46 protein-coding genes and 1 riboswitch (2 of these 47 only partly in view) are annotated in these 57,671 nt (G+C 67.2%); of the genes, 21 read left to right on the forward strand and 25 right to left on the reverse strand.

Annotation, left to right across the window (positions count from 1 at the left end; genetic code table 11):
• Positions 1 to 357, forward strand: partial view of a TonB-dependent receptor gene (locus tag ASF09_RS06005; protein WP_060525366.1) — the 3' portion only. The gene continues 1,842 nt to the left of window position 1, outside the view; 357 of the gene's 2,199 nt are visible here — the last part of the coding sequence; its start codon lies off the left edge, out of view; it ends in the stop codon at positions 355 to 357.
• A 176-nt stretch (positions 358 to 533) separates the two neighbouring features.
• Here the strand turns inward: ASF09_RS06005 and ASF09_RS06010 are convergent, their stop codons facing one another.
• Both ASF09_RS06010 and ASF09_RS06015 read right to left on the reverse strand, forming a co-directional pair.
• Positions 534 to 1,880 carry a sensor histidine kinase gene (locus ASF09_RS06010; protein ID WP_060525367.1) on the reverse strand — a complete coding sequence of 449 codons (1,347 nt, stop codon included), beginning with the start codon at positions 1,878 to 1,880 and terminating at the stop codon, positions 534 to 536.
• Complete coding sequence (locus tag ASF09_RS06015; RefSeq protein ID WP_060525368.1) at positions 1,877 to 2,551, reverse strand: response regulator; 675 nt, start codon at positions 2,549 to 2,551, stop codon at positions 1,877 to 1,879. The genes ASF09_RS06010 and ASF09_RS06015 overlap by 4 nt, the downstream gene beginning before the upstream one ends.
• A gap of 116 nt (positions 2,552 to 2,667) precedes the next feature.
• Between ASF09_RS06015 and ASF09_RS06020 the strand changes: the two genes are divergently transcribed.
• From ASF09_RS06020 to ASF09_RS06030, 3 genes are read left to right on the forward strand one after another with little or no spacing between them, the layout of a single operon-like run.
• Positions 2,668 to 3,930, forward strand: a complete 1,263-nt coding sequence (locus tag ASF09_RS06020; RefSeq protein WP_060525369.1) for an efflux RND transporter periplasmic adaptor subunit — start codon at positions 2,668 to 2,670, stop codon at positions 3,928 to 3,930.
• Positions 3,927 to 7,115 carry an efflux RND transporter permease subunit gene (locus ASF09_RS06025; RefSeq protein ID WP_060525370.1) on the forward strand — a complete coding sequence of 1,063 codons (3,189 nt, stop codon included), beginning with the start codon at positions 3,927 to 3,929 and terminating at the stop codon, positions 7,113 to 7,115. The genes ASF09_RS06020 and ASF09_RS06025 overlap by 4 nt, the downstream gene beginning before the upstream one ends.
• Positions 7,112 to 8,533: an efflux transporter outer membrane subunit gene (locus tag ASF09_RS06030; protein ID WP_060525371.1), complete on the forward strand. Its 1,422-nt coding sequence runs from the start codon at positions 7,112 to 7,114 to the stop codon at positions 8,531 to 8,533. The genes ASF09_RS06025 and ASF09_RS06030 overlap by 4 nt, the downstream gene beginning before the upstream one ends.
• Here ASF09_RS06030 and ASF09_RS06035 read toward each other — a convergent pair whose 3' ends face one another.
• The 5 genes from ASF09_RS06035 to ASF09_RS06055 all read right to left on the reverse strand — a co-directional run bounded on the left by ASF09_RS06035 (position 8,534) and on the right by ASF09_RS06055 (position 15,664).
• The gene (locus ASF09_RS06035) at positions 8,534 to 9,190 is read right to left on the reverse strand and encodes a hypothetical protein (RefSeq protein ID WP_060525372.1); all 657 of its coding nucleotides are present in this window, start codon (positions 9,188 to 9,190) and stop codon (positions 8,534 to 8,536) included. It abuts the gene before it with no gap.
• 231 nt (positions 9,191 to 9,421) lie between these two features.
• The gene (locus ASF09_RS06040; RefSeq protein ID WP_200912533.1) at positions 9,422 to 11,815 is read right to left on the reverse strand and encodes a TonB-dependent receptor; all 2,394 of its coding nucleotides are present in this window, start codon (positions 11,813 to 11,815) and stop codon (positions 9,422 to 9,424) included.
• 137 nt (positions 11,816 to 11,952) lie between these two features.
• Positions 11,953 to 13,443: a glycoside hydrolase family 30 protein gene (locus ASF09_RS06045; protein ID WP_060525373.1), complete on the reverse strand. Its 1,491-nt coding sequence runs from the start codon at positions 13,441 to 13,443 to the stop codon at positions 11,953 to 11,955.
• Positions 13,440 to 14,786, reverse strand: a complete 1,347-nt coding sequence (locus ASF09_RS06050; RefSeq protein ID WP_060525374.1) for a glycoside hydrolase family 27 protein — start codon at positions 14,784 to 14,786, stop codon at positions 13,440 to 13,442. The genes ASF09_RS06045 and ASF09_RS06050 overlap by 4 nt, the downstream gene beginning before the upstream one ends.
• Before the next feature lie 170 nt (positions 14,787 to 14,956).
• Positions 14,957 to 15,664, reverse strand: a complete 708-nt coding sequence (locus tag ASF09_RS06055; RefSeq protein WP_056050470.1) for a FadR/GntR family transcriptional regulator — start codon at positions 15,662 to 15,664, stop codon at positions 14,957 to 14,959.
• A gap of 203 nt (positions 15,665 to 15,867) precedes the next feature.
• On the opposite strand from ASF09_RS06055, the gene ASF09_RS06060 reads away from it, so the two are divergent.
• From ASF09_RS06060 to ASF09_RS06090, 7 genes are all read left to right on the forward strand, one after another.
• A complete protein-coding gene (locus ASF09_RS06060) occupies positions 15,868 to 18,711 on the forward strand; it encodes a TonB-dependent receptor (protein WP_060525375.1) in 2,844 nt (947 codons plus the stop codon).
• Positions 18,712 to 18,782: 71 nt separating this feature from the next.
• Positions 18,783 to 19,505, forward strand: a complete 723-nt coding sequence (locus ASF09_RS06065) for a DUF6445 family protein (protein WP_060525376.1) — start codon at positions 18,783 to 18,785, stop codon at positions 19,503 to 19,505.
• On the forward strand, positions 19,502 to 21,025 hold the full coding sequence (locus tag ASF09_RS06070) for a tryptophan halogenase family protein (protein ID WP_060525377.1): 1,524 nt from the start codon (positions 19,502 to 19,504) through the stop codon (positions 21,023 to 21,025). The genes ASF09_RS06065 and ASF09_RS06070 overlap by 4 nt, the downstream gene beginning before the upstream one ends.
• A gap of 84 nt (positions 21,026 to 21,109) precedes the next feature.
• Positions 21,110 to 24,310, forward strand: coding sequence for a glycoside hydrolase family 2 TIM barrel-domain containing protein (locus ASF09_RS06075; RefSeq protein WP_060525695.1), 3,201 nt, complete (start codon positions 21,110 to 21,112; stop codon positions 24,308 to 24,310).
• Positions 24,311 to 25,420 (forward strand): glycoside hydrolase family 43 protein, encoded by a 1,110-nt coding sequence (locus ASF09_RS06080; protein ID WP_200912534.1) that lies wholly within the window; start codon positions 24,311 to 24,313, stop codon positions 25,418 to 25,420.
• Complete coding sequence (locus tag ASF09_RS06085) at positions 25,417 to 26,763, forward strand: family 43 glycosylhydrolase (RefSeq protein WP_060525379.1); 1,347 nt, start codon at positions 25,417 to 25,419, stop codon at positions 26,761 to 26,763. Before ASF09_RS06080 ends, ASF09_RS06085 begins: the two co-directional genes overlap by 4 nt.
• Positions 26,760 to 27,797: a glycoside hydrolase family 43 protein gene (locus tag ASF09_RS06090; RefSeq protein WP_060525380.1), complete on the forward strand. Its 1,038-nt coding sequence runs from the start codon at positions 26,760 to 26,762 to the stop codon at positions 27,795 to 27,797. Before ASF09_RS06085 ends, ASF09_RS06090 begins: the two co-directional genes overlap by 4 nt.
• A 70-nt stretch (positions 27,798 to 27,867) precedes the next feature.
• On the opposite strand, the gene ASF09_RS06095 is transcribed toward ASF09_RS06090, so the two are convergent.
• Positions 27,868 to 28,593: a CbtA family protein gene (locus tag ASF09_RS06095; protein WP_060525381.1), complete on the reverse strand. Its 726-nt coding sequence runs from the start codon at positions 28,591 to 28,593 to the stop codon at positions 27,868 to 27,870.
• 16 nt (positions 28,594 to 28,609) lie between these two features.
• On the reverse strand, positions 28,610 to 28,837 hold the full coding sequence (locus ASF09_RS06100) for a CbtB domain-containing protein (protein ID WP_056049342.1): 228 nt from the start codon (positions 28,835 to 28,837) through the stop codon (positions 28,610 to 28,612).
• Positions 28,838 to 29,027: 190 nt separating this feature from the next.
• On the opposite strand from ASF09_RS06100, the gene ASF09_RS06105 reads away from it, so the two are divergent.
• Positions 29,028 to 29,588: a histidine phosphatase family protein gene (locus ASF09_RS06105; protein WP_060525382.1), complete on the forward strand. Its 561-nt coding sequence runs from the start codon at positions 29,028 to 29,030 to the stop codon at positions 29,586 to 29,588.
• Here the strand turns inward: ASF09_RS06105 and cobF are convergent.
• Genes cobF through ASF09_RS06130 form a run of 5 tightly spaced genes read right to left on the reverse strand, consistent with a single transcriptional unit; the run spans position 29,577 to position 33,994 of the window.
• Positions 29,577 to 30,341 (reverse strand): precorrin-6A synthase (deacetylating), encoded by a 765-nt coding sequence (gene cobF, locus ASF09_RS06110; protein ID WP_060525383.1) that lies wholly within the window; start codon positions 30,339 to 30,341, stop codon positions 29,577 to 29,579. The two genes, ASF09_RS06105 and cobF, sit on opposite strands and share 12 nt — an antisense overlap.
• The gene (locus ASF09_RS06115) at positions 30,338 to 31,645 is read right to left on the reverse strand and encodes a cobyrinate a,c-diamide synthase (protein WP_060525384.1); all 1,308 of its coding nucleotides are present in this window, start codon (positions 31,643 to 31,645) and stop codon (positions 30,338 to 30,340) included. The genes cobF and ASF09_RS06115 overlap by 4 nt, the downstream gene beginning before the upstream one ends.
• Positions 31,642 to 32,427, reverse strand: a complete 786-nt coding sequence (gene cobM, locus ASF09_RS06120; RefSeq protein ID WP_060525385.1) for a precorrin-4 C(11)-methyltransferase — start codon at positions 32,425 to 32,427, stop codon at positions 31,642 to 31,644. Before cobM ends, ASF09_RS06115 begins: the two co-directional genes overlap by 4 nt.
• The gene (locus ASF09_RS06125) at positions 32,424 to 32,804 is read right to left on the reverse strand and encodes a cobalamin biosynthesis protein (RefSeq protein WP_082444111.1); all 381 of its coding nucleotides are present in this window, start codon (positions 32,802 to 32,804) and stop codon (positions 32,424 to 32,426) included. The genes cobM and ASF09_RS06125 overlap by 4 nt, the downstream gene beginning before the upstream one ends.
• On the reverse strand, positions 32,786 to 33,994 hold the full coding sequence (locus tag ASF09_RS06130; RefSeq protein ID WP_060525696.1) for a bifunctional cobalt-precorrin-7 (C(5))-methyltransferase/cobalt-precorrin-6B (C(15))-methyltransferase: 1,209 nt from the start codon (positions 33,992 to 33,994) through the stop codon (positions 32,786 to 32,788). Before ASF09_RS06130 ends, ASF09_RS06125 begins: the two co-directional genes overlap by 19 nt.
• Here ASF09_RS06130 and ASF09_RS06135 point away from each other — a divergent pair.
• The gene (locus ASF09_RS06135; protein WP_060525386.1) at positions 33,993 to 34,742 is read left to right on the forward strand and encodes a cobalt-precorrin-6A reductase; all 750 of its coding nucleotides are present in this window, start codon (positions 33,993 to 33,995) and stop codon (positions 34,740 to 34,742) included. The two genes, ASF09_RS06130 and ASF09_RS06135, sit on opposite strands and share 2 nt — an antisense overlap.
• Here ASF09_RS06135 and cobJ read toward each other — a convergent pair.
• The 7 genes from cobJ to ASF09_RS06170 form a co-directional block, all read right to left on the reverse strand.
• Complete coding sequence (gene cobJ, locus ASF09_RS06140) at positions 34,718 to 35,476, reverse strand: precorrin-3B C(17)-methyltransferase (RefSeq protein WP_060525387.1); 759 nt, start codon at positions 35,474 to 35,476, stop codon at positions 34,718 to 34,720. The genes ASF09_RS06135 and cobJ overlap by 25 nt on opposite strands.
• Positions 35,473 to 36,198: a precorrin-2 C(20)-methyltransferase gene (gene cobI / locus ASF09_RS06145; protein WP_060525388.1), complete on the reverse strand. Its 726-nt coding sequence runs from the start codon at positions 36,196 to 36,198 to the stop codon at positions 35,473 to 35,475. Before cobI ends, cobJ begins: the two co-directional genes overlap by 4 nt.
• Complete coding sequence (locus tag ASF09_RS06150; protein WP_060525389.1) at positions 36,195 to 36,824, reverse strand: precorrin-8X methylmutase; 630 nt, start codon at positions 36,822 to 36,824, stop codon at positions 36,195 to 36,197. The genes cobI and ASF09_RS06150 overlap by 4 nt, the downstream gene beginning before the upstream one ends.
• The gene (locus ASF09_RS06155) at positions 36,824 to 37,873 is read right to left on the reverse strand and encodes a cobalamin biosynthesis protein CobG (protein ID WP_060525698.1); all 1,050 of its coding nucleotides are present in this window, start codon (positions 37,871 to 37,873) and stop codon (positions 36,824 to 36,826) included. The genes ASF09_RS06150 and ASF09_RS06155 overlap by 1 nt, the downstream gene beginning before the upstream one ends.
• A gap of 32 nt (positions 37,874 to 37,905) precedes the next feature.
• Entirely contained in the window at positions 37,906 to 41,166 is a 3,261-nt protein-coding gene (gene cobN / locus ASF09_RS06160) for a cobaltochelatase subunit CobN (protein WP_060525390.1), read from the reverse strand.
• Positions 41,167 to 41,171: 5 nt separating this feature from the next.
• A complete protein-coding gene (cobW, locus tag ASF09_RS06165; protein WP_060525699.1) occupies positions 41,172 to 42,209 on the reverse strand; it encodes a cobalamin biosynthesis protein CobW in 1,038 nt (345 codons plus the stop codon).
• Positions 42,210 to 42,373: 164 nt separating this feature from the next.
• Positions 42,374 to 42,608, reverse strand: a riboswitch (cobalamin riboswitch).
• Between the two features lie 88 nt (positions 42,609 to 42,696).
• Complete coding sequence (locus tag ASF09_RS06170) at positions 42,697 to 44,532, reverse strand: diguanylate cyclase (protein ID WP_060525391.1); 1,836 nt, start codon at positions 44,530 to 44,532, stop codon at positions 42,697 to 42,699.
• 175 nt (positions 44,533 to 44,707) lie between these two features.
• Here ASF09_RS06170 and ASF09_RS06175 point away from each other — a divergent pair, with 175 nt between their 5' ends.
• Genes ASF09_RS06175 through ASF09_RS06190 form a run of 4 tightly spaced genes read left to right on the forward strand, consistent with a single transcriptional unit; the run spans position 44,708 to position 49,174 of the window.
• The gene (locus ASF09_RS06175; RefSeq protein ID WP_060525392.1) at positions 44,708 to 46,999 is read left to right on the forward strand and encodes a TonB-dependent siderophore receptor; all 2,292 of its coding nucleotides are present in this window, start codon (positions 44,708 to 44,710) and stop codon (positions 46,997 to 46,999) included.
• Positions 46,996 to 47,310, forward strand: coding sequence for a hypothetical protein (locus ASF09_RS06180; RefSeq protein WP_060525393.1), 315 nt, complete (start codon positions 46,996 to 46,998; stop codon positions 47,308 to 47,310). Before ASF09_RS06175 ends, ASF09_RS06180 begins: the two co-directional genes overlap by 4 nt.
• Positions 47,307 to 48,896, forward strand: coding sequence for a PepSY-associated TM helix domain-containing protein (locus tag ASF09_RS06185; protein ID WP_060525394.1), 1,590 nt, complete (start codon positions 47,307 to 47,309; stop codon positions 48,894 to 48,896). Before ASF09_RS06180 ends, ASF09_RS06185 begins: the two co-directional genes overlap by 4 nt.
• Complete coding sequence (locus tag ASF09_RS06190) at positions 48,893 to 49,174, forward strand: DUF3325 domain-containing protein (protein WP_060525395.1); 282 nt, start codon at positions 48,893 to 48,895, stop codon at positions 49,172 to 49,174. Before ASF09_RS06185 ends, ASF09_RS06190 begins: the two co-directional genes overlap by 4 nt.
• A 4-nt stretch (positions 49,175 to 49,178) precedes the next feature.
• Here the strand turns inward: ASF09_RS06190 and ASF09_RS06195 are convergent, their stop codons facing one another.
• Positions 49,179 to 49,745, reverse strand: a complete 567-nt coding sequence (locus tag ASF09_RS06195; RefSeq protein WP_060525396.1) for a cytochrome b — start codon at positions 49,743 to 49,745, stop codon at positions 49,179 to 49,181.
• Positions 49,746 to 49,847: 102 nt separating this feature from the next.
• Between ASF09_RS06195 and ASF09_RS06200 the strand changes: the two genes are divergently transcribed.
• Positions 49,848 to 51,275 (forward strand): glycosyltransferase family 2 protein, encoded by a 1,428-nt coding sequence (locus ASF09_RS06200; protein WP_235529683.1) that lies wholly within the window; start codon positions 49,848 to 49,850, stop codon positions 51,273 to 51,275.
• Between the two features lie 112 nt (positions 51,276 to 51,387).
• Positions 51,388 to 52,449, forward strand: a complete 1,062-nt coding sequence (locus tag ASF09_RS06205; RefSeq protein ID WP_443024964.1) for an SMP-30/gluconolactonase/LRE family protein — start codon at positions 51,388 to 51,390, stop codon at positions 52,447 to 52,449.
• 3 nt (positions 52,450 to 52,452) lie between these two features.
• Here ASF09_RS06205 and ASF09_RS06210 read toward each other — a convergent pair whose 3' ends face one another.
• Together ASF09_RS06210 and ASF09_RS06215 are read right to left on the reverse strand one after the other, a co-directional pair.
• Positions 52,453 to 52,923: a cupin domain-containing protein gene (locus ASF09_RS06210; protein WP_156359239.1), complete on the reverse strand. Its 471-nt coding sequence runs from the start codon at positions 52,921 to 52,923 to the stop codon at positions 52,453 to 52,455.
• Complete coding sequence (locus tag ASF09_RS06215; protein WP_060525702.1) at positions 52,920 to 54,038, reverse strand: Gfo/Idh/MocA family protein; 1,119 nt, start codon at positions 54,036 to 54,038, stop codon at positions 52,920 to 52,922. The genes ASF09_RS06210 and ASF09_RS06215 overlap by 4 nt, the downstream gene beginning before the upstream one ends.
• 342 nt (positions 54,039 to 54,380) lie before the next feature.
• Between ASF09_RS06215 and ASF09_RS06220 the strand changes: the two genes are divergently transcribed.
• Positions 54,381 to 55,310, forward strand: a complete 930-nt coding sequence (locus tag ASF09_RS06220; RefSeq protein WP_060525398.1) for a crotonase/enoyl-CoA hydratase family protein — start codon at positions 54,381 to 54,383, stop codon at positions 55,308 to 55,310.
• 13 nt (positions 55,311 to 55,323) lie between these two features.
• On the opposite strand, the gene ASF09_RS06225 is transcribed toward ASF09_RS06220, so the two are convergent.
• Positions 55,324 to 57,297 (reverse strand): putative bifunctional diguanylate cyclase/phosphodiesterase, encoded by a 1,974-nt coding sequence (locus ASF09_RS06225; protein ID WP_056049291.1) that lies wholly within the window; start codon positions 57,295 to 57,297, stop codon positions 55,324 to 55,326.
• 195 nt (positions 57,298 to 57,492) lie between these two features.
• On the opposite strand from ASF09_RS06225, the gene ASF09_RS06230 reads away from it, so the two are divergent.
• Positions 57,493 to 57,671 carry the 5' end (the start) of a multidrug effflux MFS transporter gene (locus ASF09_RS06230; RefSeq protein ID WP_056050452.1) on the forward strand. The gene runs 1,018 nt beyond the window's last position, so only the first 179 of its 1,197 coding nucleotides appear in the window; it begins with the start codon at positions 57,493 to 57,495; the stop codon falls past the right edge of the window.

The raw sequence follows: 57,671 nt of genomic DNA on the forward strand, positions 1-57,671 counted from the left end.
TTCACCGACCATTCGCAGCGCTGGACCGGCTCGGCGGGTGGCAGCGTGTCGATCCAGGATGGCCTCGGCAAGCTCGTCCCGTCGGTGACGATGCTCTACGGCGACGGCCTGCGCGCGGACGACCCGGCCGGGATCGTGCCCAATGGCGGCAAGCTGCCGTCGTATTTCACGGCAGATTTCGGCATCACGCAGAACATCGACGGGCCGGGCGTGCTGAAGGGCGTCGCGATCAGCTTCAACGTCACCAACATCGCCGACAAGACCTATCTGCTGCGCGACGGATCGGGCGTCGGGGTCGGTGCCCCGCAATATGGCGCGCGACGTGGATTCTTCGGAGGCATTCGCAAGAGCTTCTGAGACCTGCGGCGACACGGTTCCATCGTGGACCGTGTCGCCGACCTAGCGCTCGACGACCGGGGTTCGACGAACCCCGGTCGTCGAGCGACCATCACCGCAACGAAACTATCGACGTCGCACGTCATGAACTGGCGACGGCGGCACGATCGACACCGGCCGCGTTGACCGCGTACCGGTCAGCCGTCGGCGTCTTTCGGCAAGCCTGGTCGATCGAAAATCATCGCGAAACTCAGCCCTTTGCCGCAGTGTCCGGGCGAGATTTCGAATACGCCGCGGTGCGCGCGTGCGACCCTATCGACGATCGAAAGGCCGATGCCGGAGCCTTCCGCGCGAGCGCCATCGGCGCGCCAAAACCGGTCCTTCAACCGCTCGAGATGCTCGGGCGGCACGCCGTCGCCGTCATCCGATACGTACAGACACCGATCCGGTCCGACGCACACTGTGATGGTCGTGCCAACCGGCGTGTGGCGCGCGGCGTTGTCGACGAGGTTCTCGAGCGCGAGCGTGACCGCGCCGGGATAGCCGAACATGCGGGTCGTACTCCCCGTCCAGCGATCGTCGAGCGCGATGCTGCGGCCGCCGGCGATGATCGCGGGGGCGCGGTCGGTAAGGACGGCGATGGCCAACGCGGCCAGATCGAGCGGTTCGCCGCTGTCCTCGATCGGCCGCTCGAGATCGGCCAGCGCGAGAAGCTGGCCGACGACCCGCGCAGCCCGATCGACCGAGCCGAGGATGCCGGCTCTGATCGTATCGTCGTCGATCGCATCGGCCCGCAGCCTGATGACCGCCAGCGGCGTGCGAAGCTCGTGCGCGACGTCCGCTGCGAACGCGGTCTGTGCCTTGAAGCCGTGTTCGAGGCGATCGAGCGCCTCGTTTGTCGCGGCGGCGAGCGGTTCGACTTCGGACGGCAGCGTCCCCCGCGGCAACCGCGTCCCCAAGGTTCGCGGACCGATCGCCGCGGCGGTGGCCGATACCGCTTCCATGCGTCGGGTCAGGCGTCGGGTCAGCAGTGCGCCGATCAACGGCACCAGCGCGGCGATCGGCAGCACCAGGAGCGCAAAGCGTTTGAGGAAGGCGCTGACGATATCGTCGGTAATGACCTCGGGCGCCGCGCCGTCCTGAGACGCGACGATCCAGCGACCCCCGGCGATCGGCACGCTGTACGCCTCGATCGCGCCGCGGCGGAAGAAATGCGCGCCGTGGTCGATCGGTACCGCCGCGATGATCCGCGGACGGGCGGGCCCCTTGGCCATGATGACCGTGCGATGGCGGTCGATGAGCGCGACCGCCATGCCGTCGGTCAAGGCATCGCTGCGCAGGGCGGTCGACGCGGGCAGCGCGCTCGCGACAGTCGCGGCCTGCTGGCGGAGCAGCCGCCGCTGGTAATGGTCGGCGGTGCTGTGGAGCAGCATCGCGACACCGAGCGACAGGGCGATCGTCGCCACCAGCGCGGTGACGACGTGGAGCGCGATGAACTGGCCCAGGAGCGAGCGGGGCAACGATCGAGGCAGGCGCAGGCTCATGGCTTGGCGACGATGATGTAGCCGACGCCGCGCACCGTCTCGATCAGCGTGCCGCTCGCGGCCTCGTCGAGCTTTTTCCGTAGCCGGTGGACGTAAACCTCGACCGCATTCGAGCCGAGGTCTCCGCCAAGCCCGAACAGATGATCCTCGGCGATCCGCTTGGGCACGACGTTGCCTGCGCGTCGCAGCAGCAGTTCGAGCAACTCGGTCTCGCGCACCGATAGCGCGATCGTTGCGCCTTCGACATGCGCGACACGGATTTCGAGATCGAACGTCAGCCGTCCGCACGTCAGCGACCGGCCCAGATACCCACCCTGGCGACGCAGCACTGCGAGCAGACGGGCGTGCAATTCGTCGACGTCGAACGGCTTGACCAGATAGTCGTCGGCGCCTTCGTTCAGACCGCGGATTCGTGCGTCGATCGTGCCGCGGGCGGTGAGGATCAACACCGGGCGGGTATCGCCCCGCGCGCGCATCCGGTGGAGGAGCGCCAGTCCATCCTCGTCCGGCAGGCCAAGATCGAGCAGGATCGCGGCATAGTCGGCTTGTTGCAGATAGGCGTCGGCTTCGTCGGCGCTGCGGGCCAGATCGACCGAAAGGCCGCGCGGAGCCAGCGCCGCGGTCAGGGCATCGGCGAGCGCGCGGTCGTCCTCGATCAGCAATATCCGCATCGATCTCCCCCTGTCCGGTGCCCATGTCGCGCCTGTTTCGGTGCAGTGCAGCATCCGTAAGCGCGCTGTAAGCCAGCGACGCTACCGGCTCCAGTCTAATCCCCAAGGGGCTGATTATGCACGCATCGACGACACCCGAAACGCTCCCCCCGACACGCTCGCTGTCCCGTTCCGCGCAGATGCGCTGGCTCGGTATCGCGGCCGGCTTGATCGTCGGGCTGGTGTTGATCGTCGTGCTGATCGGCAAGCTCACGCATCACGAGCCTGCGCCTGCGCCGGTGTCGCCTGCCGGTACGTTCCGACCGACCCGGGACCAAATGGCCGGGCTGACGACGATGCGCGTCGGCTATGGTGCGTCCGATGCGCGGACGTTGGCGAGCGGCGCGATCACCGTCGACGGCGACCGCAGCACGCCGGTGCTGATGCCCTATTCGGGGCAGGTGGTGCGCGTGCTCGCGGATGCGGGGCAGCGCGTGACGCAAGGCCAGCCGCTGCTCCTGGTGAAGACGAGCGATTTCGTCGATGCGCGCAGCGGGCTGTTCGCGGCGCGCGCCGCTGCACAGAACGCGCAGGCGCAACTTGCCACTGCGGAGCGTACTGCGGACCGCCAGCGGCAGATCTACGAGACGGCGGGCGGCGCGCTGAAGGATTATCAGCAGGCGAAGACCGATCTCGCCGCCGCGCAGGCGACCGCACGCACGGCCGCCGCGTCGCTCGGTGCCGCTCGCGACAAGCTGTCGATCCTCGGCAAGTCGCAGGGTGAGATCTCGCGGCTGGAGAATGTCGGCGAAGTCTCGGGCATCCACGACGTAACCACGCTGCACGCGCCGATCTCCGGTCTGATCGCGTCGCGCGACGTATCGGCGGGGCAGTATCTGTCGCAGGGCGGCGACAAGCCGGTGATGACGATCACCGATCCGTCGCGCGTCTGGCTGATCGCCCAGCTCGCCGAGGGCGATGCGAGCGCTGTGCATCTCGGCGACAGCGTTACGGTGACGACGCCCGCGCTGCCGGGGCGCAGCTTCCATGCGACGATCGACCTAGTCGGCGCCGCGCTCGATCCGCAGAGCCACCGCCTGCCGGTGCGTGCTACCATCGCCAACCCGGACGGGGCGCTGAAGCCGCAGATGTTCGCAAGCTTCTCGATCCAGCGCCCGCACAGCGGCGACGCGTTGCTGGTGCCTGCGGCGGCCGTGATCCACGAAGGCGACGATGCGCGCGTGTGGGTGGTCCGGCCGGACGGTTTGCTGGTCGCGCGGAAAGTGACCGCGGGCGAGGAGCAGGACGGCAAGGTGACGATCACCGCGGGGCTCAAGTCCGGTGAGCGGATCGTCACCGCGGGTGCGCTGTTCGTCAACGAAGCCGGTCTCGGCGAATGAACCGGATCGTCGAATTCGCGCTGCGTCAGCGGCTGCTGATCGTCGGCATCTTCGTCGCCATGCTGGTGGCGGGGGGCGTCGGCTTCTACAATCTCAACATCGAAGCGTATCCCGATCCGGTCCCGCCGATGGTCGAGATCATCACCCAGACCCAAGGCCTGTCGGCCGAGGAGATGGAGCGCAACGTCACCATCCCGATCGAGGTCGGCATGGCGGGCATCCCGCATCTGACCGCGATCCGCGCGATCTCGCTGTTCGGGCTGTCGGACATCAAGATCCAGTTCAGCTACGACCTGACCAACGATCAGGCCAAGCAACAGGTCATCAACCGCCTGTCGCAGCTGCCGCCGCTCCAGGGTGGCGCACAGCCGACATTGTCCCCGACCAGCCCGGTCGGCGAGATCTTCCGCTACAAGATCACCGCGCCGAAGGGGTATTCGGTGATGGACCTCAAGACGTTGCAGGACTGGGTGCTTCAGCGCCGGTTCAAGCGGATTCCGGGCGTAATCGACGTCACCGGCTGGGGCGGCAAGCTGCGCACCTACGACGTGGTGATCGACAATGATCGCCTCGCCGCGCACAACGTGACGGTGTCGCAGGTGCTGGCGGCGCTCGCCAAGAGCGACGGCAATGTCGGCGGCCAGACGATCAACTTCGGTGCGCAGGCGGCGATCGTCCGCGGCATCGGCCTGATCCAGTCGGTCGGCGGAATCGAGAACGTGCTCGTCGGCACCGGCGGCGGCCAGCCAGTGTTGCTCAAGGACGTGGCGCACGTCCGCATCGGCAACGCGCCACGGCTCGGCATCGCCGGCTACAACGACCAGGACGACATCGTCCAGGGCATCGTCCTGATGCAGCGTGGCGCGCAGTCGATGCCGACGATCCTCGCGGTACAGAAGGAAGTGTCCGACATCAACGCGTCGGGAATCCTGCCGCCAGGCGTGCATCTCGACCGGATCTACGATCGCTCCGACCTGATCCACCTGACGATCCACACCGTGCTGGAGAACATGGTGGTCGGCATCCTGCTGATCTTCGCACTCCAGTGGATATTCCTCGGCAATCTGCGCAGCGCGATCATCGTCTCGGCGACGATCCCGTTCGCGCTCGCCTTCGCGATCCTGATCCTCGTGTTGCAGGGGGAAAGCGCGAACCTGCTCTCGGTCGGCGCGCTCGATTTCGGGCTCGTGGTCGATGCCTGCGTGATCATGGTCGAGAACATCTTCCGCCACATGGTCGAGCGGTCCGCGCATGTCGAAAGCGGGAAGGGGCATTATACGCTCGCCAACCGCTTCTCGGCGGTGCTCGGCGCCAGCTCCGAGGTCAGCCGCGGGATCTTCTTCGCCGCCGCGATCATCATCGCGAGCTTCCTTCCGCTGTTCACGCTGACCGGCGTCGAGGGCCACATCTTCGGGCCGATGGCGAAGACCTATGCCTATGCGATCACCGGCGGCCTGATCGCGACCTTCACGGTCGCGCCGGTGCTGGCGACGATGCTGCTGCCCGACAAATTGTCGGAGGTCGAGACGTGGATCGTCGGCAAGCTGCGCCGCGTCTACGAACCGGCCGCGGCATTCGCGCTCGGCAACCGGGTCGTCGCGATCGGTGGCGCGCTGCTGCTGATGGCGGTCGCTCTGGTGGGCGTGCGCTCGCTCGGGATCGAGTTCCTGCCGCATCTCGAAGAGGGCAACATGTATATCCGCGCGACGCTGCCCGCGTCGGTCAGCCTCGAGGCGGGGCAGCCGGTGGTCAACGGCGTCCGCCGCATCCTGATGCAATATCCCGAGGTGCAGGCAGTCCTGTCCGCGCATGGCCGCCCCGACGACGGGACCGACTCCACCGGGTTCTTCAATGCCGAGTTCTTCGTGCCACTGAAGCCGTTCGACACATGGCCGAGCGGCGTAACCAAGGAAACGCTGACCGAGGAACTGTCGAAGCGGCTTAGCGCCAAATATCCGGGCGTCGACTTCTCGTTCTCGCAGATCATCGAGGATAACGTCGAGGAGGCGGCATCGGGCGTGAAGGGCGCGAACTCGATCAAGCTGTTCGGCCCCGACCTGACCACGCTCGAGAAATATGCCAACCAGATCAAGGCGCAGATGGGCAAGGTCCGCGGGATCGAGGACCTTGGCGTGTTCCAGTCGCTCGGCCAGCCGACGGTGCGGATCGACGTCGATCGTGCGCGTGCCTCGCGCTACGGGCTGACCCCCGACGACATCAACGCGACCGTCGCCGCGGCGATCGGCGGGCAGTCGAACGTCGATTTGTACGAGAAGGGCACCGATCGCCACTTCCCGATCGTCGTACGCCTGAAACCCGAACAGCGCGATACGATCGACGCGATCCGCCGGATCACGATCGGTGCGCCATCGCCCGATGGCGCGGGCACGATCCAGGTGCCGCTGTCGGAGGTCGCCGACGTCAAGCTGACGACGGGTGCCTCGTTCATCTACCGCGAGCATCAGGAGCGCTATATCCCGATCAAGTTCTCGGTCCGCGGTCGCGATCTCGGCGGGGCAGTCGACGAGGCGCATGCGCGGATCAGCCAGACCGTGCACCTGCCACCCGGCTATCACCTCGAATGGGCGGGCGAGCTCGACAACCTCAACAACGCGGTCGCGCGATTGGAAGTGGTGGTGCCGATCAGCCTGCTGGTGATCCTGCTGCTGCTCTATGCGAACTTCGGCTCGATCCGCGACAGCCTGCTGGCGTTCTCGGCGATCCCGATGGCGATGATCGGCGGCGTGCTCGCGCTTGCACTGACCGGGACCGCGTTCAGCATCTCGTCGGCGATCGGCTTCGTCGCGCTGTTCGGGATCGCCGTGATGGACGGCATCCTGGTGGTCACGACCTATAATCACGCCGTCGACGAAGGGTTCGCTCGTGAGAATGCGCTCGCGACCACGGTCCGCCACAGCCTGCGTCCGGTGGTGATGACGTGCTTGGTGGCGGCGATCGGCCTGCTCCCCGCCGCGCTGTCGAGCGGGATCGGCAGCCAGGTGCAGAAGCCGCTCGCGCTGGTCGTGGTCGGGGGGATGACGCTCGCGCCGATCCTGATCCTGCTGGTGCTGCCGGTGCTGATCGCGCGCTTTTCGAAACGCGTGCCGCCCGAGGATCGTGGCGCACACGGGCGCGACGTTGGGCACCATCCCAATACTGACGGCCATACGGAGGCCACGGCATGAAGCGCTTCGCTATTCTCCTGCTTGCGGGCGTCACCAGCGCCTGCACGATGGGCCCGCGCAATCTCGACGCGCATGCCAGCATGCCGCCGACCCTCGCCGCACAGACCTTCGCACCGTCCAGCGGCGCGGCGCAGGCTACTACGCTCGCGGCAGTGCCGGCTGAGTGGTGGCGAACCTTCGGCAGCGCGCAGCTCGACACGCTGGTGAGCGAGGCGCAGGCGCATGCGACCGATATCGCCGTGGCCGAAGCCACGCTCCGCCAGTACCGCGAGCAGGGTTCCGCCACGTCGGGCTCGGCGCTGCCACAGGCCGACGTGAACTATCAGGCGGAGCGCACGCGGATCTCGAACGCGCTGTCGCCCGCGGTCGCGGACCAGAACCAGCAGCTCTACACGCTGCATACCGCGCAGGTGACGGTGAGCTACGCGCCCGACCTGTTCGGCGGTACCCGCTCGAAGATCCGTTCCGCGCGCGCCGCGACCGAGACGCAGCGCCAGCGGCTCGCGGCGGCGAAGACGACGGTCATCGCCAATCTGGTTGAGGCGGTGATCCAGCGCGCCTCGCTCGCCGATCAGATCGCCGCGGCGCAGACCGGGATCGCGGTCAATCGCGACATCCTGCAGACGTTGGTCAGGCGCCAGCAACTCGGCGCCGTCGGTGCCGCCGACGTCTCGACGCAGCAGGCCGCACTGGCGACCGCGGAGGGTGCGCTGCCACCGCTGGTGCGCGCCGAAGCGCATCAGCGTGTGGTGATCGGCACGTTGATCGGACGCTCGGCGGGATCGGACTTGCCGCCGTTGCCGACGCTAGCTTCGTTGACCCTGCCGCGTGACCTGCCGATGGTCGTGCCCTCCGATCTCGTCGCGCGTCGGCCCGACGTGCTGGCGGCACGCGCGCAGCTCGAAGGGGCAGGGGCCGACGTCGGCACCGCGATCGCCGCGCGCCTGCCGGCGATCTCGCTCAGCGGATCGGCGGGCGGGACGTCGGAACGGTTCGGCGACATGTTCAAGAGTGGCAACCCGTTCTGGACTCTGATCGGCGGAATTACGCAGCCGATCTTTCATGCGGGCGCGCTTCGTCATCAACAGCGTGCTGCCGAAGCGGCGCTGGAGGGGGCGAAGGCGCAGTATCGGGCGGCGGTGCTCGATGCGTTCGGCGACGTGTCCGATGCGCTGACCGGGCTGCGGACCGATGCCGATGCGCTCGACTCCGCGACCCGCGCGACCGACGCGTCGGGTCGTGCGCTTGGCTTCGTTCGGCGTCAGCTCGCGCTCGGCGACGTCGGTACGCCCGCCTTGCTCAACGCGACCGCGACCGACGCGCAGGCGCGATCGCAAGCGGTCCAGGCACGTGCGGCGCGGCTCTCCGATACGGTGGCGTTGTTTCAGGCTGCCGGGGGCGGCGTAGTCGGCGGATGATCAGCCTCCCGGCTTTTCGATCCAGATCGTGGCGTGCGGCAGGTCGAGGACGATCCGCTTGCCGGCAAACGCATCCCAGCCGATCCAGCGCCCGCCTCGTTCATCGTCATGGACGGGAAGCGTCAGCGCGCCGTACGTCACGGTACGAACGACGCTCGCCGGTTGACGCGCCGCGTCCGCATGGAACGGGATCGGGCTATCACCCCATGCCGCGCTGTAGCCGTCGGTCGTGAGCGTCAGGCGGAGTGGAACGGAGCGGCTGCCCAGCGCCGCCATATCCGTCTTGCCGACTGTCGCGATCCGACCGCTTGCGAAATCGAGCCGCAGCATCTCGTGCGTCAGCACATCGCGGCCGACGTCCAGCATCGTGCCGTCCGGTGCGACCGCGCCGAACTTCGCCTGCGAGATCGGCCGATACGTCGAGCGCAGCTTGACGTCGATGGTCGGACGCAGCGGGAGCGCGTCGGTCGTCGCGGTCCGCGCGGCGTGATCGGGCATATGCGGTAGACGCTTGGCGAGCGGCTCGGCGATCGTTGTGGTCGCGGCATCGGGATCGAGGACGGCCTTCACGGCGATCGTCCGGACCATCGCGGCGACGTGAAGCCCCGATTGCGTGACCACGATCTGATCGGATTGCAGAGTATGCCAGACGGGCATGGACAACATCCTCGATACGGATGTCGCGACGAGGCGAGGTCTTTCGCCTTCCGAAGAGGATACGCCGCCGGTTGGATCCCGGTTTACCGAGGAGCCAGACGACGACGCGTCGCGACGATGCCCCCCGATGCCGCGATCGTCTTACAAGCGCCTTACGCGGCGCGCGGACGTCCTATCACTCTACCGTAAAAGCGGGCGGATCACGCGGCCGACACGTGATCCGCCGGGTTCTCAGAAGCCCTTCTTCAACGAGATGAACACCTGACGCGGGGTGCCGGCGAGCAGCGTCTGGTTGTCGCCGCTGGCGGTGAAACCGTTCGTGCCGACCGTCGAGATATACTTCTTGTCGGTCAGGTTGGTCACGCTGCCGAGGATCGACACGCCGTGCAGCGCACCCTCGCCCTCGAAGCGGTAGCCGATGCTCGCATCGACCAGCACGCGGCCCGGCACCGACTGATCGTTGAGATAGGTGAAGTAGCGCTTGCTCATGTAATCGGCGCCGACCCGACCGGTGAAGCCGGACTGTTCGACGACGATCTCGCCCTTGAGCATGTGCTCGGGGCTGTCGACCGCCATCTTGCCATCGGTCGCGACGAGGACCGCGCCGCTCGCCGACAGCACGTCGTCGGCGTATTTCGACTTGTTGTACGAGTAGCTGGCGAACAGCGAGACCGGCGTGAAGATGCGATAGTTGACCGCGACCTCGGCGCCATAGGTGTGGACGCTGCCGACGTTGTTCAGCGTCGCCGGATTGCCGATGATCCCGGCGCCGTTGGAGAAGCCGAGCAGGCGGTTCGAGAAGTCGATGTAATAACCGACCGCCGATGCCTGGAACGGGCCTTCGCGGAAACGAAGTCCGCCCTCGGCCGTCTTCGAACGCTCGGGCTTCAATTGGCCGCGGATCGCGTCGAACCCGGCCTGGGTTGTCGAGAACGGACCGGTCGTCGCGGACGAGACATAGGCGCGGACGTTCTCCTTATAGTCCGCGAACAGCTCGGCACCCGGCGTCAGCTTGAACAGGATCCCGGCCTGTGGCTGGAACCAGTCCTTCGCGCTGATCTTGCCGACCGCGAGCGGCGAGGCGGTTGCGGGCAGCATGATCGCGCGGTTGGTGACGTAGAACCCTTTCCAGCCGGCGTTGAGGACCAGGCGGTCGTCGGCAAGGCGGATGGTGTCGCCGACGTGATACTGGATCGTGTCGGTGGTGTATTTGCCGTCCCACTGCGTGGCATACGGATTGCTCTGGAACTGCAGCGTATCGCGGTTCGGCGTGGCGCTGTCAGTCATCCCGTAGAACCGGCGCGCCTGCGTGAAGGTGTTCGTCTCGTACCAGCCGCCCAGTTCGAGCGTATTGGCGCCGTGGACATAGGCGAGGTTGCTGAGCGCACCGCCGCGCTTCATCGCGTATTCGGTGGTGCGGAAGCCGAGCGGGCTGGCTGCGGTGATCGGCGTGCCGTCGGCGTTCGGCGCACCCGCGGGGGTCGGCGAATAGGGCGTGATCCAAGATCCCTGACCCTTGTTGTCGTGATAATAGCCGGTCGTGCTGAGCGTGAGTTCTGGCGTCAGATTGGCGTCGAACGTGACGCCGCCGAGATAATCGCGGCGCAGACCGCCGGCATCGTAATAGGCATCATCGACCGTACCGAAGCCGGCCGGGAAGGTCGTGCCGGCGCCGGCCCAGGGTTGCGTCTTTCCGGCCGCGACGGCCGCCTGGTTCTGTGCGACCTTGGCGATCTGCAGCGCCAACGGGTAGTTGTCGGCGATGTTGTCGTTGCGCAGCCCGCGCCGGCTGATGATGTCGAGGCTGAGATCCTGATAATCCTGCTCGCGGCGGTCCGAGAAGTTCAGGAACGCCGTCAGCGAGCCGAGGCTGCCCAGATCCTTGACGATCTTGCCGTTCGCCTGGTGCTGGCGCTGGACGCCGTCGCCCTTCCACTTGTCGGTCGAGAGAAAGCCGTAGCTCAGATAGCCCTTGAGTCCGCCGCCGAGATCGCCGCTGTCGATCCGGGCGAAGGCGCGGTAGGTGTTGTCCGACCCATAGGTGCCGCCGCCGGTGACGTTCATGACGTCGCGCGGCTTGTCGCTGAAGAACTCGATCGTGCCGCCGAGATTGCTGGTCGAGGCGGTGCCGAGCGCGCCGGCACCCTGTGCCACGTCGGTCCGCGCGACGTTCTCGGAGATGATCGCGCGGCTGATGTGCAGGCCGTTGACGTTGCCGTAGCTCATGTCGCCGAGCGGTACGCCGTCGAGCGTGAAGCCGAGCTGGTTCTGGTTGAAGCCACGCAGCGAGATGCGGACCGCCCATTCATAGGCGCCGAACGGATCGGCGGCCTGGAAATTGACGCCGGGAAGCTTTTCGATCGCCTTGAGCGGGCTCGAACCCGGCGTGAGGCGCGCGATGTCGGCGGCGTTGACGCTCTGGACCTGGCGGCTCTGGCCGAAGCCGAGCACGACGATGTCCCCGCCCGCGCCGTCCGTTTCAGCGGGTGCTGCCGTGGCAGGGGCGCTCGTCGCCAGCGTGGCGGGCGCGTCGGTTACGGTCTGTGCCGAGAGTGGTGCGGCGAACGCACATGCTGCGAGTACACAGGGCGCAGCGCCTGCGAGCAGGCCGGAAAGACGGTTCATGGTGGTTCCCCGAGCCGCTGTACTGCGACTTTGGGTTCGCCATTGCCGCGGGACGTTACGATGCCGCGACGCTTCGATGACGGTTGTGTGTCTGTCGAATTTTTCATGCGCCTGTGAGGGGCGCTTGGCGGTTGACCTTAGCGATCAACCGCGTCGAATAGGAAGGTCGTCACCGATCTCGGCGCCGCCTCTACCGTGCCGCCGCGGGACGCGCCGACACTGACGGCCTGATGGGTCGCATCCGTGACGACGACGTCGTGCAGCGACGCGTGCGGAAGCGCGACGGACAAACGTCGCATGATTGATGCGCCATTCACATGCACGAGCACGATCTTGCGCCCGTCTGGCGACACCGCGCCGACCGTATCCGCATCGTCGACCGGAACCAGACGATAGCCGGGCCGGATGTAGCGGCTGAACGAAGCCATCGCCCAGTATTTGGGCGAGATCCGGATCGGATGCGGCGCGGACGGTGCGGCCGCGAGGTCCATCTTGACGAGGCCCCAGTTCGACCCGGGCTTGCCGTCCTTCGCACTGAGATTTTCGACTGCCTGCCAGAACACCCAGGCCGCGGGCTCCAGTCGTTTGAGATCGCCGACGACATGCTCGGCAAAGGCTAGAGCCGAGGCCATGTCGGTGAAGGATTCGGGGTCCTTGTCGAGCGGAGTGTCGTCCTCGCTCATCCACAACCGGATACCCGACGCGCGGGCGATATCGCGCACCGCGGTCTGGTGGACGGTGCCGTAGCTGTGGACGTTGAGCTGGCCGATCCGGGAGCGGGTCGCGGCTGGATATCCGGCCCAATCGGTCACGAAGAGGTGCGAATTCGTCTCGTCCGGGGCGGCGATCCGGGTCTTCAGCCCTGCCGCCTTCAGCGCGTCGTCGGAGGCATCGATCATCGCCGCCTGGCGCGCAGGCGACCAATGCGCGCCCTCCTGCGTGTTCGCCGCGAACCAATAGTCGGTGTTGGGCTCGTTGACCGGCGACAGCGTGCGGAAGTGGATGTGATGGCGTCGCTCGAGCTCCCCGACGACGCGCGCGAGATACTGGGCGAACGGGCGCTCCTGTCCGGCGCGAAGATTGTCGTCGGTGCCTTTGACTTCGCCGGAGGTTTTACCGCTGACCGTCATGAACCAGGGGGGCGAGTTGGAGAACGCCTCGAAGGTCGGCGACGGCACGCGGCGGCGGATCGCGTCGAGCCACCAGCGCTGGTTGGCATCCGCGGACCAGTTCCACATCGCCGGATCGTCGGCTCGCCACCAGTCGGCCCCGACCGCGCCTGACGGTTGACGCCAGAATCCCGGCACCGCCGCGCCGGTGCGGAGATAGGGCATCGTTGTTGCGGCATTACCGCCGCCGATATTGTACCGTGCGATCGTCCAGCCGAGGCCGTCCTTGCCGTAGAACAGGTCGGCAAGCCGCTCGCGCGTTGCATCGGGATAGCCGCCGGTGACGTTGGCGAACCAGGCGAGCGCGGTGCCCCAGCCTTCGAACACGGTGCCGGGGCGATCGACCGCGGGCCGGATCGTCAGCGCGACGCTGGGCGCGGCGGACGGTGGGGACGATACGGTTTGGGCGGCTAGCGGCGTCGCGACCAGCGCGAGGCCTGCGATCAGGTGGCGGATCATGCCGCGGTCAATCGGTACAGCCCGGCACCGTGGGACGGCAGGCTCCGCGTGATGCGCGTTTTGGCGACGCCCGTATCGGTCCGGGTCCAGAGATCGCGGACCTTGGCGGGACCGGCGATCCCGAGCATCGTGAGATCGACCGAGACGTCGCGTGCTGTCTTGCCGGTATTGAACAGCGCGAGATACGTGCCCGCACCGGCGGTGGGACGCGCCGACCAGACGCGCGTGTCGTCCGCGACGAAATGCGGCTGGTTGTCGCGGCTTGCCTGATTGACCGCGAGCACTTCGGGATTGGTCAGCAACGCCAGCGTCGGCGCGTTGAGATGACGCAGGTCGCCGCCCATGATCAGCGGCGAGCGTGCGATCGACCACAGTGTCATCAGCGTACGCTGTTCGTCGGGCGTGAACTTGGTGTCGCGTTCGCCGAGCGACAGGCGACCGAGCGGTAGCATGTCGGCATCCGGCCAGCCGCCGATCCGCCGGTGTGCGTTCCAGTTCTCTAGCCGGGTGAACTGCGCTTCCAGCATCGGCCAGCTGTCCCAGAAATCGTCGGAAATCCGCCACATCTGCGCATGCCGGGCGACGTGATCGGCGCGCGGCACGGGCGTTTCACCGGGTGACAGGCTGAGTATGATCGGACGGCCGGTCTTGCGGATCGCGGCGGCGGCGGCCTCGATTTCGGGGGCGTGTGCATCATAGGGGCGGCTCATGTCGTCCATCTTGACGAAATCGACGCCCCAGGATGCGAACAGCGCGAACACGCTGTCGTAATAGGCCTGCGCGCCGGGTTTGGTCATGTCGACGCCGTACATGTCGGGGTTCCACGAGCAGGTGCTCGACGTATCGGCGATCGCGCGTGCGGTGGTCTTCGTGCCGAGTATGGGCAGATCGCGCTCGACCGCGAGCCGGGGGATACCGCGCATCAGGTGGACGCCGAACCGCAATCCCAGCGTGTGCACCGTGTCGGCAAGCTTGCGGAACCCCTTGCCGTCGGCACTCGACGGAAACCGGTTTGGGGCGGGGATCAGCCGGCCATAGGCGTCGAGGCTCGGTTTTGGGGCGGCGTTGTACGTGTAGCTCTTGGCCTCGGGCTCGTACCATTGGATGTCGACGGTGAAGATGTCGTAGCCGGACGGGAGCAACGTCCGCGCCATGATCCGCGCGGTCTCGATCGCCTGTGCCTCGGTGATCGTCGTCGCGAAGCTGTTCCAGCTGTTCCAGCCCATCGGCGGGGTCGGCGCGAGCGTCGGCCCTGCGGTCCTGGCGGCGAGGGGGGCTGGAGCAAGCGAAGCAAGGCCCAATCCAGCGCTGCCGGACAGCATCGTGCGGCGCGTAATCGTCATGCTCTCGTCTCCCGTTCGCAGGTCGCGCGCTGTTGGCTGCGATCCTTTTCGTGACTTGTCAGACTAGTGCGTCGATTGGGAAGGTCAACGTGGTCGCGCGTATCTATGGAAGATGACGGCTCAAGGTCGGCGTGAAGCCGGGAACGGCTCTTCAGGCGACTCGCATTGGATCAGCTGCGCAAAGACAATTCGGTATCCGCTTGGGCCTGGGCGATCAGTGCCATCGTTGCAGCACGCGCGCCCGCGGGATCGCTTTCGGCGATGGCGTCGAACAGCGCGCGGTGTTGCGGCATCGAGTCGCTTGGCTTGCGCGTCTGGCGGTGCTTGAAGATCGTCGTCCACCGCACGGCGGCGCCGATACTGCCAGCGAGACTGACCAGCAGTTCGTTTTGCGTCGCCTCTAGGATGACGTGGTGGAAGGTCTGGTCCGCCGCCTGGCCGATCGGGCTGGCGAGACCATGTTCCTGCATCTGCTCCAACGCGTGCCCCATACGCGATACGTGGCGCGAGGTCCGCAGCGCGGCGGCGAACTCGGCCGCGGCGGGTTCGACGATCAGGCGGAGCTGGAACAGGCTGTGGACGAAGCCGACCGCGGGTTCGCCCTCGAACATCCAGGCGAGCACGTCGGGATCGAGCAGATTCCACGAGGCACGCTCGCGGATCCGGGTGCCGGCCTTGGGCTTGCTTTCAAGCAGACCCTTGGCGCTGAGCATCCGCAGCGCCTCGCGGACGAGGCTGCGCGAGACGCCGCGCTGGATCGCGATCTCGTGCTCGCCGGGAAGCACCGACCCGACCGGGTGCACACCGGTGACGATCGCAATGCCGAGTTCGCGCGCCAATTGCGTGTGTGAGGGCCGTCCCCGTGGTGCGTCAACCATGTCCATCCATCCCCGTTACGCTGTGTCGCACGCTTCGTCACGACACAGCCACCGTTGGTAGCGTGTCGCAACTGCGATGACGCTTCGTACAAAAAAAAGCACTTGTCCTACAATACCAAGTTGGTAATAAGTCAGACAACAGACCGACAAGCAGGGTTTCCGCCCTCGACGTGACGGCAAGACATTGATGGGGAGGATCGTTCATGGTTCCGTTTCGTACGCGCATGCTGATTGGCGGATCGCTGGTCGTGATCGCGAGCATCGCGATGCCTGCCGCCACGCCGGCGTTCGCGCAGACTGCCCCTTCGCCCGTCCCGCCGCCGGTTCCCGCACAGACCTCCCCCGACCAGCAGCGTGGCACGCTGAATGCCGATCAGGCCGCCGCGCAGGGCGTTTCGAACGACGACATCGTCGTGACCGGCGTTCGCGAGAGCCTGCGGTCCGCGCAGGCGATCAAGCGGAAGTCCGACCAGATCGTCGACTCGGTTAACGCGCAGGATATCGGCAAGCTTCCCGACGCGAACACGGTCGAGGCGTTGCAGCGGATCACCGGCGTCCAAATCCAGCGCCGCTACGGCGAAGGCGCGACCGATTTCGATCACCGCACGCAGCCGGCGATCACCGTCCGCGGCCTGACGCAGGTCAGCAATTTCATCGATGGTCGCGCGGCGATCTCCGCATCGGGCGGTCGCACGCTCGACCTCGAAGCGGTGCCGCCCGAATTGCTGTCGGGCATCGACGTGTTCAAGAACCCGCCCTCGTCGACGATCGAGGGTGACGTCGCGGGTGTCGTCAACATCCGCACGCGACTGCCGTTCGATTCGCCGGGCCAGTTGGTCAGCGCCACGCTGAAGGGCAATTATTACGACCGCGCGGACAAGTTCGGCGGGTCGGGGTCGGCGCTGTATAGCAACCGCTTCCAGACGGGCGTCGGCGAGATGGGCATCCTGCTCAACGCCAGTTACGCAAAGAGCGCCTATCGGCAGGACGCGTTGCTGATCGGCCAGTTCGGCCCCGTCCCGAAGACCAGCAATATTCCCGGCGCCCCCGCCAATGCGCAGGTGCCGTTCGGCGAGCAGATCTACGACGATGGCGGCAACCGCAATCGACTGGGCATTGCCGGCGCGTTCCAGTGGCAGGCCGCGCCCAACTTCCTGTTGACGGCGCAGGCGCTCTACTCGCGGTACAAGTTCGCCCGTCAGGGCAAATACTATTACTTCAACAACAACGGTAATACGGCAACGACGCCGACCGACGGCGCGGCGTTCACGTTCGATTCCGCCGGCTATGCGACGTCGGGTTCGTTGTCGAACCAGGTGTTCGAATCGGCGCGGTACGATCAGGATCTGACGAACACGACGGGCAACTATACGCTGAATGCGAAGTGGGATGTCACCGACCGGCTGCACATGAAGTTCGATGCGCAGTATCTGAAGTCTTCCTATGATGCCGATCGCAACGGGTTCGTCGTGTCGCTGTATGACCAGACCGGGCAGACCCCGTATTCGGCCAAGAACCAGAGCATCGTCGACTTCGATCTGCGCGGATCTCGTCCGGTGTGGAACGTGCGGAACCCCGGCCTGCTGGCGGATCCGAACAACTATGCCTTCACCTATATCGCGGATTCGATCACGCGGAACGATGCCGACCAGCTCGCGCTGCAATACGACCTCGAATATGACGTCGAGGGCAGCGTGCTGCAAAAGCTGCGCGTTGGTGCGCGGTATGCCGACAGCACCGTCGATCTGCGTGGCACGTGGAATGCCTATTGCCTGCTGCCGACCGGTCCAAACCCAAGCTGCTCGTCAGCTGCTGGCATTCCCTTCGTTCCGGTTTCTGCGCACCCCGAATTGACGATGGGCGGGCCTTCGAAAAACTTCTTCGATGGCAAGACGCTGCCGGGCGGGATCGTCTATCCGAGCTTTGCCCCGGGCAGCGGATTGTTCGACAGCATCACCAAGACCGAAGCGCTGTTCGGCGGCACGTCGAAGACCGCGTTCACCCCGGGCGACCTCAATCACCAGACCGAGCGCAGCGTCGCCGGGTACGTGATGGCGGACTACGAGACCGCGATCGCCGGGCTCAAGATCGACGGCACGGCAGGTGTGCGTGTGGTGCAGACCAAGACCGGATCGCAGGGGACGGTCTTCAACAGCGACGGGACGCTCGCGCCGCTCGAAGTGAACCGCCAATACACCAAGGCGCTGCCGAGCTTCAATTTGCGCGCGCATCTGACCGAGAAGCTGCAGGCGCGTTTCGCCTTCAGCAAATCGTTCGCGCGGCCGAATTTCGATCAGCTGTCGACCAACGTCACGCTTAACGCCGCAACGGTTGTGAGCCCGATCACGGGCCGACCCAGCGGTGGCTCGGGCAATCCGTATCTGAAGCCGATCACCTCGACCAATTTCGACGGCACGCTCGAATGGTATTTCGCGCCGACCGGCTCGTTCACGTTCGGGGCGTTCTACAAGAAGGTCGACGGGTTCCTCGCGGGCGGCACGGTCGTCCAGACGTTCAACGGCACCGCCTACGACATCGGCACGACGGTCAACACGGGCAAGGGTAACATCAAGGGCTTCGAGACCGCCTATCAGCAGTTCTTCGACTTCCTGCCGGGCGCGTTGAAGGGCCTCGGAATCCAGGCCAACTACACCTTCGTCGACAGCAGCGTTTCGAACCCGTTCGCAACCACCGGCTCGGCGATCCCGACGCAGGTGCCGCTCGAGAAGCTCTCGAAGCACAGCTACAATCTGGTCGGTTTGTACGAGAAGGGGCCGATCACCGCGCGTCTGGCGTGGAGCTGGCGCGGCAAGTATCTTGACACGACGTCGGGCAGCGGCGCGAACGGCATACCGCAGTTCCAGAAGCCCTATGCTTCGCTCGACAGCTCGATCAGCTACAACATCAACGAACATTTCGCCTTCTCGGTGGATGCAGTGAACCTGACCAATCGGATGAACGTGACGTACATCGGCACGACCAGCCAACCGCTGCAATACACGCTCAACGATCGCCGCTTCGGCTTCTCGTTGCGCGCCACCTACTGACCTTCCCGTCCCCCTCTGCCGGCGTGGCGTTCCCCTGCCACGCCGGTATTTTTTCGGATAAGAACCCGGTCATGACGATCCAGCAAAGGACCGCGGACCACAATGTGTCGGTCCAGTATATCGGTGACGAGCGCGAACCCGTGGTCGTCGTCGATCGCGCCTTCGGAAGCGTCGATGCGCTGGTCGACTATGCCGCGACACGCTCGACATTCGCGGGCGCGGCGTCGGTCGGTATCGGCTATCCGGGGCTGCTCGGGCCAGCGCCCGCCGACTATATCGATCGGATGGTCCGCCTCGTACTGCCGTTGATTGCGGATTATTTCGGGGTCGGCGCTGTGATGCCGGTGCGCGCGCGCGGCAATTTCTCGCTCGTGACGACCGATCCGACCGCGCTGACGCCGGATCAGCGCGTGCCGCATGTCGACGCGGTCGACCGGCTTCAGTTCGCGACGGTACATTATCTATGCGGCGAACGGCACGGCGGTACGGGCTTCTTTCGCCACCGCGCCACCGGGTTCGAAACCGTCGATGCGGCGCGGGCGGCGGGCTATCAGGCCGCGCTCGACCGCGAGATGGCCGACCCGGCTAACCTCCCGACCGGCTATCCAGGCGCGATCGACGATCCGTTGTTCGCGCGGATCCACGACGTCGCGGCGAGGCCAGACCGACTGATCCTATACCGGGCCGCGCTGCTGCATTCGGGGCTGATCGATACGGTCGATGCCGCCGCGGCGGATCCGCGACGCGGGCGCCTCACCGGCAATCTCTTTCTCACGGGCCGGATCGCGGCATGAGCGACCGGGCGCTGCGCAGCATCGCGATCATCGGTGGCGGTACCGCGGGATGGATGGCGGCGGCGGCGTTGGCGCGGGTGCTCGGCACGCACAATGTCGCGATCACGCTGGTCGAATCCGAGGAGATCGGCACGGTCGGGGTCGGCGAGGCGACGATCCCGCCGATCCAGGCGTTCAACGCGTTGCTCGGGATCGACGAGGATGCCTTCGTTAAGGCGACGATGGGCAGCTTCAAGCTCGGGATCGAGTTCGTCGACTGGCTGCGGCCGGGCACGCGCTATTTCCATCCGTTCGGCGTCTACGGCACCGATATCGGCGCGGTCCCGTTCGAGGGATTGTGGCACCGGCTTCGCACGCAAGGCCTGGCCGATCCGCTGGAGGCCTACTCGATCTGCGCACAGGCGGCGAAGGACGGGCGGTTCATGCGGCCGCTGGCCGATGGCGGGAACACGCCGCTGCACCGGATCGGCTATGCCTTCCACTTCGATGCGTCGCTGTATGCGCGGTTTCTCCGCACGCATGCCGAAGCGGCCGGCGTCGTGCGGCGCGAAGGGCGCGTGGTCGACGTCGCGCTCAGGGCCGCCGATGGGTTTGTCGAAGCGGTCACGTTGGCGTCGGGCGCGCGGATCGAGGCGGACCTGTTCGTCGACTGCTCGGGGTTTCGATCGTTGCTGTTGGGCGAGACGCTCGGCACCGGCTTCGAAGACTGGTCGCACTGGCTGCCCAACGATCGCGCGATCGCCGTGCCGACCGTTTCGAACGGGCCGCCGACGCCGTTCACCCGGTCGACCGCACGCGCCGCGGGCTGGCAGTGGCGGATCCCGCTGCAACACCGCACCGGCAATGGCTATGTGTTCTCCAGCGCTCATCTGTCGGAGGACGAGGCGACCGCGACGTTGCTCGCCAACCTCGACGGCGAACCGCTTGCGGATCCGCGGACGCTGCGGTTTCGCACCGGGCGGCGCGATGCATTCTGGGTCAGGAACTGCGTCGGGCTCGGCCTGTCGAGCGGGTTTCTCGAGCCGCTCGAATCGACCAGCATTCATCTGATCCAGGCGGGGATCGCGCGGTTGCTGGAGATGCTGCCGAACCGCGATTTCGAGGCGGCCGACATCCGCCGCTACAACCGGCTGATGACCGCGGAATATGACAGCATCCGCGACTTCATCATCCTCCATTTCCATGCGACCGAGCGTGCCGACACGCCCTACTGGGATCACGTCCGGACGATGGCGGTCCCCGAGACGCTCGCCGAGCGTATCCGGATCTACCAGGCGACCGGACGCGTGTTCCGCGAGTCCGACGACCTGTTCAGCAAGACGAGCTGGCTGGCGGTGATGGACGGGCAGGGGCTTCGCGCCGAGGGGTTCGATCCGCTCGCGGCAAGCCTGTCGGTCGACGACGCACGAACCCGGCTGGCGCGGATCGCCGCGGTGACGGCGGCGGCGGCGGCGCGGATGCCGCCACACGCAGAATTTATCGCGCGTCATTGCGCCGGCGCGATTGCGTCGCGGACGTAAACCGATAATGTCCGACAAATAAGGTGCGAATGCATCATACAGGAGGAACGGGTGAAGGTTTCGAGCATAGTGATCGGCGCGAGCATGCTGGCGTTGACCGCCGGTGTCGCCGCGCAGGATGCGCCGCGGGTCCAGCCGGTGCAGATCGATCCGGCGCGTCCCGACTGGGAAAACCCCGCGGTCTTCGCGCGCAACAAGATGCCCGCGTCCGCCACCAGCTTTCCGTTCGAGACGCGTGCGGCGGCGATGGCGGGCGATCCCGCCAAATCCGCGCGGTTCCTGAGCCTCGACGGACTGTGGAAGTTTGCGCTGTCGCCATCGTCGGATGCCGTGCCTGCCGGGTTCGAACAACCGACCTACGACGTGTCGCGCTGGGTCGATATCAAGGTACCGGCGGACTGGCAGGCCGAGGGCCATGATCAGGCGCGGTATTTCAACATCACCTATCCGTTTCCGGCCAATCGCCCGCTGATCCCGCATGCGACCAACCCGGTCGGGTCGTACCGGCGCGACGTGACGCTGCCCGCGGGCTGGACGGGGCAGGACGTGATCCTCCACATTGGCGCGGCGGGTTCGGCGTACGACGTGTGGGTGAACGGCAAGAAGGTCGGCTATTCGGAGGATTCGAAGCTGCCGAGCGAGTTCGACGTCACGAAATTCATGACCGCGGGCCGCAACGTCGTAGCGATCCAGATCCATCGCTGGTCCGACGGGTCCTATCTGGAGGATCAGGATTTCTGGCGCGTGTCGGGGATCGAGCGCGAAGTCTACCTGATGGCGGCGCCCAAGGCGCGCATCCGCGACCTGTTCGTCCATGCCGGGCTCGATGCGGCGTACCGCGACGGCGTGCTGTCGACCGAGATCGCGGTCACGCCCGCGACGACCGCACTGACCGCGCGCATGACGCTGATGGACGGCAATCGCACGCTGCTGACGAAGGCCGTGCGGGTCGCGCCGGGGACGGCGGAACGGACCGTGACGCTCGGTGGCACGATACCGGGCGTAAAGCCGTGGTCGGCGGAGACGCCCAACCTCTATACGCTGCTGGTCGAACTGGTCGGAGCCGACGGCAAGGTCGTCCAGGCGACGCCGCAGCGGATCGGTTTCCGCACGGTCGAGATGAAGAACGGGTTGGTCAGCGTCAACGGCAAGCCGATCATCATTCGCGGCGTCAACCGCCACGAGCACGACCCCGAGACGTTCCACGTCATCTCCGACGCGTCGATGCGCCGCGACATCGAACTGATGAAGCGCAACAACATCAATGCGGTGCGGACGTCGCATTATCCGAACGATCCCCGCTGGTACGCGCTGGCCGACGAATACGGCCTGTACGTGATGGACGAGGCCAATATCGAGAGCCACGCGTACATGGATTACGCGAACAAGCATCCCGAACAGCGCGCCGCGATGCAGGTCGGGTTCGACCCTGCCTGGAAGGACGCGCATGTCAGCCGCGTCGTCAATATGGTCGAGCGCGACAAGAACCATCCCTCGATCATCTTCTGGTCGATGGGGAACGAGGCCGGGATCGGGCCCAACTTCGCCGCCGCCGCGACCGCGGCGAAGACCCGCGATCCGGGCCGGCTGATCAGCTATCTCGGCTGGGGCACGTGGGACGGGGTCAGCGACCACCGTCCCAACTGGTACGCCGACATCTATGCGCCGATGTACGACAGCGCCGAGAAGATGGCCGACTACGCGACCAACTGGAACTTCAAACAGCCGATGATCCAGTGCGAATACGGGCACATGATGGGCAATTCGGGCGGCGATCTCGCCGAATATTGGGACACGATCTACGCGCATCCCGACAAGTTGCAGGGCGGGTTCGTGTGGGACTGGGTCGACCAGTCGATGTATCGCCATACCAAGGATGGCCGCCGCTACTGGGGCGACGGCAGCGAATATGGCCCGAACCCCGGCGGGGAGATCGAGTTCGGCGACGGCCTGCTCCAGTCCGATCGCACGCCCAATCCGGCACTTTACGAGATCGACAAGGTGTACGCACCGATCCGGTTCGAGGCGTTCGACGCAGCAACTGGGACGGTCACGGTCCGCAACAGGCATGACTTCCGCGACCTGTCGGGCTTTGCGTTCGACTGGGAGGTCGAGGAGGACGGCGTACCGATCGCGCACGGTGCGCTGCCGCCGATGACCACCGCCGCGCATGCCACGCAGGCGGTGACGCTGCCGCTCGGGACTATCGTGCGCAAGCCGGGCTCGGAATATTTCGTGGCGGTGCGAGCGACGGCGAAGGCCGATGCGGTCCCGCTCGTGCCGGCCGGGCATGTGGTGAGCTGGGAGCAGTTTCCGATGGGCGGTGCGGTCGCGGTTGCCGCTGCACCGGCCGGAGGCTCCGACGTCGGGGTGAAGGACGCAGGCGGCGCGATCACGCTGTCGGCGGGGAGCGCCACGCTCGCGATCGACCGGAAAACCGGCCTCGTCCGCAGCTACGCGCGCGACGGCGTTCTGCTAGCGAGCGGTGGCGCGCCGCATTTCTGGCGCGCGGTGACCGACAACGACATCGGCATCGGTACCGACAAGCAGCTGGCGGTCTGGAAGACGATGAGCGAGACGCGGACGGTGCGCAGCGTCACCCGCGGCAAGGCTGCGGATGGTGCCGCCACGGTGCGGATCGAGTACGGCCTGGGCGACGGCGCGGCCGGGTTCGTGACGACCTATGCGATGGCGCGCGATGGCAGCGTGTCGGTCGAGGGTCAGCTCACCCCACTCAAGACCGACCTGCCGCCGCCGTTCCGCGTCGGGCTGGCGTTCGCGATGCCGACCGACATCAAGACCGTCGAATGGTATGGCCGCGGCCCGCACGAGAGCTATGTCGACCGCAAGACCTCGGCGCCGATCGGGCTGTGGCGCGGCGCGATCGCGGCGCAGAACCACGACTATATCCGGCCGCAGGAGACCGGCAACAAGGTCGACGTCCGCTGGATGGAGTTGAGCGGCGCCGGGCGCGGGCTTCGCGTCAGCGGCGAGACGCCGTTGATGATCAACGCGCTCGCCTTCCCCTATGCCGATCTCGACCGTCACGTGCCGGGGACGTGGAAGAGCACCGACGTCGTCCCGCACGGTCAGGTGACGCTGCTGATCGATGGCGCGCAATGGGGTGTCGGCGGCGATACGCAGTGGAGCGAGGTCGGCAAGCCGCTGCCCAAATACCGCGTGCCGCTGGCGCCGACCCGCGTCGCCTTCCGCCTTGCGCCGTTTGCCGGCGAAGGCACGACGCCCGCCAAGGCGCGCCCCGCCACCGCGACTTCTGAGGAATAGGTGAGGACCAGGATGGAGCCGACCCGGCGCAGCCTGATCGTCGGCGGGGTCGCAACGTTAGCGGCGGCATCGGTTCCCGTATTGGCACGCCCCCCGGTCCACGCGTTCACACCGGGGGCGCTCTGGCCGGACAACCGCGGCGTCCATATCAACGCGCATGGCGGCGGACTGCTGCGGCAGGGCGATCGCTGGTACTGGTTCGGCGAGCACAAGACGGCGGGCGAGGGCGGCAACGTCGCGCAGGTCGGCGTTCACGTCTATAGCTCGGCGAACCTCTACGACTGGCGCGACGAAGGCATCGCGCTGGCGGTCGCGGACGATCCGAAGAGCGATATCGTCCGCGGCTGCGTGATCGAGCGGCCCAAGGTGTTGCGCGATCCGGTGTCGGGGCGGTTCGTCATGTGGTTCCACCTCGAATTGAAGGGGCAAGGCTATGCCGCCGCGCGCGCCGGCGTTGCGGTCGCCGACCGGGTAACCGGGCCGTACCGCTTCCTGCAATCGGGCCGCGTCGATCCGGGGCAGTGGCCGGTCAACGTGACCGACGCGGACAAGGCGGACACCGACAGCCATCTCGTCCGCGACCGGCCGGGCGGGCAGATGGCGCGCGACATGACGCTGTTCGTCGACGCCGAGGGCACCGCGTGGCACGTCTATGCGTCGGAGGAAAACCGCACCCTGCAGGCGGCGCGGCTGCGACCCGACCTGACCGCGCATGACGGGCGGTATTGGCGGTTGCTGCCCGGCGGCGCGAACGAGGCACCGGCGATCTTTCGTGCGCGGGGGCGCTACTACATGATCACCTCCGGGCTGACCGGTTGGGCACCAAATCCCGCCCGGTCGTTCGTCGCCGACCGGATCGAGGGACCGTGGACCTCGCTCGGCAACCCGGTGCGCGGCACGCCCGAGCAGGTCGCCACGACCTTCGGCGGGCAAAGCACCTTCGTCCTGCCACTCCCCGACAAGACCGGGCGCGAGCGATTCGTGTTCATGGCGGATATCTGGCGTCCGAAGAACGCGATCGACGGCCGCTATGTCTGGCTGCCGATCGAGTGGGACGGCGACCGGCCGATCCTGCGCTGGCGCGATCGCTGGACACTGGAGGATTTATGATCCGCATCGCTCTGCTCGCCGCGGCCGCGCTGCTCGTCGCAGCCGATGCGCCGCCGCCGCGCTGGGACACGGCCAGCGACCGCAATCCCTTGTTGCCCGGCTATTTCGCGGATCCCTCGATCGTCCACGACAAGGGCCGCTGGTACATCTTCGCGACGATCGACCCGTGGGGCGACGACCGCCTCGCGCTCTGGACCTCGACCAACGGACGTGACTGGACTTTCTCGACCCCCGCCTGGCCGACCAAGGCCGCCGCAACAAGCCCGAGTTCGGGGGACTCCAAGGTCTGGGCGCCGTCGGTGGTGAAGACGCGCGACGGCCGCTGGTTCATGTACGTCTCGGCCGGCAGCGAGGTCTGGGTCGGTACCGCGCCGTCGCCCGCCGGGCCGTGGCGCGACGCGCATGGCGGCAAGCCGCTGATCGCGAAGGCGTTCGACCCCCGGTACCATATGATCGATGCCGAGGCGTTCATCGACGACGACGGCCAGGCCTATCTCTATTGGGGATCGGGGTGGAACTGGACCAACGGGCATTGCTTCGTCGTCAAGCTCAAGCCCGACATGGTGACGTTCGACGGCACGCCAAAGGACGTGACGCCGGCGCATTATTTCGAAGCCCCGTTCATGGTGCGCGCGGGGAAGCGTTATTCGCTGACCTATAGCGACGGGAAGACGACGGAGGACACGTACAAGGTGCGGTACGCGATCGGCGATACGCCGTTCGGACCGTTCCGCGAGGCCGCCAACAGCCCGATCCTGTCGACCGATCGCGCGCGCGACGTGATCAGTCCGGGGCATCATGCGATCTTCCGGTCGGGCGGGGAGGCGTACATCCTGTATCACCGCCAGGGCCTGCCGTTCCCGCCGCCGGGCGACGCGGTGCTGCGCCAGGTCGCGGTCGATCCGCTGACGATCCATGACGACGGGACGATCGCGACCGTCGTGCCGAGCCACGGCGGGATCGTCGAGGGTTTCGCCGCGGACCGCGACGCGGGGCTGCACTGGACCACGCGCGGCGAGGGGGCAGATGCGCTGCATGGTCCGGCGCGTGCGGCGGACGACAATTACGCGACGCTGTGGCGACCCAAGCCGGGTGCTCCCGCGACGCTGGTCGCCGATCTCGGGTCGGCGCGGACGGTGCGCGAGAGCCTGGTGCGGATGGAATATCCGATCCGTCGCTACGCGCTATCGATCGAGGCCTCCGCCGATGGCCGGACCTGGCGCCGCGTGGCGCAGACGACGGCGAGCGGATCGCCGATCGTGCTCCACCACGCCGCACCGACCCGCTATCTGCGGTTGACCGTGCCAACCGGTGCGGGCGTCTGGGAGTGGACGATCCGATGACGAGATACCGGCCGTTGGCGCTGGTTCTCGCGCTCGCGTTGCCCGCACTCGCATCGAGCGCGCCCCTCGCCACATCACAGCCAGCGACGCTGCGGATGCCCGATATGCCGCTCCACGATCCGTGGATCGTCGCGGACCGGGCTACGCGGACCTACCATCTCTATACGCGTAATGAGCCGAAGATGTCGGGCGACCTGCGGATCGGCATCATGGCCTATACCAGCCGCAACCTGCGCGACTGGTCGCGGCCGCGTATCGTGTCGTTGATCCCGCCCGGCGGCTGGGCGAACGATGGCGCGTGGGCGCCCGAGGTGCATCGGTGGCGCGGACGCTGGTATATGTTCGCGACCTACCACAACGAGTCGGCTGCGCTGAAGGTGCAGGGCGTGCGCAAGCTGCATCGCCGCGGCACGACGCTGGCGGTGGCGGACCGGCTCGACGGCCCGTTCCTGCCGGTTCGTGATGGCGCGCCGATCGTCGACCGCGAGACGATGACGCTCGACGGCACGCTGTACGTCGATCCGGCGAAACGCCCGTGGCTGGTCTACGCGCATGAGTGGGTCCAGACCGGCGACGGCACGATCGAGGCGATCCCGCTCGACGACCGGCTCACGGCGAACGGTCCGGCGCGCGTCCTGTTTCGGGCCTCCACGGCGCCTTGGGCGGACGGCAAGCCGCAGGAAGAGGGCGACGTGATCCGCGTGACGGACGGCCCCGAACTGTTCCGCACGCGCACCGGGCGCCTGTTGATGCTGTGGTCGAGCTACGACCGCACCGGCTATGTCCAGGGGCTCGCACGATCGCGCAGCGGGACGCTTGCGGGTCCGTGGCAGCAGCTCGATCCGCTGGTCCGGCGCGACAGCGGCCACGGGATGCTGTTCCGTCGGTTCGACGGGACGCTGATGATGGTGCTGCACCGCCCGTTCAAGAACGCGCGGGGCAAGCTCTACGTCATGCGCGACACCGGGGACCGCGTGGCGATCGTCCGCGAGGCGGCCGATCTCGATGGCGAGACCGATCCCACGCACCGCTAAGCCGGTCTCCGTTAAAGGGCCAAAAGGCGTTACGTTGACGGAATAGATCTCGGATGTATTTGCGATGCGCCTACCGCTCGACCGCGTGCCGTTCCCGCAGCGTACGGTCGATCTGCCAACCGAATGCGACACCTATAACGACGAACAACACCGTCTGCGTGGCGATCGACGCGATCCGGAATTGCCACAGCAGACTCGCGGGGAACGTCGCAGGGACCTCGTCGATCGTCGGCAGGAGCAATTGCAGCGCTGCGACCAGCGCGACATAGCCGACCACACCGCCTAGGATGGCATCGATTGCGGACGATCGCCCGCTCAGGCGCCGCCGTATCCAGACGCCCGCGACTGCGGCCAGGACCGAAAAGCCGAGCATCCCGAAATAGACGACGGTTCTCAGCCTGACGGTCTCGTGAAGACCCACCGCGGGCGGCGTCGGCGGATATTTGATCGCGGGCACGAGGACGATCACGACGACCGTCGCGAGCGCGAGCAGCAGCGATAGGCTGCGTGGTCCGATCTGCACGACGCGACCGTAGAGAACCGCGAAGACGATCGCGAACAGGCCGCCGAGCGCGGTCCCGTACATCAGCATCGCGGTGTAGAGCCCTGCGGTCTTCTGAATCGTTCGGCTGACGAGTTCCTCGTCCATGCCTGGCATGGCGTGTGCGGCGTGGGCCGCTTCGAAGGCTATCGCGGCGTCGATCTTGGGTTCGGCGAACACGAGCGCGAAGGTCGCGGCGATCAGCGCGCCGAGGATGCCCGACAGCATCCCGCGCCACAGCATGTGTTTCATCATGGTCTGGCGCCCCGGCTCAGTGGCAGGGGAAGCCCAGCAGATGACGTCCGTCATGGACGTATTCGTGCACGTACATGCCCTGGAACAGCGCAAACGCGCCCTGTTCGGTGCTGACGAAATACAGCATGATCAGCGCGATGACGGCGCCGAGCACCGCCCACGGCGCGATCTCGTCGAGCGGAATGCCGGGGGTCGTCCCGATTGCGATATACGGGTCCTGCGGGGAAAGCGCGCGTGCGGCCATGATCAGTCTCCTACCGGGATCTCGCGCCCGGCGAACGTTGAGGCGTCGGGCGGGGTCTGGCTCTCGACAGGATGGAACCCGTCGATCACAGTGGCGCGACCGCGCCGGTATCGCACCGGCTTCCCGCCCGGCTCCGATCGCTCTGCTGTGGAGCGACGGGGCAGGGGCGTCAACCGATTTGGAGTTTTGGATGGCGACCCGTCTCGTCCTGATCTGCGCTGGCGGCACGCCCTCGATGCGCGCGGGTGGTTTCCCCGATCCGGCGGAACCGCTCGACGAGGGGGGAAGGGCCAAGGCGGGTGCGGCAAAGCTGGACGGCGCGAAGCCGGCCAACGTTTGGACCAGTCCCGCGGCCGCGGCGCGCGAGACTGCGATCGCCCTGGGACTGGCCGCTACGCCGAGCGAGGTGTTGCGCGACATCGACCACGGTGCCTGGACCGGGCTGTCGTTCGAGGCGGTTCATATGCGCGCGCCTGAGGCTCTGGCGGCCTGGCTGGCGGCGCCCGAAGATGGTGCGCCGAACGGCGAAACGCTTGCCACCGTGGTGCAACGCGTCGAACCCTGGCTTCGCAGCCTGGAGCGGGTCGACCAGCCGATCGTGGCGATCACGCAGGCTAGCGTGATCCGCGCGATGATCGCCACGGCGCTGTCGATACCGGTGGCGGCGGCGCTGCGGATCGATATCGCTCCGCTGTCGCAGACGATCCTGTCGTTCAATCGCGGCTGGCGTCTTCAGGCGCTACGCGGCTGACCGGCGGCGGAGCAGGTAGGTGTCCATGATCCAGCCATGTTCGGCACGCAGCGCGGCACGTTTCGAGACGATTGTCGGTCCGACCTCGGTCAGCGGTCCTGCTGCCAGCGTTTCGTGCGGCATGCCGAGATAGGCTCCCCACCATATGTCGATGTCCTGGGCCGCGATCGTCTCGAACGCGCAGCCGCCGTCGAGCATCACCGCCAGCGTATCGATCCCCGCCGGCCAGCCCTCGTCGCGCAGCCGTCGTCCGGTCGTGACGAGCACCGGCGCGCCGAGGCTGTTGAGTGGTATCGCGTGCGCCGCGGTCAACGCCTGCAGGCTGGTGATCCCAGGGACGACATGGACCCGCAGCGAAATGCCGGCGCGGCGCAAGCGGTCGGCGATCCTCAGGCTGCTGTCGTACAGCGACGGGTCGCCCCAGACGAGCAACGCCAGTCGTCCGCCCTCCGGAAGGTGTCGCGCGACCGCATCCGCCCAGCAATCGGCGATCGCATCGTGCCAGTCGTCGACCTCGGCGAGATAGGCGCGCCCGGTGCCGCGCACGGGGAGGTCGAACTCCACGACCCGCGTGCGGCCGGTCAGGACCGTGGCGCAGATCGTCCGGCGGAGGTCAATCAGGTCGGACTTCGCATGGCCCTTGCGCGGCAGGAGGATGACGTCGGCGGCGTTCATCGCAGCCTCCGCCGCGCGAGTGAGGTGATCGGGATTGCCGGTGCCTATCCCGATCAGATGCAGATCGATCGCGCTCATCGACCATGCGCGATCAGGTGGAAGAAGGTGCCCGAGACGCGACCGCGATACGATCCGCTCTCGGCCACCAGCGTGCCCTCGGCATCCGTGACGTCGGCGAGCGGTGGGTCGGGTTGGTCGAGGATCGTCGAATAATGGAATTCGTGACCGCGCAGGTCGCTGCCCGCCATGACCCCGGCCATCGGCGCTAACAACGTCGCCCGGCGATAGCCAAGATGCATGCGACGTTTCTCATAACTCGTGACCAGACCGAGCAGTCCCGCCATGCGGTGGCGCGTGCCGTCGGCATCGATCAGCGCCTCGCCTAGCGCCATGTAGCCGCCGCACTCGCCGTGCACGGGCCGCGTGCGCGCGTGCTCGGCCAGCGCCGCGTGGAAAGTGTGCGCCTCCGACAGACGGCCGGCGTGCAGTTCCGGATAGCCGCCGGGCAACCACACCAGATCCGCGTGCGGCGCGGGGGCTTCGTCGGCGAGCGGCGAGAAGGGCAGGATCTCGGCGCCGGCGCTCCGCCATCCGGTCAGCATGTGCGGATACGCGAACGAGAACGCGGCATCTTGCGCCAACGCGATCCGCTGGGCCGGCGGCCTGAAGCTATGCGGTTCGAACTCGGCGTGCGGCGCTGCCGATGCTGCGGCGCGGATCGCCGCGAGATCGACATGCTCGCGCAAAAATGCGGCATAGTCGGCGATCCGGGTCTCAAGATCGGCGTGTTCCGACGCCTGCACCAGCCCCAGATGCCGCTCGGGCAGTTTCAGGTCGCCGCGCCGTGGCAGCGCGCCGAACACGTGGATGCCGACCGCCGCCATGCCACTGCGCGCCAGCCGTTCGTGCCGCGGGCTCGCGACCCGGTTCAGGATCACGCCGGCGATCGGCAGATCGGGGTCGTAGCGCGCAAAGCCGAGCGCCGTCGCCGCGGCCGACTGCGCCTGACCCGATACGTCGATCACCAGCACCACCGGCCAGCCAATCCGCCGCGCGATGTCCGCGCTGGCGCCGTTGCCGGTGGCACCCGGTTTCGCGACGCCGTCGAACAGCCCCATCGAGCCCTCCGCCAGCACGAAATCCGCGTCGCTCGCCTGCGCGGCCAGGCCATCGAGCATCGTGCCGCTCATCGCCCAGCTGTCGAGGTTGAACGAGGCCCGCCCGCTCGCCGCGCGGTGGAATGCGGGATCGATATAGTCGGGGCCGCTCTTGAACGGCTGCACGGCCAGCCCGTCGTCACGCAACGCGCGGAGCAGGCCGAGCATGACCGTGGTCTTGCCGGTTCCCGAGGCGGGCGCGGCGATCATCAAGCCGGGAATCATGCCGAGTCCTCCGCAAACCGCGACGTCGCATCCTGCGGTCGGAAGCGACGGTCATACCCTGTCGCATACAGGCTGCTCTCGCCGAAATCCGCCGCGGCGAGGACGCGCCCGACGAGGATCAACGCGGTCCGGTCGGGGCCATCGGCCGCGGCCTCGACGATCGTCGCCAGCGTTGCGCGGGCAATGCGTTGGTCCGGCCAGCTCGCGCGCCAGACGATCGCCACCGGACAGTCGCTCCCGTACGCGGGCGTTACCGCGGCCACCACCTGGGCAAGGTTATGGATCGACAGATGGATCGCCAGGGTCGATCCGGTGGTGGCGAACGCGGCAAGGTCCTCGGCGGGCGGCATCGCGCTCGCGCGTCCGGGCGTGCGCGTCAGCACGACCGACTGCGTCAGGCCGGGAAGCGTCAGTTCGGCTTCGAGCGCCGCCGCCGCCGCGGCGAACGCAGGCACGCCGGGCGTCACGGTGAACGGGATGTCGAGCGCACGCAGCCGACGGAGTTGCTCGCCCATCGCCGACCAGATCGACAGGTCGCCCGAATGCAGCCGAGCGATGTCGTGGCCCTGGGCATGTGCCTCAGCGATCGCCGCGACGATCTGATCGAGCGACAGCGGCGCGGTGTTGACGATCCGCGCGCCGGGCGGGCAATGCTCGAGCAGCGCCGCGGGCACCAGCGATCCGGCGTAGAGGCATACCGGCGACGCCGCGATCAGATCGCGTCCGCGCAACGTGAGCAGATCGGGCGCACCGGGGCCGGCACCGATGAAATGAACGGTCATGCGGCGGTTCCTTGGGCGATGGCACAGGTCGCCATCCGGTTGGGAGAGACGTAGCGGCGGGTCAGGAGCCGTGCGTCGGGACCTGCCGCGCCGAGCGCTGCGGCTTCCGCGACGCTGCCGGTGCCGCGTGCTTCAAGGCTGAACCGCGAGCGCGTGGGCGTGGTTATGCTGCGCAGCATTTCCGGCGTCACGGCGATCAGCGGCAGGTCGAGCGCAGTGGCGAGCGGGGCGAGCAGTGCTGCCTTGTCGTCGGGCGCGGCAAGCGCCGTCACTGGGGGACGCCCGCTCTGCGCAAGCGAGAGCGCGGCCTTGCATGCCGCTACATCGGCGGCGGCACGAAAGCCGAAACCGGCGACGATCACAGCGCGACGCTCCATTGCACGACGGGATAGTGCGCGCGCCACCCGCGTCGCGTGCCGAGTGGGGCGGCGTCCGACAGTTCGATGCGCTGGAGCGTGCCGCCCCTGGTCGCGTGCCATTGGGTCAGCAGGATTTCGGACTCCAGCGTCACGGCGTTTGCCACGAGACGCGTGCCGGAATCGAGCGTCGCGCATAACCGGTCGAGCAAGGCGTTCGACAATCCACCGCCAACGAACACGACATCGGGCGAGGGAAGCCCGTCGAGGATGTCGGGCGCACGGCCGTTGATCACCCGCAGCCGGTCGACTCCCAATTTTGCTGCATTGGCGCGGACCCGGTCGGCGCGAACCGGATCGGCCTCGAACGCGACCGCGCTCGTCGACGCGTGCGACAAGAGCCACTCGATGCCGATCGAACCCGACCCGGCGCCGATGTCCCACAACGTCTCGCCCGGCTTCGGTGCCAGCGCGGAGAGCGTCAGCGCGCGCACCGCCCGTTTCGTGATCTGTCCGTCATGGTCGAACCAGTGATCCGGACGGCCAGCGGCACCGGGCACCACCGCGCCGTCGCCCGCCACCGTCACACCGACGGCCACGGGATGTGCGATATCGGCGAAGTCGAGCGTGGCGGCGGTGCTGCGGCGAATGCGCTCGGACGGGCCGCCGAGCGCTTCGAGGATCCACAGCATGCTGGCGCCGAAACCCAGCTCGTCGAGATAGCGTGCGAGCTGACTTACCGCGGCGCCATCGCGGACCAGGACGATCGCCTGTCGCCCCGGCGCGAGGATCGGACGCAGCCGCGTCAACGGTGCGGCATGGAGTCCCAGGCAGGCGGTATCGTCGATCAGCCAACCGAGCCGCGCGGCGGCAAGCGCGAACGTGGAGACCGCCGGATGCGCCACCCATTCGTCGCGCGCGAGATGGCGCGTGATGGTCGTTCCCGCACCGAACCAGAACGGATCGCCCGAGACGAGCAGGACGACGCGCCGCCCGCGCTGTTCGAGCAACCGCGCGATGCCGTCGTCGAACGGGATCGGCCAGGGTGCGACATCGCAGCGAAGATCGGGTAGCAGCGCGAGATGCCGCGTCGCACCGGTCACCAGATCGGCGCGTTCGATCGCGGTGCGACTTGCCGGCGACAACCCCGCCGGTCCATCCTCGTTGATCCCGACGATCGTCAGCCACGGAACAGTGCGAGCCTCACCCATGCCGTCCATCCTCATTCTCGGCGGCACTACCGAAGCCAGCGCGCTCGCAATGGCACTGGCGGATTGCGGCCGGACCGCGGTGCTGAGCTATGCCGGCCGCGTTGCGAACCCGAAGCCACAGCCGGTGCCCGTGCGGATCGGCGGGTTCGGTGGTGTCGACGGCCTTGCGACCTATCTTCGTGAAACGGGCATCACGCATCTGGTCGACGCGACGCATCCGTTCGCGGCGCAGATGAGCCGGCATGCTCTCGCGGCAGCGTCCTTGGCAGGCGTCCTGCACATTGCGCTTACGCGACCGGCCTGGACGCCAGAAGACGGCGACGACTGGCACCGCGTCGGCGATATCGACGCCGCCGTCGCGGCGCTGGCACGGCCGTCGCGACGCGTCATGCTGGCGCTTGGGCGCATGCATGTCGAGGCGTTCGCAGCACAGCCGCAGCACCGCTATCTCCTGCGCTTCGTCGATCGCGCGGAGCGTGCGATCGGTTTGCCCGATCATCATCTCGTGATCGACCGTGGACCGTTTACCGTCGAGCGGGACCTGACGCTGCTGCGCGAGCACGCGATCGATCTCGTGGTGTGCAAGAATGCCGGCGGTTCGGGCGCGATGGCCAAGCTGGTCGCGGCACGGACGCTGGGGCTGCCGGTTATCATGATCGATCGTCCACCCCTTCCCGCGCGCCACGAAGTCTACGATGTCGCCGTCGTGCTTCGCTGGCTGGGTCACGACGCCGACCTCGGCGTGTAGAGAAACGGCGTGCCGGCGCGCGCGATCATCCGCGTCGTGCTCGACCCGATAATGACGACCGTCCGCATGTCCGCCATCTCGGGCCGCGCATCGGGCAGCGCGACGATCCGCAGGTCTTCGTCGGGCGTCGACACGGCACGGGCGAACAGGACCGGGCGCGCGTCGGCGCAGGTCTCGCGCAGGATCGCCAGGGCGGTGCCGAACCCGTCGGGTCTCGCCTTCGAGCGGGGGTTGTAGAACGCGATCGCGAAATCGGCCTCCGCGGCCAGCCGGATCCGGCGCTCGATCAACGCCTGCGGCTTGAGATTGTCGGACAGGTTGATCGCGCAGAAATCATGCCCGAGCGGCGCCCCGACGCGCGCGCTGGCCGCGAGCATCGCGGTGATCCCGGGCAGCACGCGGATATCGAGCGCCCGCCAGTCCGTCGGCCCGTTCTCGACTGCTTCGAACACCGCCGCCGCCATCGCGAACACACCCGGATCGCCGGAGGAGACGACGACGACCCGGTGTCCTGCGGTCGCCAGGGACAGCGCGTGCGCGGCGCGATCGAGTTCGACGCGGTTGTCGGATGCGTGCAGCGTCAGCCCGGGGCGGGGGACGACGCGCGCGACATAGGGGATGTAGCCGATGACGTCGGTAGCCTCGGCAAGCGCCTGGGTCACTTCCGGTGTGACCAACGCGGCGTCACCCGGCCCGAGCCCGGCGATCGCGAGCCATCCTGCGGGGGTCGTCACGGCCTGCGTCCCTGGCCGTGGATCAGCACGATCGCGAAATACGGCGCGATGTCGGTCGCATCGGCCAGTCGCGTGACGCGCTGGTCGGGCATCGCCGCATATTCCACCAGCCATGCGGACTCCTCGCGACCCGCCGCGATGAGCGCCCGGCGCAGCTTGGCGAGGTGTCGGCCGATCTTCATCACGACCAGCGCATCGGTGTCGCGAATGCGGCGTGTCAATTCGTCCTCGGGCAAGGTCGCGGTCAGCACCGTCAGGACGTCCTCGCCCCAGGTGATCGGCGTGCCGCTCGCGGTCCAGGCGCCCGACATGCCGGTGATCCCCGGCACGACGCAGACCGGCGCGATATCCGAGAGGCGCGAATGCAGGTGCATGAACGAGCCGTAGAAAAAGGGGTCGCCTTCACACAGCACGACGACATCTTCACCGGCGTGCGCGAGCGCCGCGAGATGTCGCGTGCACTCGGCATAGAATGTCGAAAGCCAGTCGTTGTAGCGAGGGTCGGAGATCGGGATCTCGGTCGTGACCGGGTATTCCATCGCGTATTCGATTGCGTCGGCGCGCAGCATGCCGTCGACGATGCGGCGCGCCTGGCCGGGTTTGCCCGCCTTGCGGAAGAACGCGATATGTCGTGCGCCGCGCACCAGGCGATCGGCGCGGACGCTCATCAGGTCCTGCGCGCCGGGGCCCAGACCGACGCCGTGGATCGTCCCGATCGTCATTCGGCGTAGCTTGCGAGCGCGTTGATCGCCGCGACCGTGATCGCGCTGCCGCCCATCCGGCCGTCGACGACGACGCAGGGCACGGGTTGTACCCCCCAGAGCGCGGCCTTCGATTCGACCGCGCCGACAAAGCCGACCGGGCAGCCGATGATCGCGGCGGGACGCGGGCAGTCCGGGTCTTCGAGCATGTTGAGCAGGTGGAACAAGGCGGTCGGCGCGTTGCCGATCGCCACCAGCGCGCCGGCCAGATGCGGTCGCCACAGTTCGAGCGCCGCGGCAGACCGGGTGTTGCCCATGGCGCGCGCAAGCTCGGGTGTTTCGGCGGCGTTCAGCGTGCAAAGCACCGGATTCGCTGCGGGAAGCCGGCCACGCGTAATCCCCTCGGTGACCATCCGCGCGTCGCACAGGATCGGCGCACCGGCGCGCAACGCGGCGCGGGCGTCAGCCGCGAACGTGCGCGAGAACCGGATGTGCTGGGCCAGTCCGACCAGGCCGCAGGCATGGATCATCCGGACGGCGACCGGTTCCTCCTCTGCGGAGAAGCGCGCCAGATCGGCTTCGGCGCGGATCGTCGCGAACGATTGACGATAGATCGCCGCGCCGTCGGTCTCGTAGATATGCGGCATCAGGCGGCTCCGAAATGGGCGAGGACGGCGGGGGCATCGAGACCGGCGAGCGCAGGCGGGTCGCCGGCGCGCGCGACGAAGCCGAGGTCGAACCGACCGGCATTGCCGGTGAGGACGACATCGGCGGGGGCGGACCGCGCGCATCCCTTGGCGCAGCCCGAGACGTGGAGGCGACCGACGACATGCGGCGCGAGGCGGATCGCGAGGTCGCGGGTTGCGACGCTGGCCTGCGGGCAGGCGGGGGCGCCGACGCACGCATCGACGCGGACCGTCGCGGCGTCTTCGCGGCCGAGCATGATGCCTGGCGCTCCGCCTTCGACGATGAGCGTTCGCCAAGGTGTCACGCGGATCGCGGTTGCACCGCTCGCGCGCATGAACGCCGCGAGCTCCGCTGCGTCGATCCTACCGAACGGCAGGCCGTGTGCGGTTCCGGTCCTAAAGGCGAGTGTTGTGATCGGCGCCCGCGGCCGAACGCTTGCGATCATCGGCAGGGGGGCCGCATGGCGCGCCATCCGCCCGACATCGCCGCCGCCGGTGTCGACGAACCAGTGCGCCAGCCCGATCAGCGCGTCGACCTCGCCGCCTGCGATCCGCGCCCCTGTTTCGCGACCGTCGGCGCGGAGGATCAGGTCACCATCGGTACTGCGCTCGATCCGGAAGTCGGCAGGGTCGGCGTGCAGCACGGGCGTATCGCCGGCATCGATCGCGAAGCCAACCTTGCCAGGCAGATCGGGCAGTTCGGACAGCCGCTGCATTAGCTCGCTCGCCATCCGGTGCGTGTCGTCGCCGGTGCGCCAGTCCGGTGCGACGAGGATCGCGCGTCGGGACTCCGCGACCGGATCGCGGTCGACTAGGCCCAGATCGCACAGCTCTTCGATCAGTGGTTCCCAGGCGTCGACACCGCGGATCTGGAGGTTGGCACGATTGGTCGCGTCGATCTGGCCGTTGCCATGGACGATGGCGGCCTCGCAAAGCCCGAGCACCTGCTCGCGGGTCAGGCGGCCGAGTTTCGGGCGGACGCGGACGAGCAGTCCGTCGCCCGCGGCCATCGGACGCCACGCGGTCGGGCACCAGCCGCGGATCACGCGTCGATGTCCAGTTGCGCGAGGATCGAGTTGCGGCGTGTCGTCCACAGGCCCGAGGCATGGAGCGCGGCAAATCGCGCCTCCAGTGCCGCGAGCGCCTGCGGATTGGCGTTCGCCATGAACGCGCGCACGTCCTCGCGTGCCAGTGTCGCATCATAATACAGGTCGATCGATTGCGGCGAGACGGCATCCGCGAGATGCGCGAAGGCACCGAGGTGATCGAGCGTCACGGCAATCTCGGCTGCGCCGCGGAAACTATGCCGCATCATCCCGGCGACCCAGTCGGGGTGCGCGGCGCGGGCGCGAACCACGCGCGCGATCTCCTCGCGTAGCGACCGTGCGCGCGGCTGTGCGGGATCGGTGGCGTCGAGATGGTAGAGCGCAGCGTCACCGCCCGACAGTGTCTTCGCCGCCGCGAACCCGGCTTCGTGCGCGGCATAATCCGCGGCGAGCAGCAGGTCGGTTTCGGGCAGGTCCTGGATATGGACGAAGCTGTCAGCGGCGGCGACGCGGTCGCGGATCCCGGCGGGGTCGGCCCGCTCGCCGTCGTCGAGCGCATAGGCCGACGCCGCCAGCCACGCTTCGCCGGCGGCGAGGCGCGCCTCGGGCGTGTAGGTTTCGCCGGCATCGTCCATGCCGACGCCGTAGCGGCCGGGGGCGGGGCCATAGACCCTGGGGCTCGCCGGCGCCGCGACGAACGGGTTCAGATCCGCGGGCTCGTCGCGGGCGGCCAGTGCGCGGATGGCCTGGCCGAACATCGTGCAGAGCGTGGAGAACGCGTCGCGGAAGAGCCCGGACACGCGCAACGTCACGTCGATCCTCGGCCGGTCAAGCCGCATCAGCGGCAGGATCTCGACGCCGGTGACGCGCTGCGACGCCATGTCCCAGACCGGTTCGGCGCCGAGCAGATGCAGCGCCATCGCGAACTCCTCGCCCGCAGTGCGCATCGTCGCGGATCCCCACAGATCGACGACGAGTCCCTTCGGATACTCCCCCTGGTCCTGGAGATGCCGGCGGATCAGTTCCTCGGCGAGCAGCACGCCTTGCGCATGCGCTGACCGCGACGGTACCGCGCGCGGATCGATCGCATAAAGATTGCGCCCGGTCGGCAGCACATCGGCGCGACCCCGCCACGGCGACCCCGCAGGCCCGGACGGGACGCGGCGCCCGGCAAGCGCTGCGATCAGCCCGTCACGCTCCGCGTCGCCATGAGCGCCGCGCCCGAACACATGCAGTCCGTCGCCGAACCGGCTGTCCTTCACGTCGCAGACGAACGTATCGATCCGCGTGACGACGTCCGCGGCGGATGCCGCCTGGTCGAGTGCCAGCGTGTCCTCGAGCCCGAGCGCGTTCGCCTCGTCGCGAATGTCCGCCTGCAACCGCTTCCGTCGTGCCGGATCGAGCCCGTCCGCAGTGGAAAACTCGTCGAGCAAGGCTTCGAGCCGATCCATTCCCGTGCCGGTTTTCGTGCCGATCATCGGTGGCGGGACGTGGCCGAGCGTGACGGCGCCGATCCGTCGTTTCGCTTGTGCCGCCTCACCGGGATCGTTGACGATGAACGGATAGACCACCGGCATCGCGCCGGTCAGCGCCTCGGGCCAGCAGGCGTCCGACAGCGCGACCGCCTTGCCGGGCAGCCATTCGAGCGTGCCGTGCGCGCCGACATGGACCAGCGCATCGGTGCCGCGTGACCGCAACCAGAGATAGAAGGCGACATAGCCGTGGCGCGGGCAGCGCGAGAGGTCGTGATATTCTTCGGTTCGAACGGCAGATCGTCCCCGTTCGGGCTGGAGCGCCACCAATGCGGTGCCGGTCGACAGCGCCGCGAACCGGAACGCACCGGCCTGAACGGCGGGATCGTCTTCGGGTTCGCCCCAGGCAGTGAACAGCTCGGTTCGCAGCGAGACGGGCAGGGCGACCAACGCGGCGCGGTATGCCGCGAGCGGCCATGCGATGGGGTGTGACCCGAGAGCAGTCGTTATGTCGTGCTGGGATTCAATCGCGTACCCCGCGGTCTTCAAATCCTCCAGCATCGCGTCGACCGAGGCGATCGCATCCAGTCCCACGGCATGCGCCATCTGGTGCGCCTTGCCGGGGTAGGTCGACAGGATGATCGCCAGGTTTCGCTCGGTCGGAGGCTTGGCGGCCAGTGCGATCCAGCCATCGATCCGTGCGGCGATCGCGGCGATGCGCTCTCCATCCGCGCGATGTTCGCGGCGGGCATATTGCAGATCGGGGTCGGGCGAAGCCGCTTCCTTGAAGCTGGCGACGCCTGCGAAGATCCGTCCGTCGACCTCGGGCAGGACGACGTGCATCGCGAGGTCGGCGGGGGACAGACCGCGCGGCGCATCGACCCAGGCGGTCCGGTCCGACGTTGCCAGCGCGACCTGGAAGACGGGAACGTCCGCACCGTCGAGCGGTGTCGTATCGTCGCTGCCGCGGCCCGAGAACGCCGTCGCGTTGACGATCGCGACGGGGGCCAGCGCGACGACCCAGCGGCGTAGCCAACCGCTCGCGTCGCCGTCCTTCAACGACGGTACGAACAACCCCAGGACATCGTACCCGCGCGACGTGAAGGCAGTGTGCAACGCGGCGATCGGATCGAGATCCGCCGCCGCCAGATACGATCGATAGAAGATTAGCAGGATGCGCGGCCGCGATGCGGTCATGACGGATGCCGCCGGACACGCGACGCCGGTATCCGGCAGCCACCCGCCGACCGAGGCCAAGGCTGGCGAACCCGTCTTCGGTTCGGCCCGCAACCCCGCGGCGAGAGCAAAGTGCGCCAGCGCCTCACGCGATGCGTCGGCACCGCCGATATCGCAGAGCGCCGACAACTGCCGCAACACCGCCGGAGGAACCGTGGACGCCGCATCCAGCCGGCGGTCGTACCGGCCGTCCGCGGGCAGGACCGCCAAGGCAATCCCGCGCCGCCGCGCGAGTGCTTCGACCTGCTGCAGACCGTAGGACCAATAGGCGGTGCCGCCGATCAGCCGGATCAGGATCGCCTTCGCGCCCGCCAGCGTCTGCTCGACATAGGTGTCGACCGACAGCGGATGCGTCAGCTCGGCCAGATTGGCGAGCCGCACGCTCGGCATCGCGTCGCCATCTGCGATCGCGGCGCGCCAGCCCGTGCTGAACGCGGCGAGATCGCTGTCGGAAAACGAGAGCACGACGAGGTCGGCAGCGCTCTGCCTCAGATCCTGGGGAACAGCGCTCTCTTCCAGACCGTGGGTCTCGCGAAAGACGACGTGCATCGGGATCAGGCTCCCAGCGCTGCTCCGATTGCATCCGGATCGAGCCGGCCGCGCTCGGCGATGACGACCAGTCGGGTTCGGCGTGGCTCGTCGGCACGCCAAGGTCGATCGTAATGCGCGCGGACGCGGGCGCCGACTGCCTGCACGAGCAACCGCATCGGTTTGCCGGCGACCGCGGCATAGCCTTTCACGCGGAGGATATTGCCGCCCGCCGCCAGCGTCTCGATCCGTGTCGTCAGCGCGGCGGGATCTTCGACCGTGTCCCATTCGACGACGATGCTGTCGAAATCGTCGTGCTCGTGATCGTCCTCGCCGTCGTGATGCGAGGGACGTGCGGCGATGTCGTCTTCGGCCGCGGCGCCGAGCCCGAGCACGACGCGCGGATCGACGACGCCATCGACCAGTTCGACGATCGGCAACGGCCGTACGGTCTCGGCGGCGATCACCGCGCGTGCCGCCGCGATGCCGTCCGCGCCGGCAAGGTCGCATTTGGTGAGCAGGATCAGATCGGCACAGGCGAGTTGGTCCTCGAACACTTCCGACAAGGGCGTTTCATGATCGATGCTCGGATCGGCGGCGCGCTGCGAATCGATCGCGGCGAGATCGGGTGCGAACCGGCCCGCGGCGACGGCTTCGGCATCCGCCAGCGCGATGACCCCGTCGACGGTGATCCGCGACCGGATCGCGGGCCAGTCGAACGCCTTCAGCAAAGGCTTGGGCAGCGCGAGGCCGGACGTCTCGATCAGGATGTGGTCGGGGCGCGGATCGAGCGCGAGCAGCGTCTCGACGGTCGGGATGAAATCGTCCGCGACGGTGCAGCAGATGCAGCCATTGGCGAGTTCGACGACGTTCTCCGCCGGGCAGTCGGGGATCGCACAGCCCTTGAGGATGTCGCCATCGACGCCCAGCGTGCCGAATTCGTTGACGATCACCGCCAGGCGACGCCCGCCGGCGTTGCGGATCAGATGGCTGATCAGCGTGGTCTTGCCGGCACCGAGAAAGCCGGTGACGATGGTAACGGGGATCTTCGATAGATCGGGCATTGCAATCTCCTCGCGCCGTGCGACGACGGGCGGGAACTGCATGATCACCGGCGCGCGACGATGGACGGGCGCGAATGCCCATGCCACGCACCGATGCAGCCCCAGCCGCATAGGTTCGTCGCTCAGACGGAGAACCGTGCCGCGGCCATCCCCTGGACCAAGGCAAGAGCGACCCATCGCCGGCAGGTCTCCTGGCTCACGGGTCGTCGCTCGAATACGCGGCCTTCCCAGCGTGCGCGACAGGCGCAGCATCCAGTGGCTGTATCCCGCTTGGCGCAGGATACGTGGCATTCTCGCTCACCGCTTACAGTTGCAGGGACAGCCGCGGAGTAGGGGACGAACCCCGCACCGCATTCCCATTCAAGCCTCTCGCGAGGCACCGGCGCGATCAACGAGGTCCGGCTCAGCCGGTCCTCGCCCGTCGCTTAGCGCAAGCCTGCCGGATTGCCAATTCTCGATCGTGGGCAAAGCGGGAGGTCGCGTAACCTTACGGCGTGGACGTCGCGATCCGCGTCTGCATGGCAGAGATGAGATCGGCGCGGTTCTTTCGCGCGATCGCGGACAGAACGCGGTCGCGGCCTGCCTGCTTGGCGCGCAGCAAGGCGGCGTCGGCGGTCTGGACGATCGACGCCCAGTCGGTATGCAACGGCGCACAGGCGAGCCCGATCGATGTCGTGATCCGCCCCAGATCCTTGCCGTCGTACCGCACGCGGAGCGCGCCGATGCGCTCTCTGATCTCGTCCGCCCGCACCGCGGCGATGTCCGGCTTGGTGTCGGGCAGCAGCATCAGAAACTCCTCGCCGCCAAATCGGAAGACAAGATCGTCGCGGACGATGTCCTTCAGCAACGTGCCGACCGCGCGCAGCACTGCGTCGCCGGCATCGTGACCATGCTCGTCGTTGAACCGCTTGAAATGATCGATGTCGATCATCGCGCAGCACAGCGACGTCCCGTTGCGCTCGGCCTTGCTCACCTCGCGCGCGAGCACTTCGTCGAGTTGGCGCCGGTTGGGCAGGGTGGTGAGCGCGTCGGCCATCGCGAGCGACCGCAGCGCCTCGCGGAGCCGCAGATTGTCCAGCGCCAAGCCGATATTCTCGGCGAGCATCTGAAGATAGACGTCGCTCAGGCCGTCATCGGCGAAACCTGTGCGGCGTTCGAAATAGAGCAGGCCCAACAGGCCGTGCTGTCCGGTCAGCGGCAGGCACAGGCTGTTCGGGACGACCTCGCCGACCAGATGATCGCATGGCACGTCGAACACTGCGCCCGCGGGGCGATGGGGGGCACCCCGACGCACGCCCCAGCAGGACAAGGGCGAAAACTCGTTGGACGAATGAACGGGCTCCAGCCACGAACATGCTTCGAGCAGCGCGTTGCGGACCGGATCGAGCAGATACAGCCGCCCGGCCAGCTGCGGCGCGAGTTCGGGCACGAAACGACCGACGACGGCCTGGAGCTCGACGACGGTGTCGCAGCCCTGCATGCGCTGCGTCATCCGCGACAGCAGGTCGCGCGCCGCCCGATCGGCATCGCGCTCCTGTTCGAGCCGCTGGCGTTCGATCCCGTTTTCCCGGAAGACGCGCAGCGCCTGCGCCATGTCGCCGATCTCGTCGATCCGCTCATAGGGTGGCGGCTCGGCATCGTAATCCTGCGCGGCTAGCCGGCTGATCACATCGCTCAGCTTGACCACCGGGTGCAGCACGCGGCGCCGAAACACGAAATACAGGACGAAGAGAAAGAGCAGGCCAGTGATCGCAAGCATCGCTTCCGACGCCGACCGCCAAATCCGCGCGGTGCGTTCGGCGGCGCGCAATTCGTCGCCGGTGCGCTGGTCGAGGCGGTACTGGAAGCGTTCGACGGCGGCGCGCGAGCGGTCGAGTTCGCGTTCGTATTCGGGCGCGAACAAGATCCGGACGGCGGAGTTTCGATCGTTCTTGCGCCGCGCCAGGATCGCTTGCGCCTGTTGCGCCTGTAGCGCGTCGACCCAGCCCAGCGCGTCATGCAGGCTGCGGAGTTCGTCGCTCGCCGCGCCGGCATCGCGGATATGGCGCGTGCGCATCTCGACCGGCGCGAGGTCGGCCTGCGCGCGTCGATAGGCGAGCAGGTCCGCGGCGTCGCCGTTGATCGCGAACTGTCGGGCCAACTCGCTCAGCGCCAACGCATCGTCCTCGATCGTCGCTGTCGCGCGGTCGAGCGCATAGCGTTGATCCACCGCGGCGCGCTCGCGCTGCTGCGCCGACGATGCGAGCAGCATCGTCGTACCAGAGACAAGCGTCAGCGCGACGGTGACGCCGTAAGCCCAGTTCGTTATCGCGACCAACCGCATGCGCGGAATTTACAACGACATACCTAGCGGTTCGTTAATAGCCGGCGACGATCGCCTGCCATTACGGGTTGAATTCTGCCCCAAAACGCTCTCAAGAAACATGACATTTATGTTAGATTGATAGTGACTCGCAAAAGCGTCTCCGCTAGTCGCCCCCGTAACAAAGGGGTTCAGTATGAGTTTGATGAGCATTTTGCTGGCTGGCGCGACGCTGGTTGGAGAGCCTGGACACGCGGCGATCGCGACACCGGTGCGATCGGACGTCGCCGACGACCGCGGGGGTGAGGGGGAGCAGAAGTCGGACGAGATCCTCGTGGTCGGCAAGAGCTATGGCCGGGAGGTCGGCAAGACCGTCACGCCGCTGAAGGATACGCCCAATACCGTCACGGTGATCGAGCGCGACCAGATCGAGGCGCAGAACCTGTTCACGCTGGAAGACGCGCTGACCGCGACCAACGGGATCACCGTCAATGGCGTCGGCAGCGAGGACCCGTCGTTCCTGTCGCGCGGCTTCGTCATCAACAACTATCTGATCGACGGCGTGCCGACGTTTTCGCTGAACTTTCCCGCGGTCGTCCCCGACCTGTTCTTCTACGACCGGCTCGAGGTGTTGCGCGGCCCTGCCGGGCTGTTCAGCGGATCAGGCAACCCGGCCGGCAGCATCAACCTGGTGCGCAAACGTCCGCTCGATGCGCTGCGGGTGCAGGCGAGCGCAGGCTATGGCAGTTACGACAACGCCCGGTTCGAACTCGACGTTTCGACGCCGGTCGGTCCGAAAGCTGGCATTCGCGTCGGCGCGATGCTGCAGGATCAGGACCAGTTCTTCGACACCGCGCACCGCAACCGGCTCGGCGCATTCGCGGTCGGATCGCTCGAGATCGGCGAGCGCACGACGCTGACGGTCGGCGGGAATTACGATCGGTTCCGCCCGGCGGTCCAGTCGGGCCTGCCCGGTATCGCGGGCGGCGCCGACGGTAGCGACGGAGCCTTGCTCGCCATCGACCGGTCGACCTATCTCGGTGCGGACTGGAACCGGTTCGAGAGCAAGAGCTGGACCGGGTTCGCCGAACTCACGCACAAGGTCAGCGACCGCTGGACGCTGCGCGCGACCGGGCTGTTCACCGATGTCGATCGCGTCGACATCTACAGCTATATCGGCAACCAGCCGGTCACCGCGACCAACGGCAGCACCAACCACATCGCCTATCGCGGCGACAGCAAGCAGCGGACCCGGTCGTTCGATTTCAACGGGATCGGCAGCTTCCCGCTGTTCGGGCGCGACCAGACGCTGATCCTCGGCGGCGATTATCAGGCGAGTTCGGGGACGTCGTTCGCGACGCGGCTGTCGAACTATGCGCGGATCGACGTCTATAACCCGGTATCCCCGCTCGAACCGCCGCTCGATCCCTACGGCCCGCTGCCTTATTATCCGGTTCAAGGTACTGGGGCGACCTGTCCCACCAGCGGTACCGCGATCACGCCCGCACCGGCCAATTGCGTGCTCCAGGTCTATGGTGGCTCGGCAACCGACGTCGAACAATACGGCCTGTACGGGCAGATGCGGCTGAGCCCGGTCGCGGGGCTGACGCTGGTCGGGGGCGGACGTCTTACATGGTGGGATACCACCGTGACGACGCTCCTCACGCCCACCGGTGCGCTGCCCGCGGCCTCGCGCTACGGTTTCGACAATCGGTTCACGCCCTATGCTGGGATCGTCTGGGACGTGACGCCTGCGCTCAACATCAACGGGAGCTACGCGGACAGCTTCACGCCGCAGGCGGCGCCGGTCGGTCGGACACGACCCGACGGACGGCAGATCGAACCGTTGACCGGCAAGCAGTTCGAGGCGGGGACGAAGCTTTCGCTGATGCACGACCGGCTGTTGCTGTCGGCGGCGGCGTATCAGATCACGCAGTCGAACCGGCTGTACAACGATCCCGACCTGCCGACGAGCGTGCTCCAGATCGGCAAGGTCCGCGCGAGGGGGATCGAGACCGAGGTCAGCGGCGAGATCGTGCCGGGCTGGCGGATCAACGGCGGCTACAGCTACACGCGGACCAAGTATCTTGAGGACGCAAACCCGCTGTTCGAGGGGATCAGCCTGGTGCCGATCGTCCCGAAGCACATGGCGAAGATGTTCACCAACTATGCGCCGGTCGCCGGTCCGCTTGCAGGCCTGAGCCTTGGCGGTGGCCTGACATGGTTCGGCAGCACGTTCGGCGGCACGGGGGCGGTGTTCAATACGGACGGTACCGTCCGCACCCGGTCGAGCATCGTCCGCCAGGGGAGCTATGCGGTGCTCGATCTGCGCGCCGGCTATGCGCTGACCCCGCGGCTGGGCGTCTCGGTGAACGTCAACAACGTCCTCGACCGCGACTATTACGCGCGGATCAGCTCGACCGGGCGCGGCAATTACTACGGCAGTCCGCGCACCGCGTTCGCGACGTTGCGGTACACCTTCCGGTGACCGCAGGCGACCTGCACGCCCGCGCCCGCTGGGCACGACGCGGTGACATCGGCCTGCGGGTCGTCGCCGCCGTACCGCTCTGCTACGCGACCGCGAGCCTGTGGGCGATGGCGCTCGCGCGCATCCTGCCGGGTGAGCGGACCGAGGCGACGGTCACCGCGACGTTGATCGCGCTCGCGCTGTGCGCGGTGGCGGCGATGTGGGCCTTTGCGGCACGAAGCGGCTGGCGCGCGCTGTGGACGCTGGGGGTTGCCGCCGGGATCGCGGCGACGATCGCCTGGGTCTCGATCGATGCGACGGGCCGGCTGTGAGCAAGGGCTTTCGCCAATCGCAGGCTTTCCTGCACACCTGGTCGGGGATGCTGCTCGGGTGGATCCTGTTCCTCGTGTTCGTCGCGGGTTCGCTCGCGTTCTGGCGCGAGGGGCTCAACCGATGGACGCGCCCCGAACTCGCGCGGATCGAGCAGCCGATGCGCGTGCTGGCGGGATCGCAGGCGTTCATCGCGAAGACCGCCCCCGACGCGAAAAGCTGGTTCATCCCGATCGTGACCGACCGGATGCCCGGCGCGCAACTCTTCTGGGTGCCGCAGCCAAAGCCCGGCGAAGCTACGGGACGGCGCGGTCGCGGCCGTCGCGATACCCAGGCGCTGATCGGTGCCGACGGGCAGGTCGCGCACGCCCGTGACACCCGCGGCGGCGAGTTCTTTTACCGCTTCCATTTCGACCTCCATTACATGCCGGTGATCTGGGCGCGGTGGATCGTCGGATTTGCGACGATGATGATGCTCGTCGCGATCCTGACCGGGATCGTCACGCACAAGAAGATCTTCAAGGACTTCTTCACGCTGCGCCGCGCCAAGGGCCAGCGATCGTGGCTCGACGGGCATAATGCGACCGCGGTGCTGGCGCTGCCGTTCCACTTGATGATCACCTATACCGGGCTCGTCACGCTGATGGCGCTGCTGATGCCCTGGGCGGTCGTCGCGAACTATACCGACGAACGCGTGGTCGCGGCGGCGCTGTTCCCGAGCGCGGCGGCGGTCGAGCGGACCGGGCGGCCTGCGCCGCTGATCGACCTGCGACGGGTTGCCGCCGATGCCGAACGCCGCCTGGGTGCGCCCGCGAGTTTCATCGAGGTCAGCGATCCGGGCGATGCCGCGGCACGCGTGACGGTGAGCCAGAGCTTCGGCTCGATGCTGTCGTCGCGGACGCCACGCCTCGCCTATGACGGCGTGTCGGGTCGGCTGGTCTGGCGCTCGCCGATGCCCGGTGCAGCGGCCGAGACGGCCGGGGTGATGATCGGGCTGCATGCCGGACGGTTCGCCGGCTATGGTGGGCGCTGGCTGTATTTCCTGTGCGGGGTCGCAGGCACGCTGATGGTGGCGAGCGGTCTGGTGCTGTGGACCGTTAAGCGGCGCGAGCGATTGCCCGATCCGACGCGGCCACATTTCGGCTTCCGGTTGGTCGAGCGTCTCAACGTCGCGGTGATCGGCGGTTTTCCGCTCGGCGTCGCGGCGTTCTTCTGGGCCAACCGCGTGATGCCGGTCGATCTCGGTGGTCGCGCCGAGTGGGAGGTGAATACGCTCTTTATCGTCTGGGCGATGTCGGCGGTCCTGGCGCTCGTGGCGAAACCTCGCTTTGTCTGGTCGCTGCTGTTCGCCACGACGGGCGTGTTGCTGGTCGTGCTCCCGTTCTACGACATCGTCGCGACCGATCGCGGCATCCTCGATATGCTGGCCCGCGGCGACCTGGTCATCGCGGGTATAGACGCCACGATGGGCGTATTCGGGATCTCGTTCCTCGCAGTCGCGCACCGCGTCGCGCGCCATCGCCCGAGTGCAAAGCGCGTCCGCAAACCCCGTAGCGCCGAGGCGCGCGTGCTGGAGCCTGCCGAATGATCGTCCTGCCGTTGATCCTGTCGATCGCCGCGTTCCTGTCGCTCGGGCTGTCGACCGATGCGCATCATCGCCGTCGGTTCGGGGCCGGTCCGACGGCAGGACGGCGAAGGGCGCTGCGATCGGCCGGATGGACTGGCCTCGGCGCTGCGTTCGTACCGACGATACTGGCGCGAGGATGGGTGTTCGGGCCGATCCTGTGGGTCGCGGCGATCATGGCGGGCGCCGCAATCGCCTTTCTGGTCCTCAACCTCGTCCCGGATCCGCGGAGTCGAGCCTGAGCGTTTAGTCGCGTCCGGCGCCGGGAACGATCCGGCGCAGTTCGCGGTGGCCGTCGATCCATTCATGCTTGAGCGCCCCCGCGACGTGCAGGCCGACCAGCGCGTAGAGGACATAGGCGAGCCAGGCATGCGCGGCGCCGAACACCGCATGCAGCGTCTCGCGCGTCGCAGGATCAATCGATCCGAACGCGATCCGCGGCCACTCGACCAGGCCGTAGAGATACATCGGATGCGTCGCGGCATCCTTCCACGCGGAATCCATGATCCAGCCCGACAACGGCATCGCGAAGATGATCGCATAGAGCAGCCAGTGCGTCACGTGCGATACCGTAACCTCCCAGCGCTGGTAGCGGGTCGGCAGCGCCGGCGGGCGGTGCGTCGCCCGCCACAGCAGCCGCATGATCGCGAGGCCGAGCACGGTGATGCCGACCGACTTGTGCAAGTCGATCACGGGGCGGACATGATCGTCGGCCAGATACGGCCAGACCCACGCAAGCCCAACATTGACGACGATCCCGAGGGCGACCAGCCAATGGAGCGCAATCGCGACCCCGGTATATTTCCTGACCATCCGCCTGTGCCTCGCTCGTTGTTGCCGGCCCTTCGTCTGCGCGGGCGATTTCCGCAATAGCCCATTCATCCGTCACGCGGTACGCGCGCCGCGATGCTATCGATGACCACCATATTCACCGCGCAATCGCCGCGCCTGTCGCCGCGACAGATCCCGATCGTCAGCCGCTTGATCGGCTTTGCGGTGCCGCTCGTCTTCCTGGCGCTCGTGCTCCAGGCGTTCCTGCGCCAGGGGCTTGCGGTGTGGTCGGTCGGGATCGCGTACATCCTCTACGATACCGCGCTTCTGGTGTTCACCGCGTGGCAGATCCGCGATCTCGCTCATGCGCCGCCACCCGAGCCGAACGGCCTGCCAGCGCCGGGTTTCGGCGTGATCGTCGCGGCGCACAACGAGGCGAGCGTCATCCGCCTGACGATCGACCGGCTGCTGGCGCAGGCGCATCCCCCGGAGACGATCATGATCGCCGACGACGGATCGACCGATGCCACCCCCGCGGTGATGCGCGAGCTCTACGCGCTGGCGGTGCCGGCGCTGGGCGACGTCGCGACGGTCGATCTCGGCGGTACGCGACTCGCCTGGCTGCGGCTGCCGCATGGCGGCAAGGCCCGCGCGCTCAACGACGCGCTGCTGCGGATCGATACCGCGATCGTCCTGACCGTCGATGCCGATACGCTGCTCGAACCGGGCGCGATCGCGGCGATGCGCGCGGCGTTCGCTGCGGAGCCCGAGCTGGTGGCGGCGACCGGCGTGCTCGCGCCGATCTGCGGACCAAGCCTCGGCGGGCGGCTGTTCGAGTGGTTCCAGTCGTACGAGTATGTCCGCAATTTCCTGTCGCGCGACGCGTGGATGCGGCTAAACGGCCTGTTGCTGATCTCCGGCGCATTCGCGGCGTTCCGGCGCGATGCGGTGATCGCGGTCGGCGGCTTCGATCCCGACTGCATGGTCGAGGACTATGAGCTGATCCACCGGCTCCACCGCCACGCCCATGATACCGGGCTCGACTGGCGGGTGCGCGTGGTCGGCGGCGCACTGGCGCGCACCGATGCCCCGGCGAGCATCCCGGCGTTCCTCAAGCAGCGCCAGCGCTGGTTCGGCGGGTTCCTCCAGACGCAGCACTGGAACCGCGACATGGTCGGCAACCGCGCCTATGGCCGGCTCGGCACGCGGATGTTGCCGGTCAAGGCGCTGGACACGGTGCAACCGATCTACGGGCTGGCCGCGTTCGCGATCCTGATCGGACTGGTGATCACCGGACGGTTCGCGCTGGCGCTGCCGATCCTGATCGTGATGATCGCCAAGATCGTGATCGACCTCAGCTTCCACCTCTGGTCGCTCCGCATCTACAAGCGCTGGACCGGGCAGCGCGAAGGGCTCGGGCTTGGCCCCGCGATCATCGCCGCGATCGCCGAGCCGTTCACCTTCCAGCTGCTCCGTCACGTCGGCGCGATCTATGGCTGGGTGGCGTTCCTGCGTGGCGGACAGAGCTGGGGACGACAGACGCGCACCGCGCTCGAACATCGGGTGTCGTAGACTTTCGATCGAATGATTCCATCTGCGCCAACAGGACAAGAAGGATTTTGCCGCTATTGTCCTGCACACGTCGCGGCTGTCATGAAGCGTCGGTAGGGTTGGGGAGCGTTCGTTGGATCACCAGGATAACGGCGTGACCGAGGTGGCGCTGAAGCCGGACCGGCGGACTGTGATGCTCGGCGCGCTCGCGCTCGCCGCATTGCCGCGGTCTGCGGCAGCCGCCGGGGTTGCGCGCATCCAGCGCCTGTCGCCGGCGTTCGACCGGATGGTCGCGCCGGACGCGCGTATCTCGGTCGTTGCGAGCGGGATACGCTGGGCGGAGGGCCCTCTATGGGTCGACGCGGGTGCGTATCTCCTGTTCACCGATCCACCGGCGAACATAGTTCGTCGCTGGCAGACGGGCAGCGTTGCGAGACCGTTCCTGTCGCCGTCCGGGGCGGCCGGGACCGATCCGAAACTGGTGCGCGAACCCGGCGCGAACGGACTGGCGCTCGACCATCACGGAAGACTGCTGATCGCGAACAGCGGCGGGCGATCGATCGACCGGTTCGATCTCATTACGCGTCGCCGCCAAGTGCTGGTCGATCGGTATGAGGGCAAGCGGTTCAACAGCCCGAACGACCTGCACGTCGCGCGCGACGGGACGATCTATTTCACCGATCCACCTTACGGACTGACCAACGGCGATGCGTCCTCGCTGAAGGAGATGCCCGTCAACGGCGTCTACCGCTGGACGCCGGGCGGGGCGGTCGACCTGATCGACGGCACGTTGACGCGGCCGAACGGCGTCGCGCTGTCGCCCGATGAGACGCGGCTCTACGTCTCGGTCTCGGACGACGTTACGCCGCGGATCATGGTCTACGATCTTGACAAGACCGGGCTGCCGCGGCGGTCGCGCGTGTTGCTCGATGCCAAGCCGATGCGCGTGGGCGGTGCACCGGGACTGCCCGACGGGATGAAGGTCGCGCATGACGGCACCTTGGTCTGTTCGGTGCCGGGCGGGATGATGTTCCTGTCGCCCGATGCAGAGCCGCTCGGGCTGATATCCAACGGTGGGCCGATCGCGAACTGCGCGTTCGGCGAGCGCGGCCGTGCGCTGTTCCTGACCGCGAACGACCGCGTGCTCCGCGTGCCGTTGCGCGCGGGGTGGCAGGATCGCGGCCGACCGGCCTGAGGGTCAGCGCCGCTGCGGCAGCTTCATGCCGAGCAGCACCAGTCGATCGCCGGTGATCCCGAACCAGTGCGGCACGCCGGCCGGAATGAGCATGACGTCGCCGGGGCCCAGCGTGCGCGTCTTGCCGCCGACGATCCGCGCGCCTTCGGTCAGATCGGGTTTAACGACCACGGCGTCGGCGAGTATACCCCCCGAGATAAGCGTACCCGCGCCGGCCACGACGATCGCGTATTCTGCCTGATCGGGGTGCACGGCGGGACGGCCCGGCTTTTTCCAATATTCGAGCGCGGCATTGGTCTCACCGTCGCGGACCAGCGGTTGCCACGCAAACCCCTGTCCCGGCTTCATCGCGGCGCCCATCGCGGCGACCTTCGCCTTCACGTCGGCGTCCGATGCGAAACTCGTAGGATCGGCCGTCTGCGCCGCCGCCGGCGAGGCCGCGATCAGCGCGGCGACTACGAACGGCAGCTTCATGCGCGACCTTTCCGTGCGCCATCGAGCCGGATCGTCCGGCCTTCACGGGCCGAGCGGTAGATCGCCTCGACGATCCGCATGTCGCGCAAGCCCTCTTCGCCGGAAACGATCGGTTCGCGCCCGGTGCGGATGCTCTGGACGAGATGGTCGAGTTGCCCCGCGAACTGCGTCTTGCCGGGGCCGGGCGGTGGCGTGACCTCGCGTTCGCGGCCATCCTTGCCCCGCCACATATGATTGCCCTCGTAGCGGGTCGCGGGTTCGAGTTCGATCCGGCCGGCGTCGCCCATCAACAGGATATGGTTCTGGTTGGCGCTGTACATCGACTGGCAACCGGCCATCGCCCCCGACGGGAACTCCAGCGTCCAGTCGATGATGTCCTCGACCTCGGTAAAGCGCGGGTCGCGGCGATCGGTCGATTCGCGGGCGGTCACCGCGATCGGTTCCTCGCCGGTCATGTAGCGCGCCGCCTGCAGGCTGTAGATGCCCATGTCCATCAATGACCCGCCGCCCGACAAGGCGCGCTTCAGCCGCCATTTCGACGGATCGCGCTGGACGAAGCCGTGCTCGGACCGCACGTAGCGGATCTTGCCCGCCGCACCCGCGCGCGCCAGCCGCATCGCTTCGAGATTGGTCGGCTCGAAATGGCAGCGATAGCCGATCATCAGCTTGCGATTGGCGGTCTTGCACGCCGCGATCATCGCCTCGCACTCGGCGACCGATATCGCCATCGGCTTCTCGCACATGACGTGCTTGCCCGCCTTCGCCGCGCGGATCGTGTATTCCGCGTGCATCGAGTTGGGCAGGCAGACATAGACGATGTCGACGTCCGGATTATTCCGGATCGTATCGAAGGTCTCGTAGGAATAGATCGACCGCGCCGGCAGTCCGTGGTCGGCGGCGACTCGCTTCGCCTTGGCGGGATCGCCGCTGACCACCGCGGCGAGCCGGCTGTGCGCGCAATTCGCGAATTGCGGAATGATGACGTCCAGACCGTAGGAACCCAGTCCCACGATCGCATAGCCGAGCGGCCGATCGCCCGCTCCCGCGCCGAACGCGCGAGAGGTGAGCGTCAGCGCCGCCGCCGAAATCATCAGGTCGCGTCGTGCAATATCCATGTCGATCATCCCCGTCCTGCGCACAGGTCTGGAGCCGAAAACGACCCGGCGCAAGGTCGGTCCGAACAGGAATGGTTTCACCCGCGGGCAGCCAGACGGTATTTCCCGCCGATAAACGGACCACATCGATATCTGATCAAAATTACGCGGACGGTCGATTCCCGGCGCGAAACAAGCACCTAGCGTGCGCAGGTGGGATCCGGTGCGAAGCCGGCGCCTCAGCTGGCTATGGCGCGGCGAGACGTACCGTGCCGACTCGTGCATTACGCACCCCGCATCTGACGCGAACTCCGCCTAATCTTCTCGGGCAGCAGGCCGCTGCGCGTAAAGAAGGAAGTCGCGATGACTGTCGAATATTCACCCGTCATGTCCTCAAGCCGGGGCCAAGGCCATCATCACAGGGCGATCGAGCTGCCGGCGTCGCTTTTGACCCGCCAACCGTTCGCCTTCGCGGATCTGGAGGTCGCGTTCGATCCCGAACTCGATACCTTGTGGACGTACATGCGGCAAAAGGTCCGTCCGAGCTTCAATCCCGGGCTGCTGGCCGAGTTCAATCAGTGGCAGAACGATATCGCTGAGGCATGCTCGTCGGAGATGATGCCGATCCGCTATCTCGTGCTCGGCTCGCGCTTTCCCGGCGTGTTCTCGCTCGGCGGCGATCTCGATCTCTTCGCGGAGCATATCCGTCGCGGCGATCGGCAGGCGCTGGTCCGCTATGGCCGCGCCTGCGTTCGCATCCTGCACCGCAACATGCTCAGCCTCGACCATTCGATCATCACGATCGGGCTGGTCGAAGGCGACGCGCTCGGCGGCGGTTTCGAGGCGTTGCTGTCGTTCAACGTCGTCATCGCCGAGCGGGGTACGAACTTCGGGCTGCCGGAAACCAATTTCGGGCTGTTCCCCGGCATGGGCGCGCACTGCTTCCTGTCGCGGCGGCTGGGGTCCGCGCGGGCCGAGCAGATGATCCTGAGCGGGCGGACCTACAGCGCCGAGGAGCTGTACGATCTCGGCATCGTCCATGCGCTGGCCGATCCGGGCAAGGGGCGGGCCGAGGTCGAGCACTATATCCGCCAGAACCGCCGTCGCCACAGCGGGCATTGCGCGATCTACGAGGCGTCGCGCTCGGTCAATCCGCTGGCGCTCGCCGAGCTCGAGGCGGTCGTCGATCTCTGGGCCGACGCAGCGCTGCGGCTGAGCGAGTTCGATCTGAAACTGATGCGGCGTCTGGTCGGCGCGCAGACCCGGTTGCTGACTAAGGCGGCGGCGATCTAGGACCTCGGAGATCTCAGGAGCGCGCCTGCGCTTTCTGGGCATTGCCGGCAAGCATGGTCGCGACCATGCTTGCCGGCATCGGCCGCGCGAGCAGATAGCCCTGCACCGCATCGCACCGCGTCCGGCGGAGCTGGTTGAGTTGCGCCTGCGTCTCGACGCCCTCGGCAACCGTCCGCATGCCCAGTTTCGCGGCGAGATCTATCACGGTCTGGACGATCGCCACCGAGGCCGGGCTTTGTTCGAGATCGGTGATGAACGAACGATCGATCTTCAGCGTCTGGAACGGAAATTTCGTGAGATAGCTGAGCGAGGAATAGCCGGTGCCGAAATCGTCGAGCGTGGTCCGCACATGTAGGCGGTTGATCGCATCGAGCGCGGCCAGCGACGCTTCGATATCCTCGAGCAGCACCGACTCGGTCACCTCGAGCTCGAGCCGCTCCGCCGCGAACCCGGTGGACGCGAGCGCATTCATGATCACGGTGGTGAGATTGGCGGACCGGAGCTGGATCGGCGACAGGTTGACCGCGATCTTCACCGCTTGCGGCCACGCGCTGGCGATCCGGCACGCCTCGCGGATCACCCATCCGCCGATCGACACGATCAGCCCCGTATCCTCGGCGATCGGAATGAATTCCGCCGGCGAGATCGCACCATGCTGCCGGTTGGTCCAGCGCAGCAAGGCCTCGCAGGACAGCACGTGTTCGCCGGCGAGATCGAAGATCGGCTGGAACTCCAGATGGAACTCGCCGCGTTCCAGCGCGCCCTGCATCTCGGCGGCGAGGTCCCGCGTGCGCGAAATCTTCTCGTCCATCAGCGGTTCGTAGAAGCACATCTGACCGCGACCGCTGTCCTTGGCGCGATACAGTGCCAGATCGGCGTTCTTCAAAAGCGTATCGGCATCGCTCCCGTCCGCGGGCGCGATCGCGATACCGATCGATGCGTTCACCTGGAGCAGGCGGCCTTCGTGCAGAACCGGCTTCTCGACGAGCGCCAGGATGGTCTGACCGATCGTCATCGCGTCGGCTTCGGTATTCACCGTGCACACGACGGCGAATTCATCGCCGCCCAGTCGCGCGACGACGCCATCCTTGCCGAACGCCTGATCGAGCCGCCGCGCGATCTCCGCGAGCAGCGCGTTGCCCGCCAGATGGCCGAACGAGTCGTTGATCTCCTTGAAGCGATCGAGATCGAGCCAGTTGATCGCGAGTTGATGCTGCTCGCCCGATAACCGCTGCAACCGTGCTTCGAACTGCTCGCGGAACGCGGTGCGATTGGCGACGCCGGTCAGGTCGTCGCGGCGCGCGATGGCGGCATGATGTTCGGCGAGCGCCGCCTTCTCGCGCGACGCGACGGTCGCCTTCAGGATGACGCCGTAGGTTTGCAGCGTGATATCCATCATCGCGACGACGAACAGCAGGATCACGATGGCCAGGACGATCTTGAGCGGCTCGAGCGATACGAGCAGTCCGATCGCGAGCGGCACCGACGCGAAGCTGAGCTGCGACAGCGCGATCCACGGCCGCCCGGCATTGCGCCCCGCGATCCCCGCCGCGTAGCCGATCGTCGTCGTCACCGCGAGCAATTGCAGCACGCCGTCGTTGGTGTTGACCAGCGTCAGCAGTCCGAACGTGCCGAGCAGCGACGAATAGCCGATCGCGCCGGATCGATAGAGCCGCTCCTGGCGTCGGCCCCAAGGGCCCAGCGCGGCCTTCTTGGAGGGCTGGCGCTTCGCACTCCGTCGGCTGAGGCGCAGCGCATCGACGATCCGCGAGCCGGCGACCGCCGCGATCGCTATCGCGCACCCGGTCATCCAGGCGTTGCCGCTGACCAGCGCGACGATCATCGTGATCGCACTGCTGGTCACCGCGCCGATCACCAGCGATTGCGGCGATGCGTAGAGCGACTCGACCAGGGTCTCTTGGACGTAGGCCGCGATCGTCTGATCGGAATGGCGCAACTGCCTGAGGCGGGTAATCAGACCGATCATGACGGCCTACATGGGAGAAGAAGGTGTAAAAGAAACGAACAAACACGCGCTGAGCGACTGAAAAAGATATTTTTTATTGTACGCTGCGCGCAAGAGTTACGGGGCCGTATTGCCGGCATCGTTCGATCTGTCGTGGCATTCCGCGCGCGATCCCCGTACGCGCAGGTCATGAACGTCAAGACCGCTGACCCGTCGATGCAACCACGCGAGTTCGTTGCCTTTATTGCCGCGCTGATGGCGGTGAACGCGCTCGGCGTCGACCTGATGCTACCCGCGCTGGCGGATATCGGGCATCAGTTAAGCATCGCGACGGCCAACCACCGGCAGTGGATCATCACCGCGTACATGCTGGGGTTCGGGACGGGGCAGCTCGT

Origin of the sequence: Sphingomonas sp. Leaf242, assembly GCF_001422045.1 — a bacterium.
GTDB lineage: Bacteria > Pseudomonadota > Alphaproteobacteria > Sphingomonadales > Sphingomonadaceae > Sphingomonas.

Excerpts from the sequence above, each read along its gene's own strand:
- ASF09_RS06010 (WP_060525367.1), bottom strand. The coding sequence starts at position 1,880 with ATGAGCCTGCGCCTGCCTCGATCGTTGCCCCGCTCGCTCCTGGGCCAG.
- ASF09_RS06015 (WP_060525368.1), bottom strand. The coding sequence starts at position 2,551 with ATGCGGATATTGCTGATCGAGGACGACCGCGCGCTCGCCGATGCCCTG.
- ASF09_RS06020 (WP_060525369.1), top strand. The coding sequence starts at position 2,668 with ATGCACGCATCGACGACACCCGAAACGCTCCCCCCGACACGCTCGCTG.
- ASF09_RS06025 (WP_060525370.1), top strand. The coding sequence starts at position 3,927 with ATGAACCGGATCGTCGAATTCGCGCTGCGTCAGCGGCTGCTGATCGTC.
- ASF09_RS06030 (WP_060525371.1), top strand. The coding sequence starts at position 7,112 with ATGAAGCGCTTCGCTATTCTCCTGCTTGCGGGCGTCACCAGCGCCTGC.
- ASF09_RS06035 (WP_060525372.1), bottom strand. The coding sequence starts at position 9,190 with ATGCCCGTCTGGCATACTCTGCAATCCGATCAGATCGTGGTCACGCAA.
- ASF09_RS06040 (WP_200912533.1), bottom strand. The coding sequence starts at position 11,815 with ATGAACCGTCTTTCCGGCCTGCTCGCAGGCGCTGCGCCCTGTGTACTC.
- ASF09_RS06045 (WP_060525373.1), bottom strand. The coding sequence starts at position 13,443 with ATGATCCGCCACCTGATCGCAGGCCTCGCGCTGGTCGCGACGCCGCTA.
- ASF09_RS06050 (WP_060525374.1), bottom strand. The coding sequence starts at position 14,786 with ATGACGATTACGCGCCGCACGATGCTGTCCGGCAGCGCTGGATTGGGC.
- ASF09_RS06055 (WP_056050470.1), bottom strand. The coding sequence starts at position 15,664 with ATGGTTGACGCACCACGGGGACGGCCCTCACACACGCAATTGGCGCGC.
- ASF09_RS06060 (WP_060525375.1), top strand. The coding sequence starts at position 15,868 with ATGGTTCCGTTTCGTACGCGCATGCTGATTGGCGGATCGCTGGTCGTG.
- ASF09_RS06065 (WP_060525376.1), top strand. The coding sequence starts at position 18,783 with ATGACGATCCAGCAAAGGACCGCGGACCACAATGTGTCGGTCCAGTAT.
- ASF09_RS06070 (WP_060525377.1), top strand. The coding sequence starts at position 19,502 with ATGAGCGACCGGGCGCTGCGCAGCATCGCGATCATCGGTGGCGGTACC.
- ASF09_RS06075 (WP_060525695.1), top strand. The coding sequence starts at position 21,110 with ATGCTGGCGTTGACCGCCGGTGTCGCCGCGCAGGATGCGCCGCGGGTC.
- ASF09_RS06085 (WP_060525379.1), top strand. The coding sequence starts at position 25,417 with ATGATCCGCATCGCTCTGCTCGCCGCGGCCGCGCTGCTCGTCGCAGCC.
- ASF09_RS06090 (WP_060525380.1), top strand. The coding sequence starts at position 26,760 with ATGACGAGATACCGGCCGTTGGCGCTGGTTCTCGCGCTCGCGTTGCCC.
- ASF09_RS06095 (WP_060525381.1), bottom strand. The coding sequence starts at position 28,593 with ATGATGAAACACATGCTGTGGCGCGGGATGCTGTCGGGCATCCTCGGC.
- ASF09_RS06100 (WP_056049342.1), bottom strand. The coding sequence starts at position 28,837 with ATGGCCGCACGCGCGCTTTCCCCGCAGGACCCGTATATCGCAATCGGG.
- ASF09_RS06105 (WP_060525382.1), top strand. The coding sequence starts at position 29,028 with ATGGCGACCCGTCTCGTCCTGATCTGCGCTGGCGGCACGCCCTCGATG.
- cobF (WP_060525383.1), bottom strand. The coding sequence starts at position 30,341 with ATGAGCGCGATCGATCTGCATCTGATCGGGATAGGCACCGGCAATCCC.
- ASF09_RS06115 (WP_060525384.1), bottom strand. The coding sequence starts at position 31,645 with ATGATTCCCGGCTTGATGATCGCCGCGCCCGCCTCGGGAACCGGCAAG.
- cobM (WP_060525385.1), bottom strand. The coding sequence starts at position 32,427 with ATGACCGTTCATTTCATCGGTGCCGGCCCCGGTGCGCCCGATCTGCTC.
- ASF09_RS06125 (WP_082444111.1), bottom strand. The coding sequence starts at position 32,804 with ATGGAGCGTCGCGCTGTGATCGTCGCCGGTTTCGGCTTTCGTGCCGCC.
- ASF09_RS06135 (WP_060525386.1), top strand. The coding sequence starts at position 33,993 with ATGCCGTCCATCCTCATTCTCGGCGGCACTACCGAAGCCAGCGCGCTC.
- ASF09_RS06130 (WP_060525696.1), bottom strand. The coding sequence starts at position 33,994 with ATGGGTGAGGCTCGCACTGTTCCGTGGCTGACGATCGTCGGGATCAAC.
- cobI (WP_060525388.1), bottom strand. The coding sequence starts at position 36,198 with ATGACGATCGGGACGATCCACGGCGTCGGTCTGGGCCCCGGCGCGCAG.
- ASF09_RS06150 (WP_060525389.1), bottom strand. The coding sequence starts at position 36,824 with ATGCCGCATATCTACGAGACCGACGGCGCGGCGATCTATCGTCAATCG.
- ASF09_RS06155 (WP_060525698.1), bottom strand. The coding sequence starts at position 37,873 with ATGGCCGCGGGCGACGGACTGCTCGTCCGCGTCCGCCCGAAACTCGGC.
- cobN (WP_060525390.1), bottom strand. The coding sequence starts at position 41,166 with ATGCACGTCGTCTTTCGCGAGACCCACGGTCTGGAAGAGAGCGCTGTT.
- cobW (WP_060525699.1), bottom strand. The coding sequence starts at position 42,209 with ATGCCCGATCTATCGAAGATCCCCGTTACCATCGTCACCGGCTTTCTC.
- ASF09_RS06170 (WP_060525391.1), bottom strand. The coding sequence starts at position 44,532 with ATGCGGTTGGTCGCGATAACGAACTGGGCTTACGGCGTCACCGTCGCG.
- ASF09_RS06175 (WP_060525392.1), top strand. The coding sequence starts at position 44,708 with ATGAGTTTGATGAGCATTTTGCTGGCTGGCGCGACGCTGGTTGGAGAG.
- ASF09_RS06190 (WP_060525395.1), top strand. The coding sequence starts at position 48,893 with ATGATCGTCCTGCCGTTGATCCTGTCGATCGCCGCGTTCCTGTCGCTC.
- ASF09_RS06195 (WP_060525396.1), bottom strand. The coding sequence starts at position 49,745 with ATGGTCAGGAAATATACCGGGGTCGCGATTGCGCTCCATTGGCTGGTC.
- ASF09_RS06200 (WP_235529683.1), top strand. The coding sequence starts at position 49,848 with ATGACCACCATATTCACCGCGCAATCGCCGCGCCTGTCGCCGCGACAG.
- ASF09_RS06210 (WP_156359239.1), bottom strand. The coding sequence starts at position 52,923 with ATGAAGCTGCCGTTCGTAGTCGCCGCGCTGATCGCGGCCTCGCCGGCG.
- ASF09_RS06215 (WP_060525702.1), bottom strand. The coding sequence starts at position 54,038 with ATGGATATTGCACGACGCGACCTGATGATTTCGGCGGCGGCGCTGACG.
- ASF09_RS06220 (WP_060525398.1), top strand. The coding sequence starts at position 54,381 with ATGACTGTCGAATATTCACCCGTCATGTCCTCAAGCCGGGGCCAAGGC.
- ASF09_RS06225 (WP_056049291.1), bottom strand. The coding sequence starts at position 57,297 with ATGATCGGTCTGATTACCCGCCTCAGGCAGTTGCGCCATTCCGATCAG.